Origin of the sequence: Planktotalea frisia (assembly GCF_001890925.1) — a bacterium.
GTDB classification, from domain to species: Bacteria; Pseudomonadota; Alphaproteobacteria; order Rhodobacterales; family Rhodobacteraceae; genus Planktotalea; species Planktotalea frisia.
In genome coordinates this window covers 1-51,273 of sequence record NZ_MLCB01000085.1, presented here as the reverse complement: position 1 = coordinate 51,273, position 51,273 = coordinate 1, and the positions used below count along the sequence as shown (strand labels likewise).

The window sequence follows — 51,273 nt, the reverse complement described above, 5'->3', positions numbered from 1 at the left end:
CGGATCATGCGGTTAGCTGAATCGTTCTACGGTCAGACGTCAACCCGTCAAAAGTCGGGTGCTCGAGGACTCTGTGTATAATTATGACGTATACACCAAATATGAATTCGATGTCGCCCAAAGGTGCGGCTTACCCGATTGATCAAAGAGAAATCGAACGGGTTCTGCGAAACCTAATGGCGCGCCAAAGCGGTGGCATTGATGAAAAAGCCGAGCGCGCGTTGCCTGATGCAGTGCAACGCACGTCCTTTGAAGGATGGCAGCGTGGTCAACTCGAATTTGCTCGTCGCATTGCACAGATCAGTCTAAAGCATGCCGCGCGGACCAAAGCGAAGTTTTGTTGGAAACACTATTCAATCGGCCTTTTGCGCCGCCTCGCCCTTGTGGTGATGGTCGCATCAATCATGGCTTCACAATACATTTGAACGTTTTTTCATTGCTCCCAAATCATGCAACGGTATCATAGCACCCAAATAAGCGTGCTTTGGGAGAGTATCATGAAACAGTTTTTGACTGCAGTCGTCTTAACATTGGCGGCGCAGAGTTCGAATGCAGCAGAATGCATTACGAACAAAGCAAATTTTAACAGTTACAAGCAAACGCTCGCCGGAACGGCCCAAGCCAATGGTGTTGGTCAGCGTGGCTTGAATGCGCTCGCAGGCGCGCGCCTCTCTGGCATCACATGGCGTTTTGAATCAAACCCACGCAATCAAACCGGCACGCTTCAAAGCGACCCTGCCCGCTTTTTATCCAAGCGCTCTGGCGGCTCGGCTGACGCATTTATCACCCGAACACGCAGCAAGATTACCAGTAACAAGAACACATTCGCAGCTTTAGAAAAGCGTTTTGGGGTGCCGTCCAGCCTTTTGGCGACGATTTGGGGTTTGGAGACCAGCTGGGGCGGATATCTTGGCAAAACGCCGATCGTCGATGGTGCTGTTACTTTGTCGTCTTATTGCCGTCGTCACCCTAAGTTCCAATCGCACTCGATTGCGGCTCTGAAAATGATCGACGCGGGCATGGTCCCTGCGCAAAAAGGCGGTGGCCCTTCTGGTGAGCTTGGTCATATGCAGTTCTTGGCTGGAAACTGGCTACGCTTTCGCGTGGACGGCAATGGTGATGGACGCACAGATCCCTACAATGCGGTCGATGCGCTGGCGAAAGCGGCAAATATGTTACGCCAAAACGGCTGGCGCGCAGGTCAACCCTATGGCGAGGGCACTGCAAACTACAATGCACTCAAGAGCTGGAACGACAGCGGCAATTACTTGCGCGCCATTGTGTTTGCAGCTCAACGCGCTGGCTAAGCCAAAACAACGTTAAAAAGCAAGGAAGCGCCACCATCGAGCGCCTCCTTGCGACACAACCTTAAACGGGTAATTTTAACAAATTACACCCAGCGACCTATTTCCGCCACCTTCATTAACCATTGATTACCCATGGCAATTAACTGGTGAGGGAAAAATGGCATTTAGATCTTGCACGACCATCGCAGCAATCGTTTTGAAAGATCCGACAGAGTTTGGGCTAGACCGGCTTGCAGATGAAATTCTGCAAAGCAAAATTGCAAAACATGCGGGATCACGTTCTATAACTTGGGATCATGATGACCTTGTTTTTCTAGACTTTGACGGCTTGCGGATTGGACTTTACGCGGTTCATGAAACCGATGAAACGCCGAACACGATCTGCATCGCCGTGGGTCCTGTGCGCAGTAACAGGCTTCCAAAACATCTTGATTCAGCACGTATTGCGCATGAACTCGTGAAAAAAGTCAGCCGTGTTTTAGCCGCGCGCGCGGTGTTGTGGCATGACTATCAACGCCCGCTAAGCAGCCTCGTGATTGACGACTTTCACTTTGAGCTCGACAAAATGTTGGGCTACTTAGAGTTGCAAATGCACGGCACACGCACCGCAAAAACCCAACCAACAGCTTGTCGCAAAAAAGCACGTACAGCGCTTATAAATGACGACCTCGCTCTGGAAAAACTGCGCAAGACCCTGTGCGTGCGGGGCTTGATTGGTAATCCAGTCAGTCTACCGCTTCACGTGTCACTCTATATTTTTGCCGTGACCTTCTTCTTCATGATCCCTGCCCTTGGTTCGACTTTGCTGTCCTACATTTGGTTGCGCGATAGGGTAGACAAACCCACAACCTCTGCTTAAGTGACCCTCACGGAGCGCTGCCTCCTGCCGTTCGCGAGGGTGACCTTATGGTAAACGCAGCAATCTACGATCTTTCCGCCCTTTTGACTTTGCTCACAAGCTGGTGGCAATGCGAACACCCCCGACGCACCCGTGACCCATAGACAAAATGGGAAAAGAACGATGAAACAGACAGAATTTGGCACCGATGTGCCTAACGTTGACGCGCTAAAAGCGCAGGCAAAACGCCTTCGCACTGCGATGAGCGAAAAACAAACACCGATTACCCAAAGCATGGCCCTTGAGGCCATTGCACGCCAATGGGGTTTTCGCGATTGGAACACACTGAGTGCCAAGGCAAAATCAAACCAGCCTCGTGCTTGGCATGTTGGGCAACGCGTGAGCGGTCGCTACCTTGGTCACACGTTTAACGGCCATCTCAAAGCTGTGCGCAGTGCCAGCGGTGGATATTGGTACGTCACAGTGATCTTTGATGAGCCTGTGGATGTTGTCACATCCAACGCGTTCAGTTCTTTCCGCAAGCAAGTGAATGTGGTGCTGAATGAAGACGCTGTAACGCAAGCCAAGACCTCTGACGGCGTTCCACATATGGAGCTTCGCGCTGCATAAAACCAAAAGCTGAGCATCAACAATTTTGGTGCTCGGCTGTTGTCTACTTTCAAGAAAATGGTGCACCCAGCAGGATTCGAACCTGCGGCCTCTGCCTTCGGAGGGCAGCGCTCTATCCAGCTGAGCTATGGGTGCTTACCCCGCGCGGTATAGCTTTGCAGCCTCGTTCCCGCAATGCCTAAACTGCCTAAGCATGGCGCTGGAATGGCGAAATCTGCGTCATTCGCAGCACACTTGATGCAACTCTAAGCACTTATGTTGACTTCATTTTCCCGGCTTTCTAACCAGACGAACCAGACCAAACGTTAATGTTATCAAAGCATCAGGTGATATCTATGAGTTCCAGCATTCGCATTTTCGCAGCCCTTCTTTCAACCAGCGTATTCGCGGGCTGTATCAGCGACGCTGACGACTTCACCACGAGCAACTTTGCGGCTGCAGTCGCCGTCGGAACCAGCTCTGCAGAGATCGCGAACAGCACTTTGACTCAACGTCAAACGGGCTCAGATGTGAATTCAGATGGTGACGGATATGCATATGAAACGGGTGTTCAGAACGGCGCAGGCTTCTTTGCGCGCGCAGGACTAATTCCAGGCACCAGCGTTTCAAGCTTGCCAAGATCAGGGTCCGCCAGAATGTCAGGCCACTACGAAGCCGCACGCGTGACGGGCATAGACCTAAACAATGGCAGACTCACAGGGTTTGCACGTACCGCCAGAGGATCGATGACCTTGACCGTCGATTTTGACGACCACACGCTGAAAGGCACGTCAAACAATGGCATTTTGAACGTCAACGGCACCTTCGAGGGGCAAACCCTTGAAGGAGACGTGGTCTATAGCGGTATTCCCGGCACTCTTTCAGGAAAAATCGGTGGCGACGAAGCCATTGGCATTTTCAACGGAAAATCTGAAAGTGCGATCATGGCCGGCGGCTTCATCGTCGCTGAATAGTTTTAGCCAAAGAGATCATGGGCGAGCTCTAACGCATCCACCAAAGCATCAACCTCCGCGCGCGTATTATACATCGCGAAAGAGGCGCGGCAGGTCGCAGTTTCGTCCAGGAATTCCATCAAAGGACCGGTGCAATGCTGGCCCGCGCGGACAGCGACGCCCTTTTTATCAAGGATTGTCGAGATGTCATGCGCATGCGCAGCACCGTCCATCGTAAAGCTGAAAATCGCGCCTTTGTTGGCGGCATTGCCTTGAACGGAGAGCCAATTCAGCCCGTGCAAGCGCGCGCTTGCATAGTCGCGTAGATCGTTTTCATGGGCGGAAATCGCCGCCATCCCTGTGTCCATCATATACTCGAGCGCGACGCCAAGGCCGATCATCTGAACGATGCCCGGCGTGCCTGCTTCGAACATCATCGGTGGGTCATTGTAGCTCACCGCGTCCTTGGTGACTTCGCGGATCATATCGCCCCCCCCCATGAACGGGCGCATCTCTGCCATACGTTCACGCTTCATAAAGATCGCACCAGAACCTGACGGACCATAAAGCTTATGGCCCGTGATTGCATAGAAATCACAACCAATATCGTCGACATTCACAGGCATATGCACCGCGGATTGCGAACCATCGACCAGCACTGCGATCCCACGCTCATGCGCTGCTTGAGTGATCGTTTTCACATCAACGACCGTGCCAAGCACGTTGGACATATGCGTCACCGCGACCAATTTCGTACGGGGACCCATTGCATCGATGACCGCCTGCGGATCAAGCGCGCCGGATGCGTCAACATCAACCCACTTGATCACAACACCCTGACGCTCGCGCAAGAAATGCCAAGGCACGATGTTCGCGTGATGCTCCATCACAGACAGAATGATTTCGTCACCGGCTTTCAAGTTTGGCATTGCCCAACCATAAGCGACAGTGTTGATCCCTTCGGTCGTGCCAGAATTGAACACGATCTGTTCGGCATCCGAGACATTCAAAAACTTGGCGATCGTGCCGCGTACAGCCTCATATTTGTCCGTCGCAAGATTGCTTAGAAAATGTAGCCCACGATGCACGTTCGCGTATTCTTCGCTATACGCCCGCGAGATCGCATCGATCACCACCTGCGGTTTCTGTGCGGATGCACCATTGTCGAGGTAAACCAAAGGCTTGCCATTTACTTCGCGCGACAGGATTGGAAAATCTGCGCGGATTGCTTCAACATCAAACATAAGGTGTCAGTCCCATATTTTGCAAGCCGAGCATCGACAGCAAGATCGCAAGTCCCAGCATAATTCCGAGCCCTGAAAGTATGAGCGCGCCAAAGCTGGTGAAAAGGTTGTCAAATTCATGTGCTACATCAATGAAATGGAGCAACAAATACATGCCGTAAAGCGTTGCGCCAAGTACAAGAAGACCCGCAATTCCGGGCATTATGATCATCAAGACGAAAGCGACAAGCTGCACAGCAAAGCGCAAAAACTGCAGCCAGATGAGCAACGCCATGATGCTCTCAAGGCTAGCTTTCCCGCCGATAAAACGGCCCGCATAAGTCAGTGAGTAGATGCTAAGTATCAACCCTGCCCCAATGAACCCCGCAAAAATGATCGGCGAGGTGAACATGACTGGCAGCGGCCCTTGGGGTGGCGTTAGCACCAAAGAAAGCTGATACACAATGGTATTCAAAACCACCGCCAACGCTAAGGCGCTCCATAAGATACTGCGTTCCGGGCGCATCGACAGAATTTCAACCGCAGCTTCGCGCGGTTGGGAAATTGTACGCATCGCCAATGCGATTAAGACGTTGAGCATCAAGTGCCTCTTTCCGCTTCGATCAGGCCAGACAGCCAAAACCAGATAAAAATAGCAAACCACAGGAATCCAACGATTTGCAGACCCGGTCCGGGACCAACGAAACCCTCGATCAAACCGTTCAACAGTAACAATGGACTAGCCGCTAAAAAGGACCAAAATAAAGCGATCCGCGCCCCATACCAATCCCCCTTGCCGCGTACCAGTTTAGCAAGAAGGTGTGTGAGAGCCGCAAGCCCGTAGAACACAAGCGGTGCTATAAACAGCCACGCCATCAATGTGCCGCCCAAGAGCATGTTCAGCTCTATCCCTTCAAGATGCGCCTGCCGTGCAAGAACTGGCCATCGCGCGACAAACGCGATGGTGCAGCCCACCATGAGGATCATAAGGGCGCGATCTTCACGTTGGCCTGTGCTCAAAATGCGCGCAAATGCACGGCGCGGACCTTTATAAGTCGCAACAATGTCTGTTGTCGCTGGCATCAGCTTCGACGGCGCGCGAGCCATGCGGCAAGCCGTTCGTTGATCTCTTCGGCGAGCGCTTCGTTTTCGATTTCTTCTACGGCTTCCGCAAGGAAAGAAAGCGTCAACATATCAGTTGCCTCTCCATGCGGAACACCACGCGAACGCAGATAAAACAGCGCGTCCTCGTCAATCGCGCCAGATGTGGACCCATGAGAACACGCAACGTCATCCGCATAGATCTCAAGCTCTGGCTTGGCGAGGAATTGGCTATCCTCATCAAGCAAAAGCGACTGGCTGATCTGATAGCCATCGGTCTTTTGCGCGCCTGCTTTCACAAGGATCTTGCCTTGGAAAACACCGGTGGCCCCATTTCGAAGCACTTTCTTAAAGACCTGACGGCTTTCACAATTCACCGCATCATGGGTGATGAAAACCGTGTCATCGTGGTGAAAATCACCATCTCCAAGCGAGGCACCGGCAATCGTCGCATGCGCGTCATCACCCGTTAGCTCGATCACGCACTCATTGCGCGTCATCACACCGTTCGCGGTGAGCGTGAAACTTTTGAAGGTAGACTCAGTCCCCAAGCGCGCGAAAATATGAGTGGCCGCGCGACGTTCATGATCACGACCTTGCGCACGCACATGATGAAACTTTGCGCCATCAGCGATATCCACTTCCATGCACTCGTTAAAACGTGCCGCGGCTGGGCCGTTCTCAAGAACAGTGACTTCCGCATCCGCATCGACCTTGATCACGTGATGTAAGATCGCATCGGAAGTATTTGATACATGACGATAAATTAGATGAATTGGCTTGCTTGGCTTACCTGTTATATGCAGCAGAACGCCGTCTGTCGCAAAGGCCGTGTTGAGTGTTGCGAGCGGACGTTCCACTGGCGTTTGGCCGTTGGTTTCAAGCGCACCATAGAGCCCTTTGGCCCAATGAATGTCAGCATTGGCCGCAGCAAGGCGCTCGATCGTAATGCCTTCGAGCGTCAGATCAGCCGATGCTGCTTCATCAAACACACCGTCAACGAAAACGATCTGCAGCGTGTCGATTTCACCAAACACAGGCGCTTCATCTGTCGCCAGAACAGCGGCATTCGTTGCGCCGACTTGAGTGAGCGTGTCAGGGCGCGTGTATTTCCAATACTCGTCGCGCCGGCTTGGCAAACCCATGCTGCGCAGGCGCGCCAAGGCTTCGCTACGTGCAGCCATGCTCCAGCCGCCTTGCGGCATATCATGCGCTGCGATCCGCTCTTCAGTTGCATCTATTTTCGCTTGTAAAGCAGACATTTACGCCACCTCTGCCAAAATATCAGCATAGCCGTTTTGCTCAACTTCAAGCGCGAGCTCTGGACCACCTGTTTTCACAATACGACCATTCGCCATGATGTGCACAACGTCAGGTTTGATGTGATCCAGCAAGCGCTGATAGTGCGTGATCACGAGGAAACCACGGCCCTCTGAGCGCAATGCGTTGACGCCCTCTGCCACCAGTTTCATCGCGTCTACGTCGAGACCTGAGTCGGTTTCATCCAGGATGCACATCTTTGGCTCTAGCATCGCCATCTGTAGGATTTCGTTGCGCTTTTTCTCGCCGCCTGAGAAGCCAACATTCACAGGACGCTTCAACATATCCGCGTCTATCTTCAGTGATTTAGCGCGTTCGCGAACGACTTTAAGGAACTCAGTCGCGCTCATTTCGTCTTCTCCGCGCGCCTTGCGCTGCGAGTTCACGGCTGTGCGCAAGAATGTCATGTTGCCAACGCCCGGAATTTCCACGGGGTATTGGAACGCGAGGAACAAACCCAAAGCAGCGCGCTCTTCCGGGTCAATGTCGAGCAGATCTTCGCCAAGCAATTCTGCGCTACCCTCGGTGACCTCATATCCGTCTTTACCGGACAAGACGTAGGATAACGTAGATTTACCAGAGCCGTTTGGCCCCATGATCGCGTGCACTTTGCCAGCCTCGACCGTCAGATCGACACCTTTGAGGATTTGCTTGTCTTCTTCCTCAAGAGAGACGTGCAGGTTCTTAATATTCAACATTTAATTCATCCTCGAAGTTGTAATTAGTAGCCCTAGTAAGGGTCTTGCATGAGCGAAATGATCTCTAACAGATGCTCTGTCGGGATCGGTGTTGGGGTTATTTCAAATTCTGCCATCCGGCCTATCAGCCGCGGCTCACCTACAATTTTTTCAACTGCGTGATAGCTGGGTCGCCGAGAATAGTCGTCCACAAGAACCCGTGTTTCTCTGGAGCAATTAAAAGCAGTGGCAAGGACACATCCCGCGCGAAAACGTCCATCAACCAACACAACATCAGGGTGAACAAGGTCTTCTAACGACCAGATCTCCAACGGATATTTGGAATAGTCCTTCCAGTGACTTTCATCAGCTGGACGTCCCCATTCCTTGGTTTTTCCTATGTTGGCCCAAATGACATCAGGCATACTTGCCACCGGGTTCTGCGCAAACCAGTTAGCAATCATGTTCACCCAGACCTGATCTGTCTCGACCGATGTAATCGTTTTGATCGCCATTTCTGCCGCCAAAACGGTGGACCCACCCACGCCATATTCCAAAATGACATTCGCCTGCGCGTAAGCATCACGCAAATGCGCGGCCTCTGCATCGGGCATCGTCAACTCTGGACGTGAAATTATGGGCACCGCGATATTCATCAGTCCGTAATCACCGCCGTGCCAGATGCCGAGACCATCAACATGGAATTGCCGACACTTCGTAATCAAGATCAACCCCGACAACCGCTGTCGCCCCTACGGCCACAGCGCGCTCTTCAAGTTCACGCATCGCAGTGTCGCGGGCATCTTGCAGCTTGCTCTCATACGCACCCGAGCGACCACCGACGATATCGGTGATCGACGCAAACACATCGCGTACGACATTCGCACCCATGATCGCCTCGCCCACAACGATTCCCTTGTAATCAAGGATTTTATGGCCCTCGATATTGTTTGTTGTCGTGATAATCATGTGCGTTCTTTCAATACATAACTCGCAACGAGCGATCCCATAAAGCCGGAAACGAAAGCGATCAAAATCCCTGGAACCAGCGAAATCAACATGCCCAGCGATGTCACGACGACCGCAAAAACCGCGCAGAAACAGCCTGTAATGAAAGCCGATAAGAGTGACCGCTTCGCCATGGTCTGCGCCTTAACCCACTGAGCCTTCGAGCGAAATCGCAACCAACTGCTGCGCTTCCATTGCGAATTCCATCGGCAGCGCTTGCAGCACTTCTTTGCAGAAGCCGTTCACGACCAAGGCAACTGCGTCCTCTTCGCCAATGCCACGCTGGCGGCAGTAGAAGAGCTGCTCATCATCCACTTTGGACGTCGTTGCTTCGTGTTCAACCCGAGCAGAGTTATTCTTCACCTCGATATAGGGCACCGTGTGCGCGCCACATTGATCGCCGATCAGCAAGCTATCGCACTGCGTAAAGTTACGCGCATTCTTCGCTTTCGGGTGCATAGAGACCAACCCGCGATAGGTGTTTTGCGCGTGACCCGCTGAGATACCTTTAGACACGATCCGCGACTTGGTATTTTTGCCCAAGTGGATCATTTTCGTGCCCGTATCCGCCTGCTGGTAGTTGTTGGCGATGGCGATCGAGTAAAACTCACCCTGTGAATCATCCCCGCGCAAAATGCAGCTTGGGTATTTCCATGTGACCGCAGAGCCGGTTTCAACCTGCGTCCACATCACCTTGGCACGATCACCACGGCAATCTGCGCGCTTGGTGACGAAGTTATAGATACCGCCCTTGCCGTTCTCGTCACCGGGATACCAGTTCTGAACGGTGGAGTATTTCACTTCAGCATCTTCCTCGATGATGATTTCAACAACAGCCGCGTGCAACTGAGATTCATCGCGCATGGGGGCCGTACAGCCTTCCAAGTAGCTGACGTAGCTGCCTTTATCGGCGATAATCAAAGTCCGCTCAAACTGGCCTGTATTCTCTGCGTTGATGCGGAAATAGGTGGACAGCTCCATAGGGCAACGCACACCCGGTGGGATATAAACGAACGAACCATCGGAAAAGACCGCAGAATTCAGCGTCGCATAGTAATTGTCAGAAACGGGAACGACGGTGCCGAGATATTTCTTGACCAACTCAGGGTGATCTTTGATCGCCTCGGAGATAGAGCAGAAAATCACGCCTGCTTTTTTCAGCTCATCTTGAAACGTCGTACCAATGGAAACACTGTCAAACACCGCGTCTACAGCCACTTTGCGCGGCGCGTTTACGTCGATTTCTTCCGCGCCCTCTACACCTGCAAGGATCATCTGCTCTTTCAACGGAATGCCAAGTTTGGCGTAAGTCGCCAGCAATTTTGGATCGACCTCATCCAAAGACTTCGGCTTCACTTCCATGCTTTTCGGACGTGCGTAATAATACTGGTCCTGAAAATCAATCTCAGGGTAGTCAACCATCGCCCAATCCGGCTCAACCTTGGTCAACCAACGGCGATACGCCTCAAGGCGCCACTCCAACATCCATTCTGGTTCGTCGTTCTTGGAAGAGATCAAACGCACGATGTCTTCATTCAGACCCTTGGGCGCATACTCCATCTCGATATCAGTGGACCAGCCATATTTATAGGCCCCGCCAACTTCGCGCACGGCATCGACAGTTTCCTGATCTACGCCTTCTTTGACGCCAGAATCTGTTCCATTGTCCAGTGCTACCATGTCGGTCTCCAGTTCATGTTCACTTACGCGGCTCGCGCGCGAAATTTATCGTGTTGGGCCAGCCATGCATCCGCAAAACGCAGCACCTCTTGTTCAGTCGTATCAGGCCCCAAAGAGACCCGTATCGCGCATGCCGCATCGGCCTCGCTGTAGCCCATCGCCATCAAAACGCCGCTCGCCTTGACCTTGCCACTTGAGCAGGCGGATCCTGCCGAAATTGCAAAGCCTGCCAGATCCATTTGCATCACTTGCGTTTCACCCTTCCATCCGGGCGTCAGCAGACATGAGGTGTTTGGCAGGCGCTCTGTGTCTTTCCCGACAAAAATAGTGTGTTTAGCGCGTTCTGCAATAGCGCTTTCTAGAATGTTTCTAAGTTTCTCGACTTTATTCCAAAGCCCGCCATCCAGATCACGTTGCGCCGCTTCTGCAGCAGCGCCAAAACCTGCGATCCCGATGATGTTTTCTGTGCCAGAACGACGTCCCATTTCTTGGCCGCCGCCTTTGATTTGAGCCGGCACATCAAGTCCGCGCTTGATAACCAAAGCACCGATACCTTTGGGTCCGCCCAACTTATGCGCAGAGATCAGCGCCATATCAGCGCCCGACCAGTTGAACGCAAGCGGGAGTTTGCCAAAGGCTTGGGTCATGTCACAAAGCGCTAAACCATCTGGCAAACGTTGCATGACCCCCGTTTCAGAGTTAGCCAGTTGCAACGCCGATTGCTTGGGCTCCAAGACTTCGACAGCGCCAAGAGCGTCCACCGCTAAATCACCCGCCGTCCAACTGAGCACTGCGTCATGCTCGATCCGAGCGCTCGCCAAAGTGCGTCCCGCACAAGCAAGTGCTGCCGATTCCGTCGCACTTGAGGTGAAAACAATATCCGCGCCATCCGCACCAAGGGCTGACGACACCTGAGCGCGCGCTTTCTCTATTATGGACTTGGCAGCGCGCCCTTCTGCATGCACCGAAGATGGATTACCAAAGTGATCCATCGCCGCACGCATCGCAGCGCGGGCTTCATCGCGCAAAGGCGTGGTTGCGTTATAATCAAGATAAACGCGCGCCATCATTCGTCCACAATATCAAAGAGGTTCGGAACCGCAGGACAGGGCGCTAGCCCGTTGTTCACCACGTCGCTCAGGCGCGTTTGATGCAGATACACATAGACATGCGCGCTGAGACCTTCCCACAAACGATTGGTCATAGATTGCGCGCGCGACCCTGACGACGCACCAGAGGCACCTGCCCCTTTGTGCATAGCATCAACGGTCTCATCTACGGCGGCCAGAATATCGAGCACACGGATTTCCGACGTCGGTTTTGCCAAACGATACCCCCCGCCGGGGCCACGTACTGACTCTACCAATTTGGCACGGCGCAGTTTTACAAACAGCTGCTCGAGATAGGGCAAAGACACGTCCTGACGTTTGGAAATATCACCAAGCGTGACCAAAGCGTCGCTCGATTGCAGCGCAATATCGGTGAGCGCAACCATAGCGTAACGCCCTTTTGTCGATAACTTCATAAGCGCCCCCACTTGAATCGCTAAAACCAATGCCTCTTTGCAGCCAAAGACACTGATTTGATTGACCTTCGCGCATGCATTGCATAGATGCGTGTCGATGGCCGAGCCTTGCTCAGCTTAGAATGGTTCTAAAGTGCTCTGACTTATTCGTCAAGAATGGCCACGACGCTTTGCGCAGAGGAGTTTACGCATATGCCCGAGGTTATTTTCCCAGGCCCAGAAGGCCGCTTGGAAGGTCGTTATCACCCGCAAAAGGAAAAGGACGCACCGATTGCAATCGTGCTGCATCCCCACCCACAATTTGGCGGGACGATGAACAACAAGCTCGTCTACAATCTGCATTATGCGTTTTATAACATGGGCTTCACGGTTCTGCGGTTCAACTTCCGCGGCGTGGGCCGTTCGCAAGGTGAATACGATCAGGGCATAGGCGAATTGTCCGATGCTGCCTCTGCGCTGGATTACCTACAATCGATGAACAACAATTCAAAACACTGCTGGGTTGCTGGTTTCAGCTTTGGCGCGTGGATCGGCATGCAGCTTTTGATGCGTCGCCCTGAGATCACCGGCTTCATCTCTGTCAGCCCGCCTGCGAATATGTATGACTTCTCGTTCTTGGCCCCTTGCCCCGCGTCTGGTCTGATCATCAATGGCACTGCCGACCGTGTGGCACCGCCTGCGGATACGGTTGGTTTGGTGAATAAGCTGCACGAGCAAAAGGGCATAACGGTCACGCACCAAGAGCTTGAAGGCTCCGGTCACTTCTTTGAAGAGCCGCATATGGACACGATGATCGGCAATGTTCAGACCTACGTGAAACGCCGTCTGACCGAAACAACCCGCTAAGGTGCTGCTATGACCGCGATCATTGATAAAATGGCCGACGATCTGGCGCGCGATGCGATTGAAGCCGCAGAAGCGATTGGTGACGAGGAACTGGTGGTCAACATCGGCAAAATGTTGGCGTCGTCTTCGACCACAGCTGAAGAAGCGTTCATGACAGCCGCGCGCGTGCGTCTTGCCTTGAACCGCGCGCGTAAGTTTCTCGATGAACGTATCGACAAAGCGGCCGCTGATTTGGACAAGGAATGAGCGCGCGTCTCGATGCGCAGATGTCTTTTTTGAATGAAGCGGACAAGCTCAAAAACGTGATCCGCGCGACGACGTTGTGTGACGGTTCACGGCATGAAAATTCAGGCGAACATAGCTGGCATATTGCGTTGTATGCGTTGGTTTTAGCCGAACATGCGCCCGACGGTGTCGATATCAACCGTGTGATCAAGATGCTGTTGCTGCATGATCTGGTCGAGATTGATGCAGGTGACGCCCCCATCTTTGGTGATCATGATATTGCGGCTATGGAAGCGGATGAGGCGATAGCTGCGGACCGTATCTTCGGGATGCTGCCGGTTGATCAAAGCGTTGAACTGCGCGCAATTTGGGAAGAGTTCGAAGCCGCCCAAACCCCCGACGCGATTTTCGCAAAATCGCTGGACCGCTTTCAACCGCCCAACCAAAACCTGATGTCAAACGGTGGCAGTTGGACCGATTATGGCGTGAGCTATGACACGATCGAGGCGCGTGTCGGCTCCAAGATTGAACGCGGCGCACCTGTGCTTTGGGCTTGGTTATCGCCCAAGATCAGAGCTTGGTTCTTACATTGATACGAAGCGACCGAATTTTCTAGAAAATTCGCTACCCCGCTCGACGTTTGATCGCACCTGCATGTTCAGCCAGATCACGCGCGATGGCGAAGGCACCTTTGATCTTCTCCACATCCGTTTTCCAATCGCGCAGCACAACGATCTTGTTGTCGCGCACTTTCGCTTGGCCCTTCTGGCTCTGGATGAAAGACACTAGCCCTTCAGGCGAAGCGAATTTATCGTTGTGAAACAGTACAGTCGCACCCTTTGGCCCAGCGTCAAGCTTGGCGATACCCGCCTTTTTACACATCGCTTTAATACGCACGACCAGCATCAGCGTGTTCACCTCTTTCGGAAGCTTGCCAAAACGGTCGATCAATTCGGCGGCAAATCCTTCCAATTCCACTTTCGTGGTTAGTGAAGACAAACGACGATAGAGCCCCAAACGCACGTCCAAGTCAGGCACATAGTCTTCAGGGATCAAAACAGGCACACCGAGATTGATCTGCGGGGCCCATTGATCATCGTTCACAGACAGGCCATCCATCTCGCCCGAACGGATCTTCGCAATCGCATCCTGCAACATGGATTGATACAGCTCATATCCCACGTCGCGCATTTGACCCGATTGCTCCTCGCCGAGCAGATTGCCCGCTCCGCGAATATCCAAGTCTTGCGAGGCAAGCGTGAACCCTGCCCCAAGCGTATCCAGCGACCCCAAAACGCGCAGGCGTTTTTCGGCAGTTGTGGTTAATTTCGCGCGTGGTTTCGTCGTCAAATACGCATAGGCCCGCGTTTTAGAGCGCCCCACGCGTCCGCGAATTTGATAGAGCTGCGCAAGGCCAAACATATCCGCACGGTGAACAATCATCGTATTGGCGGTCGGAATATCCAGACCGCTTTCCACAATCGTGGTCGCCAACAAAATATCGTATTTTCCGTCATAAAACGCATTCATACGATCATCGAGCTCGCCCGCCGCCATCTGACCGTGCGCGACCATGTAGGAAAGCTCTGGCAGTTGTTCTTTTAAGAAGGCTTCTATCTCTGGCAGGTCGGAAATACGTGGAACCACATAAAACGACTGACCGCCGCGATAATGTTCGCGCAAGAGCGCCTCTCGCAAAGTAACCGCATCAAACTCGCTGACGTATGTGCGAATAGCGAGACGGTCCACAGGCGGGGTTCCGATGATCGACAGATCCCGCACGCCAGAGAGCGAAAGCTGCAAAGTGCGCGGGATGGGAGTCGCCGTCAGCGTAAGTACGTGAATGTCCGTACGCAGCGCTTTCAGGCGTTCTTTATGACCCACACCAAAGTGCTGCTCTTCGTCGATGATCAGCAAACCCAAATTGTTAAACTTGGTGTTCTTGGCGAGCAAAGCATGAGTGCCAACAACAATATCCACGAGACCTGCTGCCATGTTTTTGCGCGTTTCTTCTGCGTTCTTTGCACTTACAAACCGCGACAAGGGTCTGACTTCAATGGAAAATCCGCGAAAGCGTTCCGCAAAACTCTTGTAGTGTTGGCGCGCCAGCAAAGTGGTCGGCGCAATGATTGCCACTTGCACGCCAGACATCGCTGCAATGAACGCCGCACGCATCGCTACTTCGGTTTTGCCAAAGCCCACATCACCGCAAACAAGACGATCCATCGGTTGGCCAGAGCCCATGTCTGCCAAAACATCACCAATCGCACCAAGTTGATCATCGGTCTCTTGGTAAGGAAAACGCGCGGAGAACGCATCCCACATGCCAGGCGGCGGCTCCATAATGGGTGCGCGACGCAAAGCGCGTTCAGCCGCAACGCGAATAAGCTTGTCGGCCATCTCGCGAATGCGTTCTTTGAGTTTGGCCTTTTTGCTTTGCCATGCACCACCGCCAAGACGGTCTAACAAACCTTCTTCGTGACCATATTTGCTAAGCAGTTCGATATTTTCTACCGGAAGATACAACCGCGCGCTGTCTGCGTAATCAAGCAAGATGCACTCGTGCGCAGCACCTGCGGCGGTAATTACCTCAAGCCCTTGATAACGGCCAATGCCGTGATCCACATGGACGACCAAATCGCCGGGATTTAGGCTTTGCGTTTCAGTCAGGAAATTTTCAGCCTTGCGGCGTTTCTTGGCCGTACGGATAAGACGATCACCAAGCACGTCTTGCTCTGAAATCACCGTCATATCGGGCGTTTCGAACCCGTGTTCCAGCGCCCAAACGGCCAGATACAAGCCGCGCTTACCAATCCCTTTGCCGTCACGCAAAGCAATCGTTTCAGCAAGCCCTTCATCTTCGATCAAACCAGAAAGACGTTCGCGAGCGCCCTCTGAATACGAGGCGATGACGACAGGTCCCTGCTCCATTTTTTCTTTAATATGCTTCGCTAAAGCACCGAAAAGGCTGATACTTTCCTGCTGACGTTCAGGCGCAAAGTTACGGCCAATGCGACCACTTGCGTCTGTTGTGCCGAGCCCGACAGCTTGCGGCAATACGGCCAGCTGCAACACACGTCGATCTGATATCGCCGCGTCCCACGCCGCTTCATCGAGATACAATAGCTCCGCAGGCGCTGGTTTATAAACCGAGTCCATTCGGTTCTTGGCACCCATGGCAATTTTGCGGGTTTCATACTGATCCGCAACGCTTTCCCAACGCGCAATGCGCGCAGGTGTCAAAGCGTCATCACAGGTGATTGTGGCCTTTGGCAAATAGTCAAACAATGTCTCAAGCCGTTCGTGAAAGAACGGCAACCAATGCTCAACACCTTGATGCTTGCGCCCCGCACTCACCGCCTCATAGAGCGGATCATCGGTGCCAGCGGCGCCAAATTCGATGCGGTAATTCTGACGAAACCGCGTGATCGCTTCGTCATCAAGGATCACTTCGGAAACTGGCGCAAGCTCTATAACGTCTAGCTTTTCGGTTGTCCTTTGCGTCGCAGGATCAAAACGGCGTGCGCCATCCAAGACATCGCCGAATAGATCAAGACGGATGGGTCCCTGCTCGCCCGGTGGGAAAATATCGATGATACCACCACGCACCGCATAATCGCCCGGCTCCATCACCGTCGGGCTTTGTACGAACCCCATACGGACCAAGAAATTGCGCAGTGCTCTTTCGTCCACACGACCACCGACTGTGGCAGAAAACGCCGCTTCTTTCAGAACAGAGCGCGCAGGAATACGCTGGGTTGCCGCACCTAACGTCGTCAAAAGAATGAATTTATCCGGCATTCCGTGCACGAGGCCCGCGAGCGTCGCCATGCGCGCCGCCGAAATATCAGCGTTCGGCGAAACTCGATCATACGGAAGGCAATCCCACCCAGGAAACACCACAACGGGCATATCAGGCGCAAAGAAACGCAGTGCATCTTGCATTGCGACCATGCGTTTGTCATCGCGCGCGATATGGCAAATGGGCGCGCCCGCACTTTCAAGTTCGCGCAGGATCAGCTGGGCGTCATAGCCCTCAGGGGCACCGGAAACGGTGATATGGGAAGCGTTGCTCATAAGGCGAAGATGATCCTTAAGCCGCGCGTGTCAAACGCCAAACGGGCCAAGCGAGAGATTAGTGTACATGCCCCACATCGCCGTGACGAAAATCGAAATCATCCCAATGACTTGCACGAAAATACGGTGTCGGAACAAGCGTGTATAGAGCGCTTCACCCGAGGCGGCAGTGTCTTGGATAAGACGCGCGGTGTTGAGGCTGAGTAAACCCACGAAGGTCATCGGCAACATGAGCAAGAACAGCGCTTGTGCGAATTCGACCCAGTAAATAAAGCCGAGCAAACCAAGCCCTGTCAGCACAAAACACGTGATCCCTGCCAACCAAAGGCCCGACATTCGTCCGATATACAAAAGACGCGCCACGTTGATGCGCACCAGATCTTCCATGTCCCCAACCGCAGAGCCACCATCTCGGCGCGCGCGCAAAACCAGATCATAGGGCACGCCAAGCACATAATGCGACGCAGAGGACCACATCACAGCAAGCGCAATCCAAAACCAAAGGTTCGAGAACGAGCGCATATCAATGAGTTCAAAAAGAGCGTCTGTGAGTTCCAAAGCGAGTCTCGGATGGTAAGGGCAGTATCAAGCCCCCTATAGCGGGCCTTTTATGCAATTCCCAGCCTTGTTCTGAACCCGCGCGCGTGTCAGGTTCATCAAGAGACAAAGTTGCAAAGCAGGACCCTTATGACACCGACAGTCGCCCCCTTTCCCGCCGCCCGTTTTCGCCGTGCACGTCGCACCTCCGCTTTGCGTGCGTTGACCCAAGAAAACGCGCTCACGCCCGGCGATCTGATCTGGCCCATCTTTGTGCGAGACGGCAAAGGGATCGAAGAACCTGTTGGCTCTATGCCGGGCGTTATGCGCCGCTCTGTTGATAAGATTGCACAGGCCGCGAAACATGCACAAAGCCTTGGTATCCCAGCGATATGTCTGTTCCCCTACACCGATGACAGCCTCAAGACGGAGGATTGTGCAGAGGCGTGGAACCCCAATAACCTTAGCAATCAGGCGACCCGCGCGATCAAAGACGCGGCACCTGATATTGCAGTGATGACGGATGTGGCGCTCGATCCTTATAACATCAATGGCCACGATGGCTTTGTTGAGGATGATGTGATCGTCAATGACCGCACGGTTGACGCTTTGGTCAAAATGACACTCGCGCAGGCAGAGGCTGGTGCAGATATCATTGGCCCCTCAGACATGATGGATGGACGCATTGGCGCGATGCGCTCTGCTCTGGAATCTGAAGGGCATCAAAATGTGATGATCCTGAGCTATGCAGCGAAATACGCATCTGCTTATTACGGTCCTTTTCGCGATGCGGTTGGTGCGTCAGGTGCACTTAAAGGTGATAAGAAAACCTATCAAATGAACCCTGCCAATTCTGATGAAGCCATGCGCTTGATCCAGCGTGACCTACAAGAAGGTGCGGATATGGTAATGGTCAAGCCCGGCATGCCCTATCTCGATATCTGTCGCCGTGTGAAAGACGGCTTTGGTGTGCCGACTTACGCGTATCAAGTGAGCGGTGAGTACGCGATGATCGAAGCCGCTGCACAAAACGGCTGGATCGATGGAGAGCGCGTGATGATGGAGAGCCTGATGTGCTTTAAACGCGCAGGTTGTGACGGTGTTTTGAGCTATTTTGCGCCGCGCGTCGCTGAAATTCTGGCAAATGGGTAACAATTTGCGCTGATCTCCGCTGCTTTGCCTTTGAAAGCGATGACTTAAGCGCGCGTTTGGGGTATCTCTACACCAACGCCCGCCGTCAGAGCTGGGTTGATGAGGCAAAAAGCTGGTATTCCTATGACGACTTTCTCCCGTCGCGCATTTGCGCTTTCCGGTTTGGCTGGCGGCGCAGTCGCACTTAGCGGGTGTGATCGCATTAGCGGAACGACCGCCCCTGACCGCCTTGATGCGCGGGTTGATGCGACGCTTGCTGAAATGTTCGCCCAGTATGGCAAAACACGATCCATCGCCGCGCGATCTGCTGGTATGTTGGTGATGCCGCTTATTACCGAAGCCGGACTTGGCTTTGGTGGCGGTTTCGGGCGCGGTGCTTTGCGTGTTGGCGGTGTCTCTGTTGAGTATTACAATACGACCAAAGCAAACTGGGGCGTGCAAATCGGCGCTAACCAATATGCGCATGTTCTCTTCTTTATGACAGAAGATGCGCTGTTGAATTTCCGCACAGGCGATGGCTGGGAACTTGGCGCGGATGTGGAAGCGGCGATCTATGACGATGGCCAGACCTTCAGTACATCGACAACAACCAATTCAGCGCCTGTCATAAGCATCATTTTCGGCCAAGCCGGTTTGAAACTGGGTGTCACGATTGAGGGCACAAAATACTCTAAAATGGCCCCTCCTGAGCGCTTTTAAACGCGCCTCCCATTGCACCCCAGATCATGTTTCTGCTACAAACGAGCCAACTAAATATAGCGGCTCGATCAAAACGAGTGTGCGGTGACAGGACTGGAAAATTCACGTGAACGACACACCAGAAACCCCTGAAAACGAAGACGAAAATCAAAGACCAGTATCCGCGTATACGGGACCTTCGATTTCGATCACGGCGGAGATGAAAACCTCCTATCTTGATTATGCGATGTCCGTCATCGTTTCACGTGCGATTCCCGACCTGCGAGATGGCCTGAAACCTGTCCACCGCCGCATTCTTTACGCGATGCACGAAGCGGGCAACAATCACGAGAAAAGCTACCGCAAGTCCGCCCGTGCTGTAGGCGACGTGATGGGTAAATATCACCCGCACGGTGATTCCGCGATCTACGATGCACTCGTGCGTATGGCGCAAGATTTTTCTATGTCGCTGCCCTTGCTGGATGGTCAGGGCAACTTTGGCTCCATGGACGGCGATAACGCCGCTGCGATGCGTTATACCGAAGTGCGCATGGACAAGCCTGCTGCCTTCCTTTTGTCCGATATAGACAAAGAAACGGTCGATTTTCAGGACAACTACGACGGTAAAGACCGAGAACCGACAGTTCTTCCCGCGCGCTATCCGAATATGCTGGTCAATGGTGCTGGCGGTATTGCTGTTGGTATGGCCACGAATATCCCGCCGCATAACCTTGGTGAAGTGGTCACAGCGACCCTTGCTTTGATCGACAATCCAGATCTCACAACTGAGGAACTGATCGAATACGTACCCGGTCCTGACTTTCCGACAGGTGGCATTATGCTGGGTCGCAGCGGTGCACGCAAAGCCTATCTTGAAGGGCGTGGTTCAGTCGTTATTCGCGCCAAAACCCGCGTCGAAGAAATTCGCAAAGACCGCTATGCGATCATCGTTGATGAGATTCCCTATCAGGTGAACAAAGCCTCAATGATCGAAAAGATTGCCGAGCAGGTTCGCGAGAAAAAGATCGAAGGTGTAGCCCACGTTCAAGACGAAAGCGACCGAAATGGCGTGCGCGTCGTGGTCGAACTAAAACGCGATGCAACGCCTGAAGTTGTTCTCAACCAGCTCTTTCGTTTCACGCCAATGCAAACATACTTCGGTTGCAACATGCTTGCGCTGAACGGCGGACGTCCTGAGACCCTTACTTTGCGCCGCTTCTTGACGAGCTTTATCGATTTCCGAGAGGATGTTGTTGCACGTCGCACCGCATTTGAATTGCGCAAAGCGCGTGAGCGCAGCCATATCCTATGTGGTCTTGCCGTGGCTGTCACAAACGTCGATGAAGTCGTTGCAACGATCCGTGCCTCTGCTGATGCGGCCGAAGCGCGCGAAAAACTGATGACGCGTCGTTGGCCAGCCATGGCAATCGCCGAATACATCAACTTGATCGATGATCCGACCCACAAGATGAACGACGACGGCACCTATAACCTGTCCGAAACACAGGCTCGCGCAATCCTTGAATTGCGGCTTCAACGCTTGACCCAGCTTGGTGTCACTGAAGTCACCAATGAACTTAAAGAACTCGCTGCAAAGATCAGAGAATACTTGGAAATTCTTGGTTCGCGCGAACGGATCATGGAGATCATTCGCAACGAGTTGAAAGAAGTCCGTGAGAAATTCGCAGTGGATCGTCGCACCGAAATTGTCGACTGGTCCGGCGATATGGAAGACGAAGATCTGATCGAGCGCGAGGATATGGTCGTCACCATCACCTCAGGTGGCTACATCAAGCGCACGCCTCTGGTTGATTTTCGCGCGCAGCGTCGTGGTGGCAAGGGTGTCGCTGGGATGCAGACCAAAGATGAAGACGTCATTACCACGTTGTTCGTCGCCAACACGCACACGCAGCTATTGTTCTTCACGACGGATGGTATGAGCTACAAGCTCAAGACTTGGCGTCTGCCCCTTGGTGGTCGTACCGCAAAAGGCAAAGCAATTGTGAACATCTTGCCCATCCCACCAGGCGTGTCGATTGCGGCTATCATGCCAGTGGATCGTGACGAAAAAGAGTGGGATGATCTGCAAGTGGTCTTCGCCACCTCCGCAGGCACCGTGCGCCGTAACAAGCTGTCGGACTTCACCAACGTCATGCGTAACGGCAAAATCGCGATGAAATTCGAGGGTGAGCACGAGAACACCACCCTCATCGATGTACGCATCGCGAGCCACGATGATGATGTGATGCTTGTGACCAACTCTGGCCGCGCAATCCGCTTCCGTGCCACTGATGTGCGTGTGTTCAACTCGCGCGCGTCAACTGGAGTGCGCGGGATCAAACTACAAGGCAATGACACAGTCGTTTCGATGTCTGTCATTCGCCACTTTGAAGCGACCTCCGATGAGCGCGCTACCTATCTGAAAATGCGCCGCGCTATGGCGGGTCTTGCGGATGATGCGGAGCTGCCTGATGAGGAAGAAGGCGACGCGAACAGCCAGATCACGCAAGAGCGTTACGCAGAAATGTCCGCGATTGAGAACTTGATCCTGACCATCACCTCTGGTGGTGCGGGCAAACTGTCCTCGTCTCATGATTATCCGCTGCGTGGACGTGGTGGTATGGGCGTTACTGCGATGGACAAAGCAATGCGTGGCGGCGAAGTCGTTGCCAGCTTCCCGGTTGAGATGGACGATCAAATCATGCTCGCCACGTCCAAGGGCCAATCGATCCGCGTCCCAGTGGATGGCATTTCTTTCCGCTCACGCTCTGCGGGTGGCGTGAAAGTGTTCAACACAGGTAAGAACGAAAGCGTTGTGTCGGTCGCTTGGATCGCCGATCAAGGTGATGAAGAGCTTGGTGACGACGCCGCTGAAACCGAAACAGAATAAGGGGATGAACGATGAAGCAAGTACCTAAATCAACCACCGAAGATGCGCTTATTCAAGAATTTCTGAAAAAGGGTGGCGAGGTCAAGAAAGGTGTGACCAAGCCGATGAAGCCCGAGCTTGGGATTTCAAAGAACGTTTGGAACCAGACGCTGACAAAAGACGAAAAAGCAGCGCGCGACAAAAAGTAGTCTTACGATCGAATCTTTAGTATCGAAACCAAAAGTGAGCATGCTCAAGTCTCACTTTTGGTTGCTGCTGGAAGTGTCGTGCGCTGTCCGTCAAGAATTCATAAAATGTATTTTTACTTTGCCTTACAATCATCTTCAAAATCTTTGTGAAGCGCAAAATGCGCAATTTGGTTGAGTGAAGCAATAAAATAACAATCAATAGTTGTATTTTGACACGGTGATGTTACCCTACGAACAGAAGTGTATCTTAATACTCCAAAAGATATCCTTCGCGAGAATAGTCGCGCTTTGGAGGATATGGCATTTCAAAAGATAGTCGCGTTATCCATTTCAGACTGTTCCAAGTCATTGTTTGAACAAAACAAATGGTTAGCACGGTGTCTTTTTAACCCTATAAAAATGGGCTTTTGGAATGCAAAATTGGCAAGATCTAATATATTGCTTAGCGCTGGCTGAATATAAGACCATGAGCAAAGCCGCCAAGGCCCTTAGAACAAATGCAACAACGGTTTCTCGGCACATCAACAACTTAGCTGAAACCTATCAGAAGCCGATTTTCGTTAAGAACGGTCAGGAGTGGACCCCGACTGAATTTGGGCAGCAATTGGTCGAGATTGCAAAGAACACCAAGACGAACATCGACGAGATTGAGACCGATACATCTACAGTTCCGGCGGGCACGCTGAGAATCTACAGTGAAATGCGCTTAATGCAGGCATTTTTCACGCAAAACTGGCGTGCAGCGCTACGCGCGGTTCCGAATATAAACCTTCATATAAGTATAAACCCGTCATCTTTAGCTTTTGGCGAAGTTGATATGACTTTCACTTGCGAACCGCCGAACGAAGGTCGCTTAGTACGAAAAAAAGTGGCATCTACAGAATATGCTGTTTTTGCGAACAAAGCGTTTTTTCCAAACTTGGAAGGCTGGATCGAACTTATAGACCAACCTGGTCAGAAAATTGATCAAAGTTTTCTGAAAGACAACTTTGAGGCCCCTCCGAGGATCGCGTTGCAAGGATTAAATATGGCGCTCAAGGCCATTCAGGAACTTCCATATATGGTCATGTTGCCACGGTCATTAGCTAATCAATTTGACGATCTAGGTGAGGTACCAAATTCGCCTGTCTTTATCGATAGTGTATGGGCGTCTTGTCATGAGTCTCGTAGGAATGACCCAATAATTAGAAGCGTTTTCAATTGGCTGGAGACCATCAAGTAAGAACCATGCCATTTTTGCAGAACTACTTCTGCAAACTTTTCGCTACTAAAGTATAACATTCAACCATAAGTTTAAGATACAGCGAATGGAGGAGAAAAATAATGGATATTAATTCAATATATGCTACTTTTGCCTCGCGTTTTGTTGCAGGCCTACACTTAGCAGCCGTCGCCGGAGTGCTGTATTGTCACTTAGATATAGGCTTAGGTTTCTTTCCAACAATGATCTCGTTTTTGTTGGTGAGCTGCGCTATTTGGCTCGTGTTTTTGTCGCTCTACTTTGAGGGTTCCGACAACGTCTCAGACCCTCACGGAAAGCGTAGACAGTCACACTATATGAAGTAACCTATGCAATCCACTCAAGTGTTTTAGCAAGATTTGCTACCTTCCTATTTGACGATCCTTAAACCGATCCGCCCTCTCATATTTCCATTCTTTTTTGCTTTAAGCAGCGGGCGCATGGTGCGCCCGCATACTTTTGATCGCTCAAAACTTAGAGAACTTATCCTCCAAGTACATTAATAAACGTTCCTCGCTCGGATCAACACCACTACAAGCATGTGCTATCGTCGCGCGTGGCTCGCGCAGACCGCCATGGCGCTGCAACGCTTCATTGAGCCATTCTGTTGCAGAAGTTGGATCACCCTGCGCCAGCGCTTCATCCAGATTTGGCAAATCAGCACGCATCGCTTCGTTCAAGCACCCCGCATAGACATTGCCCAAGCTGTAGGTCGCGAAATAACCAAACAGACCAACGGACCAATGCACATCCTGCAACACGCCGTTTGAAGGTTTATCAACTTCAAAGTCGAAATCAGACGCGAAGCGATCGTTCCAAGCGGCTTCGAGATCATCAACTGCCAGATCACCCGAGATCAAGGCGCGCTCAAGATCGAAGCGCAAAAGCACATGAAGGTTGTATTGCACCTCATCCGCTTCGGTACGAATGAACCCTTGGCGCAGCTTGTTCACGGTGCGGTAGAACGCGTCCTCATCTGCAACACCAAAGTCCCCAAACGTGTCGCGCATCTGACCATAGAGCCAACCACAAAACGGCTTTGAGCGGCCCAACTGGTTTTCATAAATGCGGCTTTGGCTTTCGTGCACGCCCATGGACACACCATTGCCAAGCGGTGTGAGCAGATACTCCTTGCTAATCCCCTGCTCATAGCAGGCGTGGCCGACTTCATGGACAGTGGAGTAGAGACAATTGAACGGATCGCGTGGGCTCGTGCGCGTCGTGATGCGCACGTCTTGGCCGGAACCCGACGAGAACGGATGCACCGCCTTGTCCACGCGGCCATGGCTCATGTCATAGCCGAACGCTTTGGCGAGCTTGCGCGTCAGCTTCATTTGTTTGCCTTCGTCAAAATCGAAGTCGAGATCGGCAGGTTGCTCGGATGCCATCACTTCATCGCGCAATGTCGTCAATCGCGGCCGCAGCGCTGCGAACATCGCGCTTAGGCTTTCAGCGCTCGCACCCGGTTCATAATCTTGCAACATCGCATCATAGACGTCACCGCCTGCGGCGAGTGCTGCGCCCTCTTCCCGCTTCAATGCAACCACTTCTTTCAGAGTTGGCAGAAAAGCTGCGACATCCTCATCCGCACGTGCTTCTGCCCAAATACCTTGGCTCGCAGAGGTAAGTTTCGCCAATCGTTGTGCAAGATCCGCAGGAACTTTGGACGCGCGTTCATAAGAGCGTGTGATCAAACGCAGCTGCGCTTTGCCCACCTCATCAGGCGCATGCGCCTCGGACAACCAGTCACCAATGCGCGGATCGGTGCGGCGCGCGTGCAGCACACCTTCTAGTGCAGCCATCTCTTCAGCGCGTTGTGGTGCTGCACCGCGCGGCATCATTGTTTCTTGATCCCAGCCCAAGCGGCCCATGACCTGGCCCAACGCTTCGGTCTCTTTTTGAAAGGCCATTAAATCATCATATGCACTCATTATGCTGCTCCTCGCAGTGTGTCAGGGGTCGGATAGCCCGCATAAAAGCGTGCGCGTAGGATCAGCACCCAAAGCGCGACTGCGCCCAGCTGGTGAATAATAGCAATTTCAAGCGGTGCGCCGTAGAGCACAGTGAAGATCCCAAGGATCATTTGCAGTGTCATCATGCCAAGTACGACAGTGAACGCACCACGCGTCCCAGAGTTCGGCGAATGACGCGCCTGACGCCACAGCACGATACCAAATAGGAATAACCCATAGCCTGCCATTCGGTGCATGAACTGCACAAGACCTGCGTTTTCAAAGAAATTACGCCAGACAGGGTCCAGATCAAACGGATACGGCGGGATGAAACCGCCAGCCATCAGCGGCCAATCTGTATACGTGCGCCCCGCGTCGATGCCCGCGACCAATGCGCCGAGTAGGATTTGAATGAACGCAAATGCAGTCAGCCAAGTCGCAGCGGTATAAAGCCGTTGTTCACGGTGCCGACGACATTGCATCAATTGGCGCTCTTCGCATTTCAGCTCGAACACGAACCAAGCGATAAAGCCAAGGATCACAAAGGCCAAACCAAGATGCGTCGCCAATCGATAGGACGCCACATCGAGCATCGTTCCTGTTAGTCCAGAGGACACCATCCACCAGCCAACCGCGCCTTGGATACCACCCAGAACGCCGATACCAAGCAATCGCCCCGTCCAGCCGGTAGGGATATTGCGCGTCAAAAGGAAACCAAAGAAACCCAGCGCCCAGACGAGACCGATAACGCGGCCTAGCTGGCGGTGACCCCATTCCCACCAATAGATGAACTGGAATTCGGACATCGACATGCCCTGATTTTGCAATTTGTACTCTGGAATTTCACGGTATTTGTCGAACTCAAGCTGCCATGCGGCTTCTGTCATAGGCGGCATTGCACCTGTGACGGGCTTCCATTCGGTAATCGCCAATCCACTGTCAGTGAGACGCGTCAAACCGCCCACTAGAATCATCACAGCAACCAATGCAAACAGCAAGATCAACCAAAGCCGAATGCCGCGCCGCGCGCCGCGCTTGCCTGCATCAATCAAGCCCGTGACAGGAGCCGCTTTTTCTGCGGTGCCAACATCTTCGAAAATATTGCGTTTCGTGCTCATGGTCTGCCTCTTGAACCGTCAGATTATTTGATCAAAGGTTAGGCCGCGCGCCCTGCCCCTTCAAGGGTCGCTCAGGATTTGTTTAGCCTTTATCCTTCCAGCGCACCATTTGCCGCAGCACGCCATGCAACATCTGCACATCCGCGCGTGTCAATGGCATGCGCGACCACATGTTGCGCAGATTGACCTTCATGCTATCGACCTTTTCTGGCGGGTAGAAAAAGCCAGCCTCTTCGAGGCGATCCTCATAGTGTTTGGCCAATGCTTCGCTTTCGCCTTGTGACGCCCAAATTGTTTTGGCCATCTCAATCCGTTCATTCTCATAATTGCCCACTTGGCGCTGCCATTCATAGCCAATCAGCAGCACACATTGCGCCAGGTTAAGCGAGCCAAATTCAGGGTTAACAGGCACGTTGATCACTGCGTTCGCGCGCGCGATGTCATCATTTTCCATCCCCGCGCGTTCCGGGCCAAAGAGCACTGCGATTTTTTCACCATTCGCGATCTTTTCTGCTGCAAGTTTCATCGCCCCCTCAGGTGAAAACGCAGGTTTTGTCAAACCACGCTGGCGCGCCGTTGTAGCGAAAACGTAGGTGCAATCCTCAACCGCATCTGCGGTTGTCTCGAAGAGCTGTGCTTCATCCAGCAGCCGGCCTGCACCGCTGGCCATCGCATCGGCCTTGGGGTTCGGCCAACCATCACGCGGCGCAACAAGACGCATACGATCAAGCGAAAAGTTCCACATGGCGCGCGCCGCAGCACCGATATTTTCACCCATCTGTGGTCGAACAAGGACAAAACTGGGTTGTGGATAATCAGTTGGCATGAACGGCTCCGATGCGTGGGTTTGGATGCTGATATGCGAGGGATGTATTGGTTTCAAGCGTTGCTGCGAACGACCAGCTCGACGGGTGATCCAATAAGCGCTTAAGCAAAGTGGTCAAATGCGTTTGGGCAAGTTATAGGGTGCCAAACACTTATAGAAGAAGCGCTCGCCATGTCCGACACAGCCCAAGACCTCGAACAGCCCCAGCTTTATTTAATCACGCCACCGGAATTTGATCTGGACGTATTTCCCGCGCTGCTGGGCGAAGTCTTGGACAATGTCGATATCGCGTGCGTACGTTTGGCGCTGGCCACACAAGACGAAGACAAAATTTGTCGCGCAGCTGACGCTCTGTGCGGAATTACGCAGGCGCGTGATGTGGCTTTGGTTCTTGATGAGCATATTTTGCTGGTCGAAAAGCTCGGGCTTGATGGTGTGCATTTGAGCGATGGCGCGCGGCGGGTGGCCAAGACACGCAAAATGCTTGGCGATGATGCCATTGTCGGCGCCTTTTGCGGCACCTCACGCCATGACGGAATGAACGCTGGTGAAGCTGGTGCAGACTATGTCAGTTTCGGACCAATCGGTGCCAACACGCTTGGCGACGGCGAACGTGTAGAGCATGACTTATTTCAGTGGTGGTCCGATGTGATCGAAGTGCCCATTGTTGCGGAGGGCGCGCTTGATGCAGCCGCTTTAGCGGCATTTGCGGCTGTGACCGATTTCTTTGCGCTTGGTGAAGAAATATGGACCCACGCATCCCCTGTTGAGGCAGCAAAAGCAATTCAAGCGAAACTGTCCAGCTAGATATCTTCGACCTTCATAGCGCGCGCGGCTGCAAGCCCCAGCGCGTAGCTGATATCGGAGTACATGCTGTCAAACCCCTCAAAGAGCGCGGCATTCATCGCCGCACCTTCGGCGGTTTTGCTTAATTCGGTGTAGAGTTCCAAATCGCCCGGCGCCAACGGCGAATACGCCATGATCAAAAAACCGTAGAGCCAATCGCGCGTATCTGCGCGCGTTTCTTGCTCTTGCTCCCAAACATCCGCGAGAATTTGCTCTTCGCTCAGCTCAAACGCGCCGCCATCCACAAGACCGCGATAAAATTGCATGTTGGAATTCATCGCCCCAACCACGTTTGCCTCGAGTAAATCCCCAGCTTTGACAAAGTCATCGACCAAAACAAAAGCATCGTCACCCGCGCGCTCATACGCCCGTGCTTGCTCTTTGGCGTGTTCTTCAATCGCGTCGTCCATCATCGCTTCGCGCGCAGAAAGCTCTAGCGTGACGATGGTCTTTCCCATCGGTGCATCGAAAAATGCCTGCAATGGTGCGATATCAACATCTTGAAGCGCATTGGCAAAACCCCGACGCACGGACGTTTGCATGGCCTCTGTGCTGTAGATCCGAGAGACAACCGCACCCCAGTTTTCGGAATACCCACCGGGCAACATTTCCTCTGCCAGCTCCACCGCATAGCTCTGCCCTTCCTCGCGCATCAAATCGATCATGCGCTCCATTCCCAAACTCGCAAGAAGCCGATCTGTCGCTTCACTTGCAAAAGACGTGAGTGGTAAAAAAGCAATGCAAAGACTTGCGACAGCAGTGCGGATCAAGGTCATAAAAGGCTCTCGAATAAGGGTTACGTTTTCCACACTAAGGATGCTTTGCGCCATTGCCAATGCGCGCCCTGCACAAGCTTGCGTGAGACGATGATATTGGCGCAATTCCTCAAAAAGCAGTTGCGCCCTCACCTTCCAGATATTATCGCACCTCCAAGCCAAACCTGCGGAGCGATGCCGGAGTGGTCGAACGGGACGGTTTCGAAAACCGTTGAGCCTCTAAAGGGTTCCCAGGGTTCGAATCCCTGTCGCTCCGCCAGAAATTTCCTTAGCTCAAGCAATATACCATTCTATAGCGACATCGCCCGCGTCAAACATTAGGAGACGGTTGGTGAGATTGATATTAACCTCTTCGTTAATCAATGTGCCTTCCGTAGCCTGCTAAATGTTCGGTTTGTATTTCACCCCCAACGCGGATGAAGCACGCCAGATAAGCAAACAAACTCAAAAGCCTGAGGCCTTGAGCTAGCACTTTAAACAAGCCGCCTGTACGAGCGCCACCTTTGCCAATAACCGCCAATCAGCGCGATTAATCGAGAAGAAGTTAAGTCGCAAAGCCATTCACAGGTTTCAGCAACAGCATCCAGCGAAATTGATAGCTCAATGCGTCTTACCGCTGTGCGATAAACCGCTGAGCACCGCTTTGGCCGCGCGTATCCCTGGCGCTTCGCCGCCCTGACCAAGCCGCACCATCGTGTTCTGCATCGCTTGCGTTTGTGGCGTCGGATTGCTCAACAATTCGTTCAAGCCACCTGCAATCCGCTCAGGAATGCAGTCCGCACCGATAAACTCTGGCACAGCGCGCGTCTCAGAGACGAGATTGACCAAGGTCACCGTGTCCACTTTTAACATGCGCCCAATAACCTGACGCGAAAGCCAGCTCATATCATACGCGATCACCATCGGCGTGCCGGCAGCTGCAAGTTCCAGAGACACTGTGCCAGAGGCTGCAAGCGCGACATCCGCGGCTTTGAACGCCGCGCGCTTTTGCGCTTTGTCCTCTGAGCGAATGATCAGCGGTGTGCAGGACCAATCCGCAACGGCGTTGCGCACAAGCTCTTCCACGGGCGCGGCCGCTGGAATGACGATCTTCAAGTCTGGATGCGCTTGTAAAACAGGGGCCAACGCTTCGCCAAATATCGGTGCCAGCCGTGAGACTTCTCCGCGACGCGATCCCGGCAAGACAAGCGCCACCGGAGCCTCTCCAAAACTGTGCTCTGTGCGAAAAGCGTGCGCCTCTTCCACGCTTGCTTGCACATCAGTCACAACAGGATGCCCGACAAAATCACAACGCATGCCAACAGCTTCCATATAAGGCGGCTCAAACGGGAACAGCGCGAGCACTTGATCAATATGACGCGCCATTTTTGCAGCTCGCCCTGCGCGCCAAGCCCAAACAGTTGGGGCCACATAATGCACACAGCGAATTTGGCTCTTTGCCTTGACCAACTTAGCGACTCGCAAGGAAAATTCAGGAAGATCAATGGTGATCAACACATCCGGCCGCGTTTGCACAATCTGATCTGCCGTTTCTGCAATACGCGTTTTAAGATGCCGATATTGCGACAGGATCTCAGAGATTCCCATGATCGAAATCTCTTCCATCGGAAAGCGACTTTGCAAGCCCGCTTCGCTCATCCCAGCGCCGCCTATACCATCAAAAACCACATCAGGAACCAGCGTTTGCAGCCCCTCCATCAATGCAGCACCAAGCTTGTCGCCTGACGGCTCACCTGCGATGATGAAAACCCGCATCGCCTAAATATCCTGCGCGATCAATGAGATGCCAGACGCTTCAGCAAGACGGATCGTTTCGTCCTGCTCCAGCACAATAACGTTGCCAGCAGACAGGAGGATGGCTGACAGGCCAGAGGACGCCACCGCCCTTACAGTCTCTGGGCCGATGGTTGGCATATCTATGCGCAGGTCCTGACCACGCTTGGGCGCTTTTACAAACACCCCACCGTTCTTGCGCATATGTTTGGCGGTGCTGGCTACAAAACCGAGCAAAGCATCTGTGCCTTGCAGCGTTTCAATCCCTAGGCAGAGACCATTTTCCACGACAACGCCCTGCCCTACATCCAACGGTCCGAGCGCGTTAAGAATATCAATAGCGCGATCTGCATCGCTTTGAGTTTGCGCTCTCAAAGGCGCACCCGCAAGCACACCTACGGACGCGGTCAGACTAGGATCAATCTCATGTGCTCCGCGGACCGCGAAACCTTGCTCTTCGAAAATCTCAATGACCAAACGCAAAAGCGCATCATCGCCCCCCTGCATCGCAGCAATCAATCGCGGGGCAAGCTGTACCATCACATCATCAAACGCGTTTGGATCAAGCGGAGGGCGTGACATTGCGCCGGCCATCACAACCTCGCTCACGCCTTGCTCTTTCAACGCATCGAACAAAGCACCCATCTTCTCAAAACTGAATTCTTGAGGCGCATCTGTGAGATCATGGGCAACACCCGAAAAACTGATCTGAAACGCATCAGGGCGCAGCGTAGCTAGTCGTACAGGCAAGCCCCCGGCACCAGCAAGAATGGCAAGCCGTCCCATCCTAGCCGCCCGGTGTTAGGAACGAACGATCCGTCACGCCCGTCACAAACTCAACGATATGATGCACATAGCGGCTATCGCTATCCTCACCCATGCGCTTCACGCGATCCTGAAACGTACCATCGCCTTGCGCCATCATTTGAAAAGCTGCCCGCAACGCCATGATATCCGAACGCTCAACACCGCGACGTTTCAGGCCAACCAAATTCAACCCATCAAGCTGCCCGCGCGGCGCTTGGACAAGGCCGTAGGGGATAACATCGTTTGTCACCATCGTTACAGCGCCAATGATTGCACCTTTGCCGATACGCACGAATTGGTGAATACCGGCAAGACCGCCAATAATCACATCATCTTCAATGATACAGTGACCGGCTACAGCGGCGCTGTTCACAACGATGACATTGTTGGCCAAAATAACATCATGCGCGATATGACAGCCCGCCATCAGCAAGCAATCATCGCCAATTTTGGTCAAACTGCCGCCACCTTCGGTGCCTGTATTCACAGTGACATGTTCGCGAATGCGGTTACGTGCGCCAATTACGAGACGTGTGATTTCACCGCCAAACTTCTTGTCTTGCGGGATTTCTCCGACGACCGCGAATGAAAAAATGGTGTTTTCTTCACCCAGCGTGGTTTGCCCTTTGACGACTGCATGGTTCATCAAGACGCAACGCGCACCCATCTTCACGTCAGCGCCCACGAAACAAAACGCGCCAATCTCACAGCCCTCGCCAATCACAGCGCCTTGTTCGATCACGGCACTGGCGTGAATATTTGCGCTGGGGTCAATGCTCATGCAGGCAAGTCCATCATTGCAGTAAACTCGGCCTCAGCCGCCATTTCACCATCTACACTTGCGACGCCGGAAAACTTCCAGACCTTACCACCGGGTTTGCCGCGCACCGTTGTCAGATGCATCTTCAACACATCGCCAGGACCGACTTTGCGGCGGAATTTGCATTTGTCGATGGCCATGAAATAGACCTTCATCTCTTTATCAGCCATATCCAACGCAGTTCCGACCATAACAGCAGCGGTTTGCGCCATCGCCTCAACAATCGTGACGCCGGGCATGATCGGAAGACCGGGGAAATGCCCTTGGAAATGCGGCTCATTCATCGTTACATTCTTGATGCCAACCGCAGTTTGCGTGCCATCAATGTCCTGAACCTTATCCACCAATAAGAACGGATAGCGGTGCGGCAAGATGCGTTGGATCAGTTGGATGTCAGCACTGAGTAGCTCGCTCATAAAAAGGCCTCTTACTAAAAACTCTTGGTCCATACGGTCCTAGCAACTGCGCCAATATTGGGCAAGGCGCCAGCTGGCTAAGTTAATTGTCTGCAGGGACTTGCTCTGGTGTCGGCTCAGGCTCAGGTAACGGCTCAGGCACGAGTTCAATGTCTGGTGCAGCGCCCTCTGCTGGCGTCAACAAATCCTCAAGCGGTACGCCTTCGCCAAGACCACTATCGATACGCGCAATCGCTTCGAGCGTTACATCCGAAGCGTCAGCACTTACAAAAACCGCACGTCGATCCAGAATGACACTCGCCCCTTTTTCCTGCATCAAACGCTGCATATAAGGGGCAATCGTAAACAAAAAGCGCCGCTCGGCCTGCTCGGAAAGCTGCGTCAAAGCTCGGATTTTTTGATCTTGTTCATTGCGCGCGCCGGTGACTTTCACATCAAACGCATCGGCAAGATCACGAAATTCTTCAGGGCTCATAGTGTCGCGTAAATCCGTGAGCTCGCCCTCTTCAACGGCAAGCTCTTGTTCAATACGCCGATTTTCCGCTGCAAGCCGGCGGCCACGCGCAGCGATTTCTTGCGACAGGCTTTGGCCAAATTGCGTCTCCGAGAACAAACGCTCACGCTGAATCGTCAGAACTGGGATTTCAGGCAAAGAAAAAGCATTTGCCTGCGCTGAAACGCTACTCGGAACAGCAAAGCCAATGACAAATGCGGCCCAAACAGAACAGCAAATACCGGCTTTGCCGCGTCCTTTAGAAACTCGTTGAAATCGTAAGGTCAAAGGTTTGCTCCCTATCGCCAACTTCCTTCGAGAGCGCTTTGGTAAAGTTAAAGCGCAAAGGCCCAATCGGCGTTTTCCAGAACAATGATGCGCCAATCACCTGACGCGCTGCAAAGCCTTCGTTAATGACGTTCGCATTCGTTTGATCTAGCGACCAAAGGGATCCGATGTCATAAAACACACCGCCGGAAATTCCATACTCTTCAGGCAAGCCCAAGGGGAACTCTGCCTCAAATCGGGCGACCGCAAACATGTTGCCACCAAGCGCGTCATTCACATTGCCCGTGGCTTCCCGTGGCCCAATACCGCTTGGCTCAAAGCCGCGCATCACAGAAGAGCCCATAAAGAAGCGCTCTGTCGAGCGACCAGATCCGCTGAGGAAATTGATAGCCCCACCCTCTAACGTCGCACGCAGGGTAACTTCTTCGCCCAACACTTTGGTCTGAGCAATGGCTTTCGCCGTGGTTTTTACAAAGCGATTGCTTTGATCCAAAACACCGAAATCTTGTCCGAACTCGAGCAAGACACCCGCATTCGGGTTCAGGCCCGTGCGGCGGGTGTCAAAGCTGTAGCTATACCCGATGGAATTGGAATACTCGATCCCGCGCGCGACCTCGTTGGTGATAAGAGCACCGGCATCTGCACCAAGGTCTGTCATCTCTGTCAAATCAAGAGTGTAGCGCACTTCCATCCGGCCATTTTCTGACACAGGGAAGTTAAACGACGGACGGAATTTACCAAGGTTTGTATCGTAGGTCGCGTTAAGATTATCGGTTTCGATGTAATTCAAAACAAAACCGAAACGCAGGTCACGACCAAGGAACGCAGGCTCGCCGAACGTGAGCGAGTATTCGCGGTTGTCCACGCCTGTGGTCACACTCAAGCCCAGCTGCTGACCACGACCGAGAAAATTGCTCTCGTTATATTTGATCAAAGCACCGGGGCCAGTCGCACTGGAATAAGTACCACCAAAGCTTAGCGAGCCAGTGGTTGTCTCCTCGACATCCACATCGATCACGACTTGATCTGGCGCAGAACCTTCACGCGCTTCAACATCGGCTTGACCGAAGAAACCAAGTGCACGCACACGCTCTGCGCTTTCACGAATTTCACGTGGGTTAAAGGGGTCACCTTCAACGATCCTGAATTGGTTACGCACCACGCGATCGAGCGTTGTTGCGTTACCCTCAATGTCGATACGTTCCACAAAAATACGTGGGCCACGCACAAGCGCGAATTCCACATCCAGCGTCAAATCACGGTCATTGCGCGTCACGCGCGGCTCGACACGTACAAAATCAAGTCCAAGCTTGATCGCCAAACGCTCAAGGCGCGCGATGGAGTTTTCTACCAAAGACGGCGAGTAAACAACGCCCGGCCGGATCTTCAAAGCGGCCTGAAACTCCGCCTCATCCGCGTCCGCAATTTCGGAGACAGTTGTGATTTCACCAAACTTGAATTGCTGGCCTTCTTGGACGTTGAACGTCACGAAAAAGCCGTCGCGCTCGCGCGCAAGCTCTGCGTTAACGCTGGTCGTGCGAAAATCAACGTAGCCGCGGCTCAGGTAAAAATCGCGCAGAACTTGTTTGTCAAACTCGATGCGATCTTCAGCGAATGTATCGCGCTTCACGAATGCCCGCAGCAATCCAGCCTGCTTGGTGTCCAGAACACGGCGCAAACGGTGATCAGAGTAAACTTGGTTGCCAACAAAACCGAGCCGTTCGATCTCTGTCAGGCCACCTTCAAAGATTTCGAACACCAAATCTACGCGGTTGTCAGAACGGCGAATGATCCGCGGGCTGACAGTCGCGGTAAGACGGCCCTGCTGCGAATAAGCGGTCGCAATTTCAGCGGCGTCACGTTCAGCGGTTGTCGGGTTGAAAACGCGGCGTGCTTGGCTCTGCACAACCGTGGCCAAATCATCATCTTTGAGACGGCGGTTGCCTTCAAAATTGATGCGGTTGATCGTCGGGTATTCTGTGACTTTGATAACGAGACGGCTACCTTGCGGCTCGATGTCGACGCTCTCGAACAAACCACTTTCTTGAAGCCGCTGAAAGGCACCGTTTAAATCCGATCCAGAGACGCTCTGACCGCGAGCGATTCCCGCGTAAGACAGAATTGTGGACGGCTCAATTCGTTGGTTACCTTCGATTGTAACCGAGTTGAAACGGAATTGCTGTGCCTCAGCAACGCTTGGCAAAGCGATGTAAGCCACTGAGAACCCTAAGGCAATCGTCGCGATACCAGACCGAAGTGCATTAACTTTACGTGCTCGTGGTGCGCAGCGTTTTTCGCCGCTTGCTTTTGTATTGATCATGATACCGATCCAACAGACATCCCAGGTGTATTCTGAGTAGCTCTATTGGGCGTTGTTGTCAAAAGCGGATAGGCTAAATTTCGCAAACACACGAAACAGTTAGCCCCTAGATGCCCCTACAAGATGAAGGGGTTCGCAAAGGTCACTGACGCGACATAAGCCGAAAGCGCAAGACAAAGCGCAAGCATGCCGAAATACAAAAAACGGTCCCAGTTCAGCGAAAGCAAGAAGCCAAGACTACGTGTGCCGGATTGGATTAGTTGCATGTCATCACTCATTTCTGAAACGCTTTTCGCGCTCGGGTTTTATTGCTCTGACCGATGCTTACCCGAGGAATAAGGCGAAAAATGGGCAAAGCACGAATTGTTTGGCCCTATGGGCAGAACAAATCGTTCCCCAATGCAAACAGCATCAGCGACAAGATCACCATCAAGCCAATCGACATAAACACACGCAGCACTTTGTCGCTGGGTGGCTTGCCTGTAACCGCTTCATAAGCAAAGAAAACAAGATGTCCGCCGTCTAGAACAGGTACGGGAAACAGGTTTAAAAGACCGACAGCCGTGGACAGTACGGCGATAAACCAGATGAAGCTCATCGCGCCTTGGCTCGCCATAGCGCCAGAGGTTTGCGCGATGCCTATCGGGCCGGACAAATTACAAGAACTGATCGCCCCCGTCACCATATGATACATTCCAGAGAGCGAGCCCTCGATCACGCGTTGCGTTTGCAGCGCGCCATTCTTAATGGCCGTAAGCGGGCTGGTCGGTTGCGTCGCAGGCTCAAAGAAGAAGCCGCCAGCCACACCAATGCGCCACTGTGTCACAAACGTATTATCTGCCTGCGGCTCATCCACGCGCTTGGGCGCGAGCGTCACTTGGCGGGTTTCGCCCTTGTTCCACAGGTCCAAGAGCAGCGGAGCACCGTCGCCCGTCTCAACCGCTTCTTTCAACTGCGAAAATGCAAACACAGGTGCGCCATCAATTGCGGTGATCACGTCATCGACCATGAGACCTGCGCGAAGGGCTGCGGATTGCGGCATCACTGTCGTCACAAGAGCGGGGTACGGATATGGGCCCATGACATCAAGTTCAGCGCCATCGCGGCCAACTGTGTAGGTCACCGACGCAGATTTGCTTATCGCCTGCTCAAGTGCATTGAACCCTGCCCCATCCTCAAAACTTGGAACTGGGATACCATCAATGGCCAGCAGTTGATCGCCAACTTGTAGTTCTTGAACCGCTGGCATTTCGCGCAGCGCACCAACCGCGAGCGGATCAGCTTCTTCACCGCGCCACATCAAAACGGCTGCGAACACAATAATAGACAGGGCAAAATTGAAAATCGGACCCGCTGCAACAGTGGCGGCGCGCGCCCAAAGCGGTGCACCCGGCATCGTGCGGCGTTTGTCCGCATCGCTCATCTCGCGCACAGCTTCGCCGTCTGGCGCGCTTGCGGCATTCGCATCGCCCATGAATTTCACATACCCGCCAAAAGGAAGCGCTGCGAACTGCCAAACCGTGCCGTGTTTATCAACGCGACTGAAAAGGACTGGACCAAAGCCAAGCGAGAATACTTCGGCATGAATGCCAGACCAACGTCCAACGATGTAATGACCATATTCATGGATTGCGACAATCACAGAAAGCGCCAGCACAAAGGCCAGAAGAGTCCAGATTACACTGCCAAATTGCGGCAAAAGCCCCAGAATATCCATGTGGTCTACGTCCTTTTGCTGCTCACGCGCTTATTTTTTGTTTGGCGGGACTTACATCCCTGCGATGATCTCATCCGCGCACTTACGTGCCAGATGGTCCATCTCGAGCACGCTATCAAGGGTCATTTCGGCATTTGTGAGGCCGGATTGCGCAGAAAGACGGGTCAGAACTTCTTCCACGACTTCGGCCATCTGCATAAAGCCAATCTTTTGCGCAATGAAATGATCCAGCGCACGTTCTTTAGCTGCGTTAAAGACAGCGCCCGAATGTCCACCCGCCTCCATAACCTCGCGCGCCAGACGCAAAGCGGGCCAGCGTATCTCATCCGGTGCGCGGAAAGTGAGCTGTGAAAGAGCTGCAAGGTCAAGGCGTTCAACAGGCAGTTTGCGCCGCTCGGGCCAGTGCAGAGCAAAGCCAATCGCGTGACGCATATCGGGTGGGCCAACATGCGCCATCAGCGCGCCATCGTTGAAACCAACCAGCGCATGGATCATGGATTGTGGATGCACAAGCACTTCGATGATGCTAGGGTCAACTTCAAAAAATTCACGCGTTTCAATGACTTCCAAGGCCTTATTAAACATGGAAGCGCTGTCAATTGTGATGCGCTTCCCCATATCCCAATTCGGATGTGTGGCGGCTTGCGCAGGTGTCGCGCCCGCGAGTTTTTCCATTGGCCAATCGCGAAACGCGCCACCAGAGGCCGTGATGATGATGCGCTCAACCGCTTTCATGTCCTCACCAATGAGCCCTTGGAACACCGCCGAATGTTCACTGTCCACAGGAAGCACGCGCGCCTGATGCTGAGTTGCTGTCGCTTTCACCAAAGCGCCCGCGCAGACCATCGATTCCTTGTTGGCCAAGGCCAATGATGCGCCCTGCTTCAACGCTTCTAAACCTGGGGCCAACCCAGCTGCGCCAACGATAGCTGACATAACCCAATCCGCGTCACGTGCACCCGCTTCGACCAGCGCCTCGGACCCTGCCGCTGCGTCTATACCGCTGCCTGCAAGTGCATCTCGCAAGTCATCAAGCAACAATGGATCCGCAGTCACTGCCAAATCAGCGTGCAAATCTCGTGCATCTTCAGCAAGTTGCTTGATATTGCGCGCACCCGTCAGCGCAACAACGTCATACTCACCGCTCGCACGTTTGATCAGATCAATTGTGTTTTGCCCAATCGAGCCAGTCGCCCCAAGTATCGAAACCTTGCGCATAGCCCTGCTCTAACCAGCTACGCTTGGTGGAAAATCAAGGAAGAGCTCAACAATAATCAAAAGCAGTGCCGCACCGAGCATGCCATCAAAGCGATCCAGCAAACCACCGTGTCCCGGGATCAGATTAGAGCTGTCTTTCACGCCCACATGACGCTTGATTGCACTTTCGGCGATATCACCGAGCTGAGACGCAAATGCGACGGCAACCGAAACGACAACAACCGTGATGCCCCCGCCATAAAGCCCCACAAAAACAGCACCGAAAAGCGCAGCACCAAACCACCCTGCAATCGTACCGGACCATGTTTTCTTGGGACTCACCGCGGGCCAGAACTTTGGACCGCCCAATATACGACCCGCAAAATAGCCTGCAACATCAGTGACGATCACAACAATCAAAAGCCACGCCATCCAAATTATACCAAAATCATCCCGAAGCGCGATCAGACTAAACCCGGCCACTAGGATCATTGCCGTGTAGCTCATAAAAATACGCCGCCCTGTAAAGGGCCGTGATCCGGCTGATAGCAATGAAAAACCTACAAAGCTTGGCGCGAGCAGCAAAGGCAGGATAAGCGTCGCGTAGGGCGCGTAACTCGCCGCGAACAAGGCGAAACCACTGATAACGGCGAGCCAGATCGCGCGTTGCGAGCTTGCGCCGCTCAACATACGCACCAATTCCCAAACCATTAAACCGCAAGACAAAGACACAAGGAGATGTATCCACACACCGCCTGCCCAAACCGCAACAATGCCAACAACAAGCATGCCAATCGCGCTGAACAAACGTGGCGCGAGGTCGCCCCATTTGGAGCTTACCTCATTCATACTTTAACGCCGCCAAACCTGCGATCCTTTGTGCCATACTTAGCCGTCAGTTCGCCAAATTCCTGCGCGGTAAAATCCGGCCAAAGCGTGTCGATAAATTCATACTCTGAATAAGCCGACTGCCAGAGCAAGAAATTAGAGATACGAGCTTCACCGCTGGTCCGAATAACAAGATCAGGATCAGGTAAAACATAAGTATCTAAATACTTTGGAAGCGTTTCTTCATCCACGGTCTCAGGATCAAGTTTACCGCTTGCAACGTCCTGCGCAAGGCGCTTGGTGGCGCGCGCAACCTCGTCACGACCACCGTAGTTCAAAGCAATCGTCAGGTGCACTTTGTCATTTCCTGAGGTGATCAACTCAAGGTTATCCATCAATTCGATAAGCTTGTTATTGAGACGGACGCGATCCCCAATAAAGCGGACCCGCACACCAGCGTCAGCAAGCGCGCGCGCCTCTTTCGTGATGTACCGTTGAAAGAGCTTCATCAGACCGGATACTTCGACCTGAGTGCGCTTCCAATTCTCTGTGGAAAACGCGAAAATAGTCAGGTATTTTACACCGTTAGGTGGACAAGCTTCCACAATTTCACGCACACGACGTGCACCAGCATGGTGGCCAAACAAGCGTGGTCGTCCGCGCATTTGCGCCCAACGACCGTTACCGTCCATGATCACAGCGACATGGCGTGGCCCTGTTCCATCCCCCTGCTCTGGGCTGGCATTTGAAGTACCGGGTTTTTCCAGAGCAGCAACCACCACTTAAACCTGCATGATCTCGGCTTGTTTGACTTCAAGCGCGGCATCAATCGCTTTGATCGCAGCATCGGTGATGCTTTGCACCTCAGCCTCCCAGAATTTTTGATCATCCTCGGACATGCCGTCGGCTTTCGCCTTTTTGATCTGGTCCATCCCGTCGCGACGCACGTTGCGCGAAGAAACACGCGCGCTTTCGGCATATTGCGCGGCAACTTTAGTCAATTCACGGCGACGCTCTTCGTTAAGCTCTGGGATGGGGAGCATAATGATCGTGCCGTTAAGTTGAGGATTGATCCCTAACCCGCTCTCACGAATGGCTTTTTCGACTTTACCTACAAGCCCTTTGTCCCAGACATTGATCGTCACCATACGTGGCTCTGGAACATTGACCGTGCCGACCTGATTGATTGGTGTCATGCTGCCGTAAGCATCAACCATCACCGGCTCAAGCATCGAACCGGAGGCGCGGCCTGTGCGCAGACTGGCAAATTCAGTCTTTAAGCTGCTCATCGCGCCATCCATACGGCGTTGAAGATCGTCGGTATCAAGCATGAAATCGTCGGACATAGTGCTTTCTTAGCCTCGCAGAAGTCGTTTTTATTGTTTTAAGTCAGCATTTGCGACTTGTATAGGTCCGTTTCTTTTGACCCATCTTCAAGAGTTTTGAAATTTGTTAGCCTTCCACACGCGTGTAAGTGCCCTTACCCGCAAGAATGCCTTTAAATCCGCCTGGCTCATCGAGTGAGAAAACGATGATCGGCAGGTTATTATCACGCGCCAAAGCAATCGCTGAGGCATCCATCACACCAAGATGCTTTTGCAAAACCTCATCGAAAGTGACCGTCTCATAACGCTTCGCATCTGCGTGTTTTACGGGGTCTTTATCGTAGACACCGTCAACTTTCGTGCCCTTAAAGATCGCTTCACAGGCCATTTCGTTGGCACGCAAAGTCGCCGCTGTGTCCGTGGTGAAGTATGGGTTGCCCGTGCCTGCGGCAAAGATGCAAACGCGCTTTTTTTCGAGGTGGCGTACGGCGCGGCGGCGAATATAGGGTTCGGCGACTTCATTCATCGTGATCGCCGAAATAACGCGCGTATGGATTTTCAAACCCTCCAGCGCGGATTGCATCGCAAGCGCGTTCATCACCGTCGCGAGCATGCCCATATAATCAGCTGTCGTGCGCTCCATTCCCTGTGCGGAGCCTTGCAAACCACGGAAAATATTGCCGCCACCGATCACCATGCAAATCTCGACGCCCATATCATGGACCGTCTTCACTTCGCGCGCGATCCGCTCGACCGTTGGCGGATGAAGCCCAAAGCCCTGATCACCCATCAACGCCTCTCCGGAAATCTTAAGCATAACGCGGTTAAACGTCGTTCCGTCGGCGGTGGTGAGGTCGGTCATATTGAACTCCGGGTTGTGTGGGGTAGTATGAGCGCAAAATGCCTAACAATTCGTCATTGTTCAATCATTGATCTGGGCAAAACAGGCAAATTGTTAATTTCGCCTCAAGCAGCATAGGTAAGAAATTGTCACAAATAGATATTTCAGCCATCGACAGGGATTTACCTGTGCTTATTGCCGGACCGACTGCCTCTGGTAAATCGGCGCTCGCGCTTGAAATTGCGCAAGCCCAAGGGGGCGTGATCATCAATGCAGATGCAAGTCAGGTTTTTGACGGCTGGCGCGTCCTGACGGCAAGGCCAGATGACACGGATGAGGCGCGCGCAGAGCATATACTTTATGGTCATGTGCCATTTGACTCCGCATATTCCGCCGGAAAATGGCTGCGCGATGTCGCACCGTTGCTTAACCGCGAAGGAAAGCGCGCGATCATTGTAGGGGGAACTGGCCTGTATTTCCTCGCACTTACGCAAGGGCTTGCAGATATTCCTGAAACCACAAGTGAAGTGCGCCAACAGGCAAATTCACTACGAGACAGTAACAAGCTGGCGCAAATGATCGCCGCACTAGACGCCAAAACGAGCGCAAAGATTGATTTGCAAAACCCAATGCGTGTGCAAAGGGCTTGGGAAGTACAAACACAAACGGGCAAAGGTCTTGCACAATGGCACGACGAGACGCCTGCCCCTTTGGTGCCGCTGGATCACTGCACGGCTCTTGTTTTGGATGCGGATACGCAGTGGCTTAACGCGCGCATCGCACGACGGTTCGATCTTATGCTGGAGCAAGGGGCGCTGGACGAAGCACGTGCCAATCTATCACGCTATGATCCTGAATTGCTCTCGTGCAAAGCGATTGGCGCACCCGAATTAGCGGCTCATTTGCGCGGCGAAATCACGCTAGATGACGCGCGCGAAGCGGCAACAATTGCCACGCGGCAATTCGCAAAACGTCAGCGTACATGGTTTCGAGCTCGAATGAAAAACTGGCGCTCCATCAAGTTACCCTAGCGTACAAAAGCCACATTTTCAATTTATCAATCTTACACTTGCAGGCATTTCTTGTCTTAACGCCACATATTGGGTGATTTGGGTGATATGAACATTGTATCGGATATTTAGCCCGAAATCGGCTCGGTTGCGACTATTTCCCAACGCGCAAGAGGCACGGCTTGGCGGCTCGGATTGTTTCATGCGCGCGAGCAGCATCTGTTAATTTGGGTCACACGCGGCGCGGCACGCTGCAATGTGGAAGCGCAAAGTTCTGCTATGAGCAGTCACAACGCGCTCTTCGTGCCTGCGGGCACAATGTTCTCTTTTAATTTCGAGACTTCGTGTTTTGGCCAGACCGTCGCCCTGCCCCCAAGTCCATTGCTTGATTGGCCAGACAGTCCGCTATTGTTGCGCGTAAGAGAACCTAAAGCGCAGCTCACTTTGACACACTATGTAGAAGCCACTTAAACTGAACTGCTTGATGCAGAACCCAAAGCGCGTCTGGCTGCTGTCGCGCATGCGCAACTTATGATGGTTTGGGCGCACCGTTATCAACTCCATCAAACTGTGCCACGTGAAGATGCTGCGCGTCGATTACTGAAAGCATTTTGTGCGTTGCTTGCTCAAAGTGAGCGTTCAAATTTCGAAGGCGCGAGTATGGCAGATTTCGCGGCTAAACTTGGGGTTACACCGACGCATTTGACGCGCGTTTGCAAAACAGCTTGCGGCTTTACTGCGGCAGAATTGCTAACGCAACACAGCCTGCAGCGTGCGCGTCGCATGTTAGAAGACGATGGATTGAAAGCCGTCGACATTGCCAAACAACTTGGGTTTTCGACCCCCGCCTATTTTACCCGCTTTATTAAGACGCACGCGAGCGCGACCCCCTCTGAGTTGCGAAACCAAGCGAAGGCAGCGCGCCTCGCCGCTGCAAGATAATCAACCGTTTGGTCAAATTACCTTCATTCCCAAAGCGCTTTTGTTTTTTGACACGCGCACAGTCTCGTTTAGCCCTTGCGTTTCCAAGCGATGTCGCATTTCTTAATGGTATGTCGCAAACAGACCTCAAATTAGCGAAAGTGTGAATTGACCTGAGACCTTTTCTAGGGCCGAATGCGACGACTTGGGGACTGAACAAAAAAGGCGCGTAAAGTCTGCGCGCACAATAAATGCCCCCAACAAAGATATAAAGAGACTGTGTCACAGGGAGAACAAGATGACGCATAAGGCCAAAATCCACCCAGCAGCGAAGATGTACGCTGATGAATTCAAAGCAGGTCTTCTAGATCGCCGAGAATTTCTGACACGTGTGTCCGCATTAGGTGTTGCTACAGCGACAGCTTATACAATGGGTGGCCTCACTCAGCCAGCCGCCGCGGCTGCACATGCCAAGCAAGGCGGCACGATCCGCATGCAGATGGAAGTGCGCGCGATGAAAGACCCACGCTCTTGGGACTGGACGCAGATTGCCTTCGTTGCAAACGGCTGGCTTGAGTATCTCGTAGAGTACAACTCCGACGGTACGTTCAACGGTTGGCTCGCAGAGAGCTGGGAAGTGAACGACGACGCAACTCAGTACACATTCAAGATCCGCAAGGGTGTTAAGTGGAACAACGGCGACGACTTCACAGCCGAGCATGTTGCACACAACTTTGCACGTTGGGCTGAAGCAGAAGCTGAAGGCAACTCAATGGCGGCACGTGTTGACGCGATTGTTGATCCTGAGACGAAGAAAGCAATGGACGGCGCAATCGAAGTCGTTGACTCACACACGGTTCGTCTGAACCTGCGTCAGCCAGACATCACGTTGATCCCGGGTATTGCTGACTATCCAGCGGCAATCTCGCATCCAGACGACAACATGGACAACCTGCTCGAGAAGCAGATTGGTACAGGCGCATACCGCAACGACAGCCACGAAGTTGGTGTTAAGTCTGTTCTGGTACGCAACGAAGGCCATGACTGGTGGGGCTATGCCGAAGGTAAAGGTGCCTTCCTCGATCGCATCGAATTCATCGACTACGGCACAGATCCATCCGCATGGGTTGCAGCGGCTGAAGCTGAAGAAATCGACACAATCTATGAAAACGTCGGCGACTTCGTTGCTGTGTTCGATAGCATTGGTTGGAACAAATCCGAGCTTGCAACAGGTTCGACAATCGTAATCCGCCCTAACCAATCCGCGACAGACGCAGATGGCAAAGTCATCTTTGAAGACAAGCGCGTGCGTCAAGCGATTGCAATGTGTGTCGACAATGCTGTTCTGCTCGAGCTTGGTAACGCAAGCCAAGGTGTTGCAGCGGACAACTGCCACGTTGGCCCAGTACACCCTGAGCACGACGCTTCCGTAACCCGTCTTCCACATGATCCAGCAAAAGCTCTCGCGCTTTTGACAGAAGCTGGCATGGCGGATTATGAGTTCGAACTCCACTCCATCGATGATGACTGGCGCAAGAACACAACGGACGCGGTTGCAGCGCAAATGCGTGATGCAGGCATGAAAGTGAAGCGTACGATCCTTCCTGGCTCCACATTCTGGAACGACTGGACGAAGTATGCCTTCTCTTCCACAAACTGGAACCACCGCCCATTGGGTACGCAGGTTCTGGGTTTGGCGTATAAGTCTGGCGTTGCTTGGAACGAGTTCGCTTGGTCCAACACAGAGTTCGACGGTCTTCTGGATCAAGCCAACTCTATCGCGGATGCAGATGCACGCCGCGAAGTGATGAGCAAAATCCAAGCCATCGTGATCGAAGAAGGCGTGACGATCCAGCCATACTGGCGCTCGATCTATCGCCACACGGCTCCTGGCTTTGTTGGCACAGATATGCACATCGCATATGCGTCCCAGCTTTATAAGTGGGCTGTAGCTGCTTAATATCGCACACTAAATCGGCCGCGTTTGATTTTTCGAACGCGGCCTTTTTGCCCGATCCACAGGGCTTATGACTTCGAATTAAAATGAGTGGGCCACAAAGGTCTGCCATACATCGTCAGATTAACTATCGATCTGCTCAGCCTTACCGACAGGGGCATACATGGGACTGTTTATTCTGCGCCGCTTGGGGGTTATGATCCTCACTGCGCTCTGCCTGACGTTTATCGTCTTCTTCTTGACCAATCTCCATCCGAACCTCGAAAAGCTTGCGAAAACGCAAGGCGAAATGCGTATGAGCGACGAGCAAGTTGAACGTTGGCTCGCCAATCGCGGATATGATCAACCTTTGCCGATCAAATATGGTGAATGGCTCGGGGTTTGGCCCTCGAAAATTATTAACACTGATGACGGGCGCACCTATGGGCGCTGCATCGAGTCTGGTGTCGAGATTGCGGATACCCCGCGCTATTGCGGCGTTTTGCAAGGGGATTGGGGCACCTCAACAGTTTTCAAAGATGACGTCTCCAGCATCATTAAAACGCGCCTTTCCCTGACCGGTAAGCTGATGTTCTGGGTCATGGTCCTGATGATCCCATCCGCTTTGCTGATCGGCGTTTTGGCTGGCATGCGTGAAGGATCGCGCACAGACCGCACACTTTCCACGCTCTCTATCGCCACAACGGCAACGCCCGAATATGTGTCCGGCGTCATCTTCATCGCGCTTTTCGCCGCCTCTGCGTCACCACTGAACCAATGGCTTGCCTCGATGGATTGGATCGAAGGGCGAACGTTGTTCAAAGGGACTGCGACATCTGCAATGGAGAAAGCAACCTTCAATAACTTCTTCCTGCCCGTTTTGACCATTTCACTTTACGGCATGGGCTATATCGCGCGCATGACCCGCGCCTCGATGGCCGAAGTCATGACCGCGCAATACATCCGCACCGCGCGTCTGAAAGGCGTGAGCTTTCCGAACATCGTGGTCAAACACGCGCTGCGCAACGCTTTGATCGCGCCGTTCACGGTTATCATGTTGCAGATCCCGTGGCTCTTGAACGGCGTTGTGATTGTCGAAACCTTGTTCAACTACAAAGGTTTTGGCTGGGTTCTTGTCCAAGCGGCAGGCAACAACGACTTTGAATTGCTGCTCGGCGTCTCCGTTGTCTCTGTTGTCGTCGTTCTGATCACACAGCTGATTTCGGACATCGGCTACGTTTATCTCAACCCACGCATTAGCGTCAGCTAAGGAATACTGGATATGGAACCGCTTTCTTGGGGCGAAATTTTCGCCGGCATGTTCATCCAGTTGATCCCTGTTTGGATCGCACTGGTTGTCACTTTCGCAGTCTCTATAGCTTACAAACGTAAGCTGGGGCTTTATGGTAAACTCTTTGATTCCACGATTGGCATGATCGGGTTTTTCCTTGTTATGTTCTGGGTGTTTGTCGCCATTTTAGGGTCGATGGATATGATCCTGACACATGATCCACTGAGCCAGGTTTCTGGTATGAAGAACAAAGTGCCGGGCACGCCTTTGCGCGGTGCCGAGGATGGTGATTACATGCACTATCTGCTGGGTGGCGATAATCTGGCGCGCGATATCTTTAGCCGTGTGATGAGTGGTGCAACCATCGTAATCTTGATCGCACCTTTGGCGACCTTGTTCGCCTATATGGTCGGCATCACTTTGGGCTTGCCCGCTGGATATTACGGTGGACGGTTCGACATGTTGCTGTCGTTCGTTGCAAACCTTGTCTTGGCCTTTCCGGTGATTTTGTTGTTCTACCTTTTGGTCACGCCAGAAATCGTAAACACTGGCCTGCCCCAGTTTATGGCAATTGTTTTATTCTTCTTCCCGCTGATCTTCTTTGCAGTCCTGATCCACACACGCCTCAAGCAACAACCGCAAAAGAACACAGTCTGGTTATGCGCTATACTGATCCCACTGGCGATTATGTATGTGGTCACGATCAATGCGCCCGGCACAAAGATCGACGTGCTAGGACCTGTGGATTTCTTCAATCCTGCATCGGGTATCTTGGTTGTGTTTGTGTCCGTGGTTTTCGTCAACTCGCCTACAGTTTTCAGAATTGTGCGCGGTTTGACATTGGACATCAAACAACGCGACTACGTTTCAGCAGCGCAAACACGTGGTGAAGGCGCTTGGTACATCATGCTTTGGGAAATCTTGCCCAACGCACGAGGTCCACTGATCGTCGATTTCTGCCTGCGCATCGGCTACACGACCATTTTGCTTGGAACCCTTGGTTTCTTTGGCCTCGGCCTGCCACCGGAAAGCCCTGACTGGGGCAGCACGATTAACGAAGGCCGCAAGCTTTTGTCGATCTATCTGCACCCTGCGTTGCCACCTGCCTTGGCATTGCTGTCGCTGGTCTTGGGTCTAAACCTACTGGCGGATGGTCTGCGCGAAGAAAGTTTGCGCGATTGATTGAGAGGGCGGACGGGGGGCCAGCCCCCTCGACCCCCGGGATATTTAGAAAGAGAGGAAACATGGGTTTTCTATCTTTGCTCCAAAGGGAGACTTGAGAATGGCTAAAATGGATTATGACGGACCGATCCTCGAGATTGATAAGCTGTCGATTTCCTTCTTTACGCGTTTGCGTGAGATTCCGGCTGTAATGGATTTTTCTGTCACAGTGCAACCCGGTGAAGCGGTTGGACTGGTTGGTGAATCTGGTTGCGGCAAATCCACCGTTGCGTTGGGTGTGATGCAGGACTTGGGAAAGAACGGCCACGTTGTTGGCGGTTCGATCAAGTTCAAAGGCCGTGATCTGTCTGAAATGAGCCCCGAAGAATTACGCGACGTGCGCGGCAATGAAATCGCAATGATCTATCAAGAGCCGATGGCATCCTTGAACCCTGCGATGAAAATCGGTCGTCAGCTGGCAGAAGTGCCGATGATCCATGAAGGCATCGGGGAAAAGGAAGCGCAAGAACGCGCGTTGCAAGTGGTCACGGATGTAAAACTCCCCGACCCTGCGCGCATTTTGAACAGCTATCCTCACCAGCTTTCGGGTGGTCAGCAACAGCGTATCGTTATCGCAATGGCGTTGATGTCAAAACCTGCGCTGCTGATTTTGGATGAGCCAACGACCGCATTGGACGTGACTGTTGAAGCGGCTATCGTTGAACTGGTGCGGGACTTGGGTAAGAAATACGGCACTTCGATGCTATTCATCTCGCACAACCTCGGTCTGGTCTTGGAAACCTGTGACCGCATCTGCGTGATGTATTCCGGCGAAGCGGTGGAGCGCGGCTCTATCGAAGACGTCTTTGACGAAATGCAGCACCCCTACACACAGGCGCTGTTCCGCTCGATCCCATTGCCCGGCGCTGACAAAAACGCGCGCCCTTTGGTGGCGATCCCCGGCAATTTCCCTTTGCCGCATGAACGTCCGAATGGCTGTAACTTTGGCCCGCGTTGCGACTACTTCGAAGCTGGGCGCTGTGATCAAGGTGACATTGCAATGGTCGGGGTCGATGGCAATGATCGCCACGCGACGCGTTGCTTAAAACATGAAGAGATTGATTGGGACGCTCCAATTGCCTTGGGCGAGCAAAAGGTCAAAGGCGAAATCGGCAAAGTGGTCCTTAAGATCGACAACCTTAAGAAATATTACGAGGTGTCAGCGAATGCGCTCTTTGGGGGTGCCAACAAGAAGGTTGTGAAAGCCAACGAAACTCTCAGTTTTGAAGCGCGAGAGAGCGAAACACTGGCGATTGTAGGGGAGTCGGGCTGCGGTAAATCAACCTTTGCCAAAGTCTTGATGGGGCTGGAAACCGCCACCGATGGTGAAATTCTGCTCGACAATCAAAGCATTGGAAATACCCCGATTGAGGCGCGAGACACAAAGACTGTGGCGGACGTTCAGATGGTATTCCAAAACCCGTTTGATACGCTGAACCCCTCGATGACAGTGGGTCGTCAAATCATTCGCGCGCTTGAAATCTTCAAGATCGGCAAGAACGAGGCCGAGCGCAAAAACCGCATGTTAGAACTGCTCGATCTCGTCAAACTGCCACGTGAATTTGCAGATCGCATGCCGCGCCAGCTCTCCGGTGGGCAGAAACAGCGCGTCGGTATCGCGCGCGCCTTTTCTGGCGGTGCGCGGATTGTTGTCGCGGATGAACCTGTCTCAGCACTGGACGTATCAGTACAGGCCGCAGTCACTGACCTTCTGATGGAAATTCAGCGCGAAGAAAAAACCACACTGCTGTTCATTTCTCACGACCTCTCAATCGTGCGCTATCTCAGTGATCGCGTGATGGTGATGTACTTGGGCCACGTGGTGGAACTGGGCACAACAGATCAAGTCTTCTCGCCGCCCTATCACCCTTATACCGAAGCCTTGCTTTCAGCGGTTCCAATCGCCGACACAAGTATCGTGAAAAAGCATATCGTGCTTGAAGGCGATATCCCATCGGCGATGAATCCGCCGTCGGGCTGTCCATTCCAGACGCGCTGTGGTTGGAAATCCCAAGTACCCGACGGCCTTTGTGAAAAGGAAGTCCCGCCTGTGCGTGTCCTTGAAGGCAATCACCAAGTGAAGTGTCACTTGAGCGATGAAAAGCTCGCCGAGATGGAGCCAGTGATCAAAATTGCGGCTGAATAAGCTTCATCTTTCTAAATAAACTTTGGGGGGAATCTGCACCTGCAGATGGGGGGCTAGCCCCCCTCCTCATTGTCGATATTCACGTGGTGTTTTGCCGGTGATGCGCAGGAACTCGCGATTAAAGTTCGACTTTGTATTAAATCCAGCGCTCAACATCGCCTCAATAACACTCTCGCCCTGATCCAATGCACGACACGCCGCAACTATCCGGCGCGCGTTGATGTAGCGAGAAACATTTTCACCTGTCGCGCGATTAATGGCGGATGACCTGCCCCCCTAGGCTCCCTCATTCATAACGAGAGTTTGCGGGTTTGGATTTCATATTCTTTAT

Annotated in this window: 50 protein-coding genes, 2 tRNA genes and 1 pseudogene; 21 read left to right on the top strand and 32 right to left on the bottom strand. The window is 52.8% G+C overall.

The window, feature by feature from the left end:
• The first annotated feature begins 83 nt into the window (after positions 1 to 83).
• The 4 genes from PFRI_RS05010 to PFRI_RS04995 all read left to right on the top strand — a co-directional run bounded on the left by PFRI_RS05010 (position 84) and on the right by PFRI_RS04995 (position 2,775).
• Positions 84 to 425: a hypothetical protein gene (locus PFRI_RS05010; protein WP_139292092.1), complete on the top strand. Its 342-nt coding sequence runs from the start codon at positions 84 to 86 to the stop codon at positions 423 to 425.
• 72 nt (positions 426 to 497) lie between these two features.
• Positions 498 to 1,307 carry a lytic murein transglycosylase gene (locus PFRI_RS05005; protein WP_072629636.1) on the top strand — a complete coding sequence of 270 codons (810 nt, stop codon included), beginning with the start codon at positions 498 to 500 and terminating at the stop codon, positions 1,305 to 1,307.
• Between the two features lie 157 nt (positions 1,308 to 1,464).
• The gene (locus PFRI_RS05000; RefSeq protein WP_072629635.1) at positions 1,465 to 2,166 is read left to right on the top strand and encodes a hypothetical protein; all 702 of its coding nucleotides are present in this window, start codon (positions 1,465 to 1,467) and stop codon (positions 2,164 to 2,166) included.
• A gap of 162 nt (positions 2,167 to 2,328) precedes the next feature.
• The gene (locus PFRI_RS04995) at positions 2,329 to 2,775 is read left to right on the top strand and encodes a glyoxalase superfamily protein (protein WP_072629634.1); all 447 of its coding nucleotides are present in this window, start codon (positions 2,329 to 2,331) and stop codon (positions 2,773 to 2,775) included.
• A 58-nt stretch (positions 2,776 to 2,833) separates the two neighbouring features.
• Here the strand turns inward: PFRI_RS04995 and PFRI_RS04990 are convergent.
• Positions 2,834 to 2,910 (bottom strand) — tRNA-Arg (locus PFRI_RS04990).
• A 200-nt stretch (positions 2,911 to 3,110) separates the two neighbouring features.
• Here PFRI_RS04990 and PFRI_RS04985 point away from each other — a divergent pair.
• Positions 3,111 to 3,728 carry a hypothetical protein gene (locus PFRI_RS04985; protein ID WP_072629633.1) on the top strand — a complete coding sequence of 206 codons (618 nt, stop codon included), beginning with the start codon at positions 3,111 to 3,113 and terminating at the stop codon, positions 3,726 to 3,728.
• Positions 3,729 to 3,730: 2 nt separating this feature from the next.
• On the opposite strand, the gene PFRI_RS04980 is transcribed toward PFRI_RS04985, so the two are convergent.
• The 11 genes and pseudogenes from PFRI_RS04980 to iscR form a co-directional block, all read right to left on the bottom strand.
• A complete protein-coding gene (locus PFRI_RS04980; protein WP_072629632.1) occupies positions 3,731 to 4,951 on the bottom strand; it encodes a cysteine desulfurase in 1,221 nt (406 codons plus the stop codon).
• Positions 4,944 to 5,531, bottom strand: a complete 588-nt coding sequence (locus PFRI_RS04975; protein WP_072629631.1) for a YIP1 family protein — start codon at positions 5,529 to 5,531, stop codon at positions 4,944 to 4,946. The genes PFRI_RS04980 and PFRI_RS04975 overlap by 8 nt, the downstream gene beginning before the upstream one ends.
• Positions 5,531 to 6,013 carry a YIP1 family protein gene (locus PFRI_RS04970; protein ID WP_072629644.1) on the bottom strand — a complete coding sequence of 161 codons (483 nt, stop codon included), beginning with the start codon at positions 6,011 to 6,013 and terminating at the stop codon, positions 5,531 to 5,533. Before PFRI_RS04970 ends, PFRI_RS04975 begins: the two co-directional genes overlap by 1 nt.
• Positions 6,013 to 7,293, bottom strand: a complete 1,281-nt coding sequence (gene sufD, locus PFRI_RS04965; RefSeq protein ID WP_072629630.1) for a Fe-S cluster assembly protein SufD — start codon at positions 7,291 to 7,293, stop codon at positions 6,013 to 6,015. The genes PFRI_RS04970 and sufD overlap by 1 nt, the downstream gene beginning before the upstream one ends.
• Positions 7,294 to 8,049 carry a Fe-S cluster assembly ATPase SufC gene (gene sufC, locus PFRI_RS04960; RefSeq protein WP_072629629.1) on the bottom strand — a complete coding sequence of 252 codons (756 nt, stop codon included), beginning with the start codon at positions 8,047 to 8,049 and terminating at the stop codon, positions 7,294 to 7,296.
• A 32-nt stretch (positions 8,050 to 8,081) separates the two neighbouring features.
• Positions 8,082 to 8,642, bottom strand: coding sequence for a hypothetical protein (locus tag PFRI_RS04955; RefSeq protein ID WP_072629643.1), 561 nt, complete (start codon positions 8,640 to 8,642; stop codon positions 8,082 to 8,084).
• A gap of 41 nt (positions 8,643 to 8,683) precedes the next feature.
• Positions 8,684 to 8,997 (bottom strand): annotated as a pseudogene (locus PFRI_RS04950) (heavy metal-binding domain-containing protein).
• The gene (locus tag PFRI_RS21285; RefSeq protein WP_170124842.1) at positions 8,994 to 9,170 is read right to left on the bottom strand and encodes a hypothetical protein; all 177 of its coding nucleotides are present in this window, start codon (positions 9,168 to 9,170) and stop codon (positions 8,994 to 8,996) included. The pseudogene PFRI_RS04950 and the gene PFRI_RS21285 overlap by 4 nt, the downstream one beginning before the upstream one ends.
• 10 nt (positions 9,171 to 9,180) lie before the next feature.
• Positions 9,181 to 10,716, bottom strand: a complete 1,536-nt coding sequence (gene sufB, locus PFRI_RS04945) for a Fe-S cluster assembly protein SufB (RefSeq protein WP_072629628.1) — start codon at positions 10,714 to 10,716, stop codon at positions 9,181 to 9,183.
• Between the two features lie 23 nt (positions 10,717 to 10,739).
• Positions 10,740 to 11,783, bottom strand: coding sequence for a cysteine desulfurase family protein (locus PFRI_RS04940; protein ID WP_072629627.1), 1,044 nt, complete (start codon positions 11,781 to 11,783; stop codon positions 10,740 to 10,742).
• Positions 11,783 to 12,241, bottom strand: coding sequence for a Fe-S cluster assembly transcriptional regulator IscR (iscR, locus tag PFRI_RS04935; RefSeq protein ID WP_072629626.1), 459 nt, complete (start codon positions 12,239 to 12,241; stop codon positions 11,783 to 11,785). Before iscR ends, PFRI_RS04940 begins: the two co-directional genes overlap by 1 nt.
• A gap of 192 nt (positions 12,242 to 12,433) precedes the next feature.
• Between iscR and PFRI_RS04930 the strand changes: the two genes are divergently transcribed.
• The 3 genes from PFRI_RS04930 to PFRI_RS04920 are packed head-to-tail and all read left to right on the top strand — an operon-like array spanning position 12,434 to position 13,905.
• Positions 12,434 to 13,087 (top strand): alpha/beta hydrolase, encoded by a 654-nt coding sequence (locus PFRI_RS04930; RefSeq protein WP_072629625.1) that lies wholly within the window; start codon positions 12,434 to 12,436, stop codon positions 13,085 to 13,087.
• 9 nt (positions 13,088 to 13,096) lie between these two features.
• Positions 13,097 to 13,333 carry a hypothetical protein gene (locus tag PFRI_RS04925; RefSeq protein ID WP_072629624.1) on the top strand — a complete coding sequence of 79 codons (237 nt, stop codon included), beginning with the start codon at positions 13,097 to 13,099 and terminating at the stop codon, positions 13,331 to 13,333.
• Positions 13,330 to 13,905: an HD domain-containing protein gene (locus PFRI_RS04920; RefSeq protein WP_072629623.1), complete on the top strand. Its 576-nt coding sequence runs from the start codon at positions 13,330 to 13,332 to the stop codon at positions 13,903 to 13,905. The genes PFRI_RS04925 and PFRI_RS04920 overlap by 4 nt, the downstream gene beginning before the upstream one ends.
• Positions 13,906 to 13,936: 31 nt before the next feature.
• Here the strand turns inward: PFRI_RS04920 and mfd are convergent, their stop codons facing one another.
• Positions 13,937 to 17,389: a transcription-repair coupling factor gene (gene mfd, locus PFRI_RS04915; RefSeq protein ID WP_072629622.1), complete on the bottom strand. Its 3,453-nt coding sequence runs from the start codon at positions 17,387 to 17,389 to the stop codon at positions 13,937 to 13,939.
• Positions 17,390 to 17,419: 30 nt separating this feature from the next.
• Positions 17,420 to 17,911, bottom strand: a complete 492-nt coding sequence (locus PFRI_RS04910) for a component of SufBCD complex (RefSeq protein ID WP_072629642.1) — start codon at positions 17,909 to 17,911, stop codon at positions 17,420 to 17,422.
• A 165-nt stretch (positions 17,912 to 18,076) separates the two neighbouring features.
• Here PFRI_RS04910 and hemB point away from each other — a divergent pair, with 165 nt between their 5' ends.
• The 5 genes from hemB (at position 18,077) to PFRI_RS04890 (ending at position 24,056) form a co-directional block, all read left to right on the top strand.
• The gene (hemB, locus tag PFRI_RS04905) at positions 18,077 to 19,078 is read left to right on the top strand and encodes a porphobilinogen synthase (protein ID WP_072629621.1); all 1,002 of its coding nucleotides are present in this window, start codon (positions 18,077 to 18,079) and stop codon (positions 19,076 to 19,078) included.
• A 123-nt stretch (positions 19,079 to 19,201) separates the two neighbouring features.
• Complete coding sequence (locus PFRI_RS04900; RefSeq protein ID WP_072629620.1) at positions 19,202 to 19,777, top strand: lipid-binding SYLF domain-containing protein; 576 nt, start codon at positions 19,202 to 19,204, stop codon at positions 19,775 to 19,777.
• Between the two features lie 106 nt (positions 19,778 to 19,883).
• A complete protein-coding gene (gene gyrA, locus PFRI_RS04895; protein WP_072629619.1) occupies positions 19,884 to 22,646 on the top strand; it encodes a DNA gyrase subunit A in 2,763 nt (920 codons plus the stop codon).
• 11 nt (positions 22,647 to 22,657) lie between these two features.
• Positions 22,658 to 22,834, top strand: coding sequence for a hypothetical protein (locus PFRI_RS21280; protein WP_170124843.1), 177 nt, complete (start codon positions 22,658 to 22,660; stop codon positions 22,832 to 22,834).
• 412 nt (positions 22,835 to 23,246) lie between these two features.
• Positions 23,247 to 24,056, top strand: a complete 810-nt coding sequence (locus tag PFRI_RS04890; RefSeq protein WP_072629618.1) for a LysR family transcriptional regulator — start codon at positions 23,247 to 23,249, stop codon at positions 24,054 to 24,056.
• Positions 24,057 to 24,541: 485 nt separating this feature from the next.
• Here PFRI_RS04890 and PFRI_RS04880 read toward each other — a convergent pair whose 3' ends face one another.
• From PFRI_RS04880 to PFRI_RS04870, 3 genes are all read right to left on the bottom strand, one after another.
• Positions 24,542 to 26,005 carry a carboxypeptidase M32 gene (locus PFRI_RS04880; RefSeq protein ID WP_072629616.1) on the bottom strand — a complete coding sequence of 488 codons (1,464 nt, stop codon included), beginning with the start codon at positions 26,003 to 26,005 and terminating at the stop codon, positions 24,542 to 24,544.
• The gene (gene ctaA, locus PFRI_RS04875; RefSeq protein ID WP_072629615.1) at positions 26,005 to 27,144 is read right to left on the bottom strand and encodes a heme A synthase; all 1,140 of its coding nucleotides are present in this window, start codon (positions 27,142 to 27,144) and stop codon (positions 26,005 to 26,007) included. The genes PFRI_RS04880 and ctaA overlap by 1 nt, the downstream gene beginning before the upstream one ends.
• An 82-nt stretch (positions 27,145 to 27,226) precedes the next feature.
• On the bottom strand, positions 27,227 to 27,970 hold the full coding sequence (locus PFRI_RS04870) for an RNA methyltransferase (RefSeq protein ID WP_072629614.1): 744 nt from the start codon (positions 27,968 to 27,970) through the stop codon (positions 27,227 to 27,229).
• Between the two features lie 171 nt (positions 27,971 to 28,141).
• Here PFRI_RS04870 and PFRI_RS04865 point away from each other — a divergent pair, with 171 nt between their 5' ends.
• Entirely contained in the window at positions 28,142 to 28,777 is a 636-nt protein-coding gene (locus PFRI_RS04865; protein ID WP_072629613.1) for a thiamine phosphate synthase, read from the top strand.
• Here PFRI_RS04865 and PFRI_RS04860 read toward each other — a convergent pair.
• The gene (locus PFRI_RS04860) at positions 28,774 to 29,592 is read right to left on the bottom strand and encodes a DUF2059 domain-containing protein (protein ID WP_072629641.1); all 819 of its coding nucleotides are present in this window, start codon (positions 29,590 to 29,592) and stop codon (positions 28,774 to 28,776) included. The genes PFRI_RS04865 and PFRI_RS04860 overlap by 4 nt on opposite strands.
• A 168-nt stretch (positions 29,593 to 29,760) precedes the next feature.
• On the opposite strand from PFRI_RS04860, the gene PFRI_RS04855 reads away from it, so the two are divergent.
• Positions 29,761 to 29,851: transfer RNA gene (locus PFRI_RS04855), tRNA-Ser, on the top strand.
• A gap of 341 nt (positions 29,852 to 30,192) precedes the next feature.
• On the opposite strand, the gene lpxB is transcribed toward PFRI_RS04855, so the two are convergent.
• From lpxB to pyrH, 13 genes are all read right to left on the bottom strand, one after another.
• Positions 30,193 to 31,347 carry a lipid-A-disaccharide synthase gene (gene lpxB, locus PFRI_RS04850; RefSeq protein WP_072629612.1) on the bottom strand — a complete coding sequence of 385 codons (1,155 nt, stop codon included), beginning with the start codon at positions 31,345 to 31,347 and terminating at the stop codon, positions 30,193 to 30,195.
• A 3-nt stretch (positions 31,348 to 31,350) separates the two neighbouring features.
• Positions 31,351 to 32,151 carry an LpxI family protein gene (locus PFRI_RS04845; RefSeq protein WP_072629611.1) on the bottom strand — a complete coding sequence of 267 codons (801 nt, stop codon included), beginning with the start codon at positions 32,149 to 32,151 and terminating at the stop codon, positions 31,351 to 31,353.
• A gap of 1 nt (position 32,152) precedes the next feature.
• Positions 32,153 to 32,953: an acyl-ACP--UDP-N-acetylglucosamine O-acyltransferase gene (gene lpxA, locus PFRI_RS04840; RefSeq protein WP_072629610.1), complete on the bottom strand. Its 801-nt coding sequence runs from the start codon at positions 32,951 to 32,953 to the stop codon at positions 32,153 to 32,155.
• Positions 32,950 to 33,408, bottom strand: coding sequence for a 3-hydroxyacyl-ACP dehydratase FabZ (fabZ, locus tag PFRI_RS04835; RefSeq protein WP_072629609.1), 459 nt, complete (start codon positions 33,406 to 33,408; stop codon positions 32,950 to 32,952). The genes lpxA and fabZ overlap by 4 nt, the downstream gene beginning before the upstream one ends.
• Before the next feature lie 82 nt (positions 33,409 to 33,490).
• On the bottom strand, positions 33,491 to 34,189 hold the full coding sequence (locus PFRI_RS04830; RefSeq protein ID WP_245812263.1) for an OmpH/Skp family outer membrane protein: 699 nt from the start codon (positions 34,187 to 34,189) through the stop codon (positions 33,491 to 33,493).
• Positions 34,161 to 36,509, bottom strand: a complete 2,349-nt coding sequence (gene bamA, locus PFRI_RS04825) for an outer membrane protein assembly factor BamA (RefSeq protein WP_072629608.1) — start codon at positions 36,507 to 36,509, stop codon at positions 34,161 to 34,163. Before bamA ends, PFRI_RS04830 begins: the two co-directional genes overlap by 29 nt.
• Before the next feature lie 116 nt (positions 36,510 to 36,625).
• Complete coding sequence (locus PFRI_RS21275; protein WP_170124844.1) at positions 36,626 to 36,775, bottom strand: hypothetical protein; 150 nt, start codon at positions 36,773 to 36,775, stop codon at positions 36,626 to 36,628.
• A gap of 107 nt (positions 36,776 to 36,882) precedes the next feature.
• Entirely contained in the window at positions 36,883 to 38,226 is a 1,344-nt protein-coding gene (gene rseP / locus PFRI_RS04820; RefSeq protein ID WP_072629607.1) for an RIP metalloprotease RseP, read from the bottom strand.
• 51 nt (positions 38,227 to 38,277) lie between these two features.
• On the bottom strand, positions 38,278 to 39,444 hold the full coding sequence (gene dxr / locus PFRI_RS04815) for a 1-deoxy-D-xylulose-5-phosphate reductoisomerase (RefSeq protein ID WP_072629606.1): 1,167 nt from the start codon (positions 39,442 to 39,444) through the stop codon (positions 38,278 to 38,280).
• A 9-nt stretch (positions 39,445 to 39,453) separates the two neighbouring features.
• Positions 39,454 to 40,272: a phosphatidate cytidylyltransferase gene (locus PFRI_RS04810; RefSeq protein ID WP_072629605.1), complete on the bottom strand. Its 819-nt coding sequence runs from the start codon at positions 40,270 to 40,272 to the stop codon at positions 39,454 to 39,456.
• Positions 40,269 to 41,030: a polyprenyl diphosphate synthase gene (gene uppS / locus PFRI_RS04805; RefSeq protein WP_425439445.1), complete on the bottom strand. Its 762-nt coding sequence runs from the start codon at positions 41,028 to 41,030 to the stop codon at positions 40,269 to 40,271. The genes PFRI_RS04810 and uppS overlap by 4 nt, the downstream gene beginning before the upstream one ends.
• Before the next feature lie 3 nt (positions 41,031 to 41,033).
• Entirely contained in the window at positions 41,034 to 41,597 is a 564-nt protein-coding gene (gene frr / locus PFRI_RS04800) for a ribosome recycling factor (RefSeq protein ID WP_072629604.1), read from the bottom strand.
• 106 nt (positions 41,598 to 41,703) lie between these two features.
• On the bottom strand, positions 41,704 to 42,438 hold the full coding sequence (gene pyrH, locus PFRI_RS04795) for a UMP kinase (RefSeq protein WP_072629603.1): 735 nt from the start codon (positions 42,436 to 42,438) through the stop codon (positions 41,704 to 41,706).
• A gap of 125 nt (positions 42,439 to 42,563) precedes the next feature.
• Here pyrH and miaA point away from each other — a divergent pair, with 125 nt between their 5' ends.
• The 6 genes from miaA (at position 42,564) to PFRI_RS04765 (ending at position 50,942) form a co-directional block, all read left to right on the top strand.
• Positions 42,564 to 43,448 carry a tRNA (adenosine(37)-N6)-dimethylallyltransferase MiaA gene (miaA, locus tag PFRI_RS04790; protein ID WP_084649604.1) on the top strand — a complete coding sequence of 295 codons (885 nt, stop codon included), beginning with the start codon at positions 42,564 to 42,566 and terminating at the stop codon, positions 43,446 to 43,448.
• 639 nt (positions 43,449 to 44,087) lie between these two features.
• Positions 44,088 to 44,369, top strand: coding sequence for a helix-turn-helix domain-containing protein (locus PFRI_RS20930; protein ID WP_170124845.1), 282 nt, complete (start codon positions 44,088 to 44,090; stop codon positions 44,367 to 44,369).
• Positions 44,370 to 44,646: 277 nt separating this feature from the next.
• A complete protein-coding gene (locus tag PFRI_RS04780; protein WP_072629602.1) occupies positions 44,647 to 46,308 on the top strand; it encodes an ABC transporter substrate-binding protein in 1,662 nt (553 codons plus the stop codon).
• 160 nt (positions 46,309 to 46,468) lie between these two features.
• Positions 46,469 to 47,554, top strand: coding sequence for an ABC transporter permease (locus PFRI_RS04775; RefSeq protein WP_072629601.1), 1,086 nt, complete (start codon positions 46,469 to 46,471; stop codon positions 47,552 to 47,554).
• Between the two features lie 12 nt (positions 47,555 to 47,566).
• The gene (locus PFRI_RS04770) at positions 47,567 to 48,757 is read left to right on the top strand and encodes an ABC transporter permease (RefSeq protein WP_072629600.1); all 1,191 of its coding nucleotides are present in this window, start codon (positions 47,567 to 47,569) and stop codon (positions 48,755 to 48,757) included.
• A gap of 100 nt (positions 48,758 to 48,857) precedes the next feature.
• On the top strand, positions 48,858 to 50,942 hold the full coding sequence (locus tag PFRI_RS04765; RefSeq protein WP_072629599.1) for a dipeptide ABC transporter ATP-binding protein: 2,085 nt from the start codon (positions 48,858 to 48,860) through the stop codon (positions 50,940 to 50,942).
• A gap of 66 nt (positions 50,943 to 51,008) precedes the next feature.
• Here the strand turns inward: PFRI_RS04765 and PFRI_RS04760 are convergent, their stop codons facing one another.
• Complete coding sequence (locus PFRI_RS04760; protein WP_084649601.1) at positions 51,009 to 51,200, bottom strand: helix-turn-helix domain-containing protein; 192 nt, start codon at positions 51,198 to 51,200, stop codon at positions 51,009 to 51,011.
• Positions 51,201 to 51,273 lie beyond the last annotated feature (73 nt).

Excerpts from the sequence above, each read along its gene's own strand:
- PFRI_RS05010 (WP_139292092.1), top strand. The coding sequence starts at position 84 with ATGACGTATACACCAAATATGAATTCGATGTCGCCCAAAGGTGCGGCT.
- PFRI_RS05005 (WP_072629636.1), top strand. The coding sequence starts at position 498 with ATGAAACAGTTTTTGACTGCAGTCGTCTTAACATTGGCGGCGCAGAGT.
- PFRI_RS05000 (WP_072629635.1), top strand. The coding sequence starts at position 1,465 with ATGGCATTTAGATCTTGCACGACCATCGCAGCAATCGTTTTGAAAGAT.
- PFRI_RS04995 (WP_072629634.1), top strand. The coding sequence starts at position 2,329 with ATGAAACAGACAGAATTTGGCACCGATGTGCCTAACGTTGACGCGCTA.
- PFRI_RS04985 (WP_072629633.1), top strand. The coding sequence starts at position 3,111 with ATGAGTTCCAGCATTCGCATTTTCGCAGCCCTTCTTTCAACCAGCGTA.
- PFRI_RS04980 (WP_072629632.1), bottom strand. The coding sequence starts at position 4,951 with ATGTTTGATGTTGAAGCAATCCGCGCAGATTTTCCAATCCTGTCGCGC.
- PFRI_RS04975 (WP_072629631.1), bottom strand. The coding sequence starts at position 5,531 with ATGCTCAACGTCTTAATCGCATTGGCGATGCGTACAATTTCCCAACCG.
- PFRI_RS04970 (WP_072629644.1), bottom strand. The coding sequence starts at position 6,013 with ATGCCAGCGACAACAGACATTGTTGCGACTTATAAAGGTCCGCGCCGT.
- sufD (WP_072629630.1), bottom strand. The coding sequence starts at position 7,293 with ATGTCTGCTTTACAAGCGAAAATAGATGCAACTGAAGAGCGGATCGCA.
- sufC (WP_072629629.1), bottom strand. The coding sequence starts at position 8,049 with ATGTTGAATATTAAGAACCTGCACGTCTCTCTTGAGGAAGAAGACAAG.
- PFRI_RS04955 (WP_072629643.1), bottom strand. The coding sequence starts at position 8,642 with ATGCCCGATGCAGAGGCCGCGCATTTGCGTGATGCTTACGCGCAGGCG.
- PFRI_RS21285 (WP_170124842.1), bottom strand. The coding sequence starts at position 9,170 with ATGGCGAAGCGGTCACTCTTATCGGCTTTCATTACAGGCTGTTTCTGC.
- sufB (WP_072629628.1), bottom strand. The coding sequence starts at position 10,716 with ATGGTAGCACTGGACAATGGAACAGATTCTGGCGTCAAAGAAGGCGTA.
- PFRI_RS04940 (WP_072629627.1), bottom strand. The coding sequence starts at position 11,783 with ATGGCGCGCGTTTATCTTGATTATAACGCAACCACGCCTTTGCGCGAT.
- iscR (WP_072629626.1), bottom strand. The coding sequence starts at position 12,241 with ATGAAGTTATCGACAAAAGGGCGTTACGCTATGGTTGCGCTCACCGAT.
- PFRI_RS04930 (WP_072629625.1), top strand. The coding sequence starts at position 12,434 with ATGCCCGAGGTTATTTTCCCAGGCCCAGAAGGCCGCTTGGAAGGTCGT.
- PFRI_RS04925 (WP_072629624.1), top strand. The coding sequence starts at position 13,097 with ATGACCGCGATCATTGATAAAATGGCCGACGATCTGGCGCGCGATGCG.
- PFRI_RS04920 (WP_072629623.1), top strand. The coding sequence starts at position 13,330 with ATGAGCGCGCGTCTCGATGCGCAGATGTCTTTTTTGAATGAAGCGGAC.
- mfd (WP_072629622.1), bottom strand. The coding sequence starts at position 17,389 with ATGAGCAACGCTTCCCATATCACCGTTTCCGGTGCCCCTGAGGGCTAT.
- PFRI_RS04910 (WP_072629642.1), bottom strand. The coding sequence starts at position 17,911 with ATGCGCTCGTTCTCGAACCTTTGGTTTTGGATTGCGCTTGCTGTGATG.
- hemB (WP_072629621.1), top strand. The coding sequence starts at position 18,077 with ATGACACCGACAGTCGCCCCCTTTCCCGCCGCCCGTTTTCGCCGTGCA.
- PFRI_RS04900 (WP_072629620.1), top strand. The coding sequence starts at position 19,202 with ATGACGACTTTCTCCCGTCGCGCATTTGCGCTTTCCGGTTTGGCTGGC.
- PFRI_RS21280 (WP_170124843.1), top strand. The coding sequence starts at position 22,658 with ATGAAGCAAGTACCTAAATCAACCACCGAAGATGCGCTTATTCAAGAA.
- PFRI_RS04890 (WP_072629618.1), top strand. The coding sequence starts at position 23,247 with ATGCAAAATTGGCAAGATCTAATATATTGCTTAGCGCTGGCTGAATAT.
- PFRI_RS04880 (WP_072629616.1), bottom strand. The coding sequence starts at position 26,005 with ATGAGTGCATATGATGATTTAATGGCCTTTCAAAAAGAGACCGAAGCG.
- ctaA (WP_072629615.1), bottom strand. The coding sequence starts at position 27,144 with ATGAGCACGAAACGCAATATTTTCGAAGATGTTGGCACCGCAGAAAAA.
- PFRI_RS04870 (WP_072629614.1), bottom strand. The coding sequence starts at position 27,970 with ATGCCAACTGATTATCCACAACCCAGTTTTGTCCTTGTTCGACCACAG.
- PFRI_RS04865 (WP_072629613.1), top strand. The coding sequence starts at position 28,142 with ATGTCCGACACAGCCCAAGACCTCGAACAGCCCCAGCTTTATTTAATC.
- PFRI_RS04860 (WP_072629641.1), bottom strand. The coding sequence starts at position 29,592 with ATGACCTTGATCCGCACTGCTGTCGCAAGTCTTTGCATTGCTTTTTTA.
- lpxB (WP_072629612.1), bottom strand. The coding sequence starts at position 31,347 with ATGCGGGTTTTCATCATCGCAGGTGAGCCGTCAGGCGACAAGCTTGGT.
- PFRI_RS04845 (WP_072629611.1), bottom strand. The coding sequence starts at position 32,151 with ATGGGACGGCTTGCCATTCTTGCTGGTGCCGGGGGCTTGCCTGTACGA.
- lpxA (WP_072629610.1), bottom strand. The coding sequence starts at position 32,953 with ATGAGCATTGACCCCAGCGCAAATATTCACGCCAGTGCCGTGATCGAA.
- fabZ (WP_072629609.1), bottom strand. The coding sequence starts at position 33,408 with ATGAGCGAGCTACTCAGTGCTGACATCCAACTGATCCAACGCATCTTG.
- bamA (WP_072629608.1), bottom strand. The coding sequence starts at position 36,509 with ATGATCAATACAAAAGCAAGCGGCGAAAAACGCTGCGCACCACGAGCA.
- PFRI_RS21275 (WP_170124844.1), bottom strand. The coding sequence starts at position 36,775 with ATGCAACTAATCCAATCCGGCACACGTAGTCTTGGCTTCTTGCTTTCG.
- rseP (WP_072629607.1), bottom strand. The coding sequence starts at position 38,226 with ATGGATATTCTGGGGCTTTTGCCGCAATTTGGCAGTGTAATCTGGACT.
- dxr (WP_072629606.1), bottom strand. The coding sequence starts at position 39,444 with ATGCGCAAGGTTTCGATACTTGGGGCGACTGGCTCGATTGGGCAAAAC.
- PFRI_RS04810 (WP_072629605.1), bottom strand. The coding sequence starts at position 40,272 with ATGAATGAGGTAAGCTCCAAATGGGGCGACCTCGCGCCACGTTTGTTC.
- frr (WP_072629604.1), bottom strand. The coding sequence starts at position 41,597 with ATGTCCGACGATTTCATGCTTGATACCGACGATCTTCAACGCCGTATG.
- pyrH (WP_072629603.1), bottom strand. The coding sequence starts at position 42,438 with ATGACCGACCTCACCACCGCCGACGGAACGACGTTTAACCGCGTTATG.
- PFRI_RS20930 (WP_170124845.1), top strand. The coding sequence starts at position 44,088 with ATGGCAGATTTCGCGGCTAAACTTGGGGTTACACCGACGCATTTGACG.
- PFRI_RS04780 (WP_072629602.1), top strand. The coding sequence starts at position 44,647 with ATGACGCATAAGGCCAAAATCCACCCAGCAGCGAAGATGTACGCTGAT.
- PFRI_RS04775 (WP_072629601.1), top strand. The coding sequence starts at position 46,469 with ATGGGACTGTTTATTCTGCGCCGCTTGGGGGTTATGATCCTCACTGCG.
- PFRI_RS04770 (WP_072629600.1), top strand. The coding sequence starts at position 47,567 with ATGGAACCGCTTTCTTGGGGCGAAATTTTCGCCGGCATGTTCATCCAG.
- PFRI_RS04765 (WP_072629599.1), top strand. The coding sequence starts at position 48,858 with ATGGCTAAAATGGATTATGACGGACCGATCCTCGAGATTGATAAGCTG.